Origin of the sequence: Massilia sp. W12 (genome assembly GCF_037300705.1) — a bacterium.
In the GTDB taxonomy this organism is placed as follows: domain Bacteria; phylum Pseudomonadota; class Gammaproteobacteria; order Burkholderiales; family Burkholderiaceae_D; genus JACPVY01.
On record NZ_CP147776.1, the window covers coordinates 402,683 to 460,353 of the forward strand.

Annotated in this window: 41 protein-coding genes (2 of these 41 running past the window's edge); 30 read left to right on the plus strand and 11 right to left on the minus strand. The window is 57.7% G+C overall.

What is annotated here, in order from left to right; genetic code table 11:
- From V8J88_RS01585 to waaA, 14 genes are all read left to right on the plus strand, one after another.
- Positions 1–7, plus strand: the end of a protein-coding gene (locus tag V8J88_RS01585) for an amino acid ABC transporter permease (RefSeq protein ID WP_338849980.1). Its footprint begins 767 nt before the window's first position; the window shows 7 of its 774 coding nt (coding positions 768–774); the start codon falls outside the window, past its left edge; its stop codon occupies positions 5–7.
- A gap of 2 nt (positions 8–9) precedes the next feature.
- Positions 10–768 carry an amino acid ABC transporter ATP-binding protein gene (locus V8J88_RS01590; RefSeq protein WP_338849981.1) on the plus strand — a complete coding sequence of 253 codons (759 nt, stop codon included), beginning with the start codon at positions 10–12 and terminating at the stop codon, positions 766–768.
- 44 nt (positions 769–812) lie between these two features.
- Positions 813–2,249, plus strand: a complete 1,437-nt coding sequence (locus V8J88_RS01595; protein WP_338847394.1) for a DcaP family trimeric outer membrane transporter — start codon at positions 813–815, stop codon at positions 2,247–2,249.
- A gap of 176 nt (positions 2,250–2,425) precedes the next feature.
- A complete protein-coding gene (locus tag V8J88_RS01600) occupies positions 2,426–7,126 on the plus strand; it encodes an NAD-glutamate dehydrogenase domain-containing protein (protein WP_338847395.1) in 4,701 nt (1,566 codons plus the stop codon).
- Positions 7,123–8,103, plus strand: a complete 981-nt coding sequence (locus V8J88_RS01605) for a succinylglutamate desuccinylase (RefSeq protein ID WP_338847396.1) — start codon at positions 7,123–7,125, stop codon at positions 8,101–8,103. The genes V8J88_RS01600 and V8J88_RS01605 overlap by 4 nt, the downstream gene beginning before the upstream one ends.
- 347 nt (positions 8,104–8,450) lie before the next feature.
- Entirely contained in the window at positions 8,451–9,335 is an 885-nt protein-coding gene (locus V8J88_RS01610) for a helix-turn-helix transcriptional regulator (RefSeq protein WP_338847397.1), read from the plus strand.
- Positions 9,336–9,390: 55 nt separating this feature from the next.
- Positions 9,391–9,549: a hypothetical protein gene (locus V8J88_RS01615; RefSeq protein ID WP_338847398.1), complete on the plus strand. Its 159-nt coding sequence runs from the start codon at positions 9,391–9,393 to the stop codon at positions 9,547–9,549.
- A gap of 20 nt (positions 9,550–9,569) precedes the next feature.
- Positions 9,570–10,463, plus strand: a complete 894-nt coding sequence (locus tag V8J88_RS01620) for a hypothetical protein (RefSeq protein WP_338847399.1) — start codon at positions 9,570–9,572, stop codon at positions 10,461–10,463.
- 10 nt (positions 10,464–10,473) lie between these two features.
- The gene (locus tag V8J88_RS01625; RefSeq protein WP_338847400.1) at positions 10,474–11,034 is read left to right on the plus strand and encodes a sugar transferase; all 561 of its coding nucleotides are present in this window, start codon (positions 10,474–10,476) and stop codon (positions 11,032–11,034) included.
- Positions 11,035–11,041: 7 nt separating this feature from the next.
- Entirely contained in the window at positions 11,042–12,955 is a 1,914-nt protein-coding gene (locus V8J88_RS01630; RefSeq protein WP_338847401.1) for a nucleoside-diphosphate sugar epimerase/dehydratase, read from the plus strand.
- A 594-nt stretch (positions 12,956–13,549) separates the two neighbouring features.
- Positions 13,550–13,891, plus strand: coding sequence for an H-NS histone family protein (locus tag V8J88_RS01635; protein WP_338849983.1), 342 nt, complete (start codon positions 13,550–13,552; stop codon positions 13,889–13,891).
- Positions 13,892–14,042: 151 nt separating this feature from the next.
- Positions 14,043–15,419, plus strand: coding sequence for a phosphomannomutase/phosphoglucomutase (locus V8J88_RS01640; RefSeq protein ID WP_338847402.1), 1,377 nt, complete (start codon positions 14,043–14,045; stop codon positions 15,417–15,419).
- Between the two features lie 21 nt (positions 15,420–15,440).
- Positions 15,441–16,436, plus strand: a complete 996-nt coding sequence (waaC, locus tag V8J88_RS01645; RefSeq protein ID WP_338847403.1) for a lipopolysaccharide heptosyltransferase I — start codon at positions 15,441–15,443, stop codon at positions 16,434–16,436.
- Entirely contained in the window at positions 16,433–17,746 is a 1,314-nt protein-coding gene (gene waaA / locus V8J88_RS01650; protein WP_338847404.1) for a lipid IV(A) 3-deoxy-D-manno-octulosonic acid transferase, read from the plus strand. Before waaC ends, waaA begins: the two co-directional genes overlap by 4 nt.
- Here the strand turns inward: waaA and V8J88_RS01655 are convergent.
- From V8J88_RS01655 to argA, 4 genes are all read right to left on the minus strand, one after another.
- Positions 17,728–18,237 (minus strand): methylated-DNA--[protein]-cysteine S-methyltransferase, encoded by a 510-nt coding sequence (locus tag V8J88_RS01655; protein ID WP_338847405.1) that lies wholly within the window; start codon positions 18,235–18,237, stop codon positions 17,728–17,730. The genes waaA and V8J88_RS01655 overlap by 19 nt on opposite strands.
- A complete protein-coding gene (locus tag V8J88_RS01660) occupies positions 18,234–19,724 on the minus strand; it encodes an AlkA N-terminal domain-containing protein (protein WP_338847406.1) in 1,491 nt (496 codons plus the stop codon). The genes V8J88_RS01655 and V8J88_RS01660 overlap by 4 nt, the downstream gene beginning before the upstream one ends.
- Before the next feature lie 310 nt (positions 19,725–20,034).
- Entirely contained in the window at positions 20,035–20,310 is a 276-nt protein-coding gene (locus tag V8J88_RS01665) for an oxidative damage protection protein (RefSeq protein ID WP_338847407.1), read from the minus strand.
- 17 nt (positions 20,311–20,327) lie between these two features.
- Positions 20,328–21,638 (minus strand): amino-acid N-acetyltransferase, encoded by a 1,311-nt coding sequence (gene argA, locus V8J88_RS01670; protein WP_338847408.1) that lies wholly within the window; start codon positions 21,636–21,638, stop codon positions 20,328–20,330.
- A 175-nt stretch (positions 21,639–21,813) separates the two neighbouring features.
- Between argA and hrpA the strand changes: the two genes are divergently transcribed.
- Positions 21,814–26,061 (plus strand): ATP-dependent RNA helicase HrpA, encoded by a 4,248-nt coding sequence (gene hrpA / locus V8J88_RS01675; RefSeq protein ID WP_338847409.1) that lies wholly within the window; start codon positions 21,814–21,816, stop codon positions 26,059–26,061.
- Between the two features lie 78 nt (positions 26,062–26,139).
- Complete coding sequence (locus tag V8J88_RS01680; RefSeq protein WP_338847410.1) at positions 26,140–27,057, plus strand: Rpn family recombination-promoting nuclease/putative transposase; 918 nt, start codon at positions 26,140–26,142, stop codon at positions 27,055–27,057.
- Between the two features lie 51 nt (positions 27,058–27,108).
- Here the strand turns inward: V8J88_RS01680 and V8J88_RS01685 are convergent, their stop codons facing one another.
- Both V8J88_RS01685 and V8J88_RS01690 read right to left on the minus strand, forming a co-directional pair.
- Positions 27,109–27,882: a hypothetical protein gene (locus tag V8J88_RS01685; protein ID WP_338847411.1), complete on the minus strand. Its 774-nt coding sequence runs from the start codon at positions 27,880–27,882 to the stop codon at positions 27,109–27,111.
- 87 nt (positions 27,883–27,969) lie between these two features.
- On the minus strand, positions 27,970–28,758 hold the full coding sequence (locus tag V8J88_RS01690; RefSeq protein ID WP_338847412.1) for a hypothetical protein: 789 nt from the start codon (positions 28,756–28,758) through the stop codon (positions 27,970–27,972).
- Between the two features lie 602 nt (positions 28,759–29,360).
- Between V8J88_RS01690 and cysQ the strand changes: the two genes are divergently transcribed.
- From cysQ to V8J88_RS01705, 3 genes are all read left to right on the plus strand, one after another.
- Positions 29,361–30,155: a 3'(2'),5'-bisphosphate nucleotidase CysQ gene (gene cysQ, locus V8J88_RS01695; protein ID WP_338847413.1), complete on the plus strand. Its 795-nt coding sequence runs from the start codon at positions 29,361–29,363 to the stop codon at positions 30,153–30,155.
- An 8-nt stretch (positions 30,156–30,163) separates the two neighbouring features.
- Positions 30,164–30,940: a sulfite exporter TauE/SafE family protein gene (locus V8J88_RS01700; protein ID WP_338847414.1), complete on the plus strand. Its 777-nt coding sequence runs from the start codon at positions 30,164–30,166 to the stop codon at positions 30,938–30,940.
- A 78-nt stretch (positions 30,941–31,018) separates the two neighbouring features.
- Positions 31,019–32,776, plus strand: coding sequence for an alkaline phosphatase D family protein (locus V8J88_RS01705; RefSeq protein WP_338847415.1), 1,758 nt, complete (start codon positions 31,019–31,021; stop codon positions 32,774–32,776).
- A gap of 68 nt (positions 32,777–32,844) precedes the next feature.
- Here the strand turns inward: V8J88_RS01705 and V8J88_RS01710 are convergent, their stop codons facing one another.
- Positions 32,845–33,927 (minus strand): M35 family metallo-endopeptidase, encoded by a 1,083-nt coding sequence (locus tag V8J88_RS01710; protein ID WP_338847416.1) that lies wholly within the window; start codon positions 33,925–33,927, stop codon positions 32,845–32,847.
- Positions 33,928–34,499: 572 nt separating this feature from the next.
- Here V8J88_RS01710 and V8J88_RS01715 point away from each other — a divergent pair.
- Together V8J88_RS01715 and V8J88_RS01720 are read left to right on the plus strand one after the other, a co-directional pair.
- On the plus strand, positions 34,500–35,768 hold the full coding sequence (locus V8J88_RS01715) for a CaiB/BaiF CoA-transferase family protein (RefSeq protein ID WP_338847417.1): 1,269 nt from the start codon (positions 34,500–34,502) through the stop codon (positions 35,766–35,768).
- Positions 35,769–35,887: 119 nt separating this feature from the next.
- Positions 35,888–36,391, plus strand: a complete 504-nt coding sequence (locus V8J88_RS01720; protein ID WP_338847418.1) for a hypothetical protein — start codon at positions 35,888–35,890, stop codon at positions 36,389–36,391.
- Positions 36,392–36,567: 176 nt separating this feature from the next.
- Here the strand turns inward: V8J88_RS01720 and V8J88_RS01725 are convergent, their stop codons facing one another.
- Positions 36,568–39,693: a S8 family peptidase gene (locus V8J88_RS01725; RefSeq protein ID WP_338847419.1), complete on the minus strand. Its 3,126-nt coding sequence runs from the start codon at positions 39,691–39,693 to the stop codon at positions 36,568–36,570.
- Between the two features lie 140 nt (positions 39,694–39,833).
- On the minus strand, positions 39,834–40,562 hold the full coding sequence (locus tag V8J88_RS01730; protein ID WP_338847420.1) for an NF038120 family PEP-CTERM protein: 729 nt from the start codon (positions 40,560–40,562) through the stop codon (positions 39,834–39,836).
- A 534-nt stretch (positions 40,563–41,096) separates the two neighbouring features.
- Between V8J88_RS01730 and V8J88_RS01735 the strand changes: the two genes are divergently transcribed.
- The 3 genes from V8J88_RS01735 to V8J88_RS01745 all read left to right on the plus strand — a co-directional run bounded on the left by V8J88_RS01735 (position 41,097) and on the right by V8J88_RS01745 (position 47,234).
- Positions 41,097–41,420 carry a hypothetical protein gene (locus V8J88_RS01735; RefSeq protein WP_338847421.1) on the plus strand — a complete coding sequence of 108 codons (324 nt, stop codon included), beginning with the start codon at positions 41,097–41,099 and terminating at the stop codon, positions 41,418–41,420.
- A gap of 1 nt (position 41,421) precedes the next feature.
- Positions 41,422–44,229 carry a TonB-dependent receptor gene (locus V8J88_RS01740; protein ID WP_338847422.1) on the plus strand — a complete coding sequence of 936 codons (2,808 nt, stop codon included), beginning with the start codon at positions 41,422–41,424 and terminating at the stop codon, positions 44,227–44,229.
- A gap of 224 nt (positions 44,230–44,453) precedes the next feature.
- On the plus strand, positions 44,454–47,234 hold the full coding sequence (locus tag V8J88_RS01745; RefSeq protein WP_338847423.1) for a TonB-dependent receptor: 2,781 nt from the start codon (positions 44,454–44,456) through the stop codon (positions 47,232–47,234).
- Between the two features lie 194 nt (positions 47,235–47,428).
- Here V8J88_RS01745 and tal read toward each other — a convergent pair whose 3' ends face one another.
- Entirely contained in the window at positions 47,429–48,364 is a 936-nt protein-coding gene (gene tal, locus V8J88_RS01750) for a transaldolase (RefSeq protein ID WP_338847424.1), read from the minus strand.
- Positions 48,365–48,595: 231 nt separating this feature from the next.
- Here tal and V8J88_RS01755 point away from each other — a divergent pair, with 231 nt between their 5' ends.
- Positions 48,596–49,180, plus strand: a complete 585-nt coding sequence (locus V8J88_RS01755) for a YecA family protein (protein ID WP_338847425.1) — start codon at positions 48,596–48,598, stop codon at positions 49,178–49,180.
- A gap of 127 nt (positions 49,181–49,307) precedes the next feature.
- Here V8J88_RS01755 and orn read toward each other — a convergent pair whose 3' ends face one another.
- Positions 49,308–49,904 (minus strand): oligoribonuclease, encoded by a 597-nt coding sequence (orn, locus tag V8J88_RS01760; RefSeq protein WP_338847426.1) that lies wholly within the window; start codon positions 49,902–49,904, stop codon positions 49,308–49,310.
- Between the two features lie 75 nt (positions 49,905–49,979).
- Between orn and V8J88_RS01765 the strand changes: the two genes are divergently transcribed.
- The 5 genes from V8J88_RS01765 to V8J88_RS01785 all read left to right on the plus strand — a co-directional run.
- The gene (locus V8J88_RS01765; protein WP_338847427.1) at positions 49,980–51,248 is read left to right on the plus strand and encodes a M48 family metallopeptidase; all 1,269 of its coding nucleotides are present in this window, start codon (positions 49,980–49,982) and stop codon (positions 51,246–51,248) included.
- A 13-nt stretch (positions 51,249–51,261) separates the two neighbouring features.
- Positions 51,262–51,621: a 4a-hydroxytetrahydrobiopterin dehydratase gene (locus tag V8J88_RS01770; protein WP_338847428.1), complete on the plus strand. Its 360-nt coding sequence runs from the start codon at positions 51,262–51,264 to the stop codon at positions 51,619–51,621.
- Entirely contained in the window at positions 51,611–52,531 is a 921-nt protein-coding gene (gene rsgA, locus V8J88_RS01775; protein WP_338847429.1) for a ribosome small subunit-dependent GTPase A, read from the plus strand. Before V8J88_RS01770 ends, rsgA begins: the two co-directional genes overlap by 11 nt.
- A 122-nt stretch (positions 52,532–52,653) precedes the next feature.
- Positions 52,654–55,464: an ATP-binding protein gene (locus V8J88_RS01780; RefSeq protein ID WP_338847430.1), complete on the plus strand. Its 2,811-nt coding sequence runs from the start codon at positions 52,654–52,656 to the stop codon at positions 55,462–55,464.
- 38 nt (positions 55,465–55,502) lie between these two features.
- Positions 55,503–57,671, plus strand: the 5' portion of a protein-coding gene (locus V8J88_RS01785) for an ATP-binding protein (protein WP_338847431.1). It continues 672 nt past the right edge of the window; 2,169 of the gene's 2,841 nt are visible here — the first part of the coding sequence; its start codon is at positions 55,503–55,505; the stop codon falls past the right edge of the window.

Here is a 57,671-nt window from a genome sequence, read left to right on the forward strand (position 1 = left end):
CAAATGAGCATGCAAGCCAAACAGCGTGGGGACAAACCCCTGATCACAGCCAAAAACGTGAACAAGCATTTTGGCGCGTTTCATGCCTTAAAAGATGTCTCGGCTGAATTCTGGGCCGGCGAAGTGACGGTCATTATCGGCGCCTCCGGCTCCGGCAAATCGACTTTCCTGCGCACCCTGAACCGCTTGGAAACGCATGACAGCGGCAGCATTGTGATTGACGGCATTGAACTCAATGACAATGTGAAAAATCTGGACGCGATCCGGCGCGAAGTCGGCATGGTGTTTCAGAGCTTTAATCTGTTTCCGCATCTGTCAGTGCTGGACAATATCACGCTCGCGCCGCGCCGTTTGCGCGGCATGAGCCGTGAGCAGGCCAACGGCGTGGCGCTCGATTTGTTGAAAAAAGTCGGATTGGCGGAACACTCGCACAAATACCCGCACCAGATGTCGGGCGGGCAGCAACAGCGGGTGGCGATTGCGCGCGCGCTGGCGATGTCGCCCAAAGTGATGTTGTTTGACGAGCCGACTTCCGCGCTGGATCCGGAAATGATCAAGGAAGTGCTGGATGTCATGAAAGACCTCGCCAAAACCGGCATGACCATGATCGTGGTGACACATGAAATGGGTTTTGCGCGCGATGTCTCCGACCGCGTGATCTTCTTTGAAAAAGGACAGATCCTGGCCGAAGCGCCGCCGCAGCAGTTTTTCAATGATGCGGGAAATGACCGCATCCGCAGTTTTTTGGGACAGATTCATAACCATTGACATACAAGCCCGGCAAACGGGCATTGAAGACAAGGAGAACAAGGATGGGTAAGCGGTCTGTGATGATGGCGGCCTTGCTGGGCCTGGGCGCGGTGCAAGGCGTGCAAGCGCAGTCGGCGCAGGATTTCGAGGAAATGCGCGCTGAGATCCGTCGTTTGCGTGCGGAAGTGGAAGCGCTGAAAAAAGACAAGGGCGCGATGCAGGAAAAGCATGCCGGCATGCATGGCGCAGGCCATGGCGCCATGAAAGACAAAGTGGATGATCTCGAATTGCGCGCCAAGGATGCGGTGGTGCTGGGCGATATTCCAAATTCCTTCCGTCTGCCGAATTCGGAAACCTCGCTGCGCATTTACGGTTTCGCCGAATTGAATATGGTCAAGGAATTCAAGGGCGATAACGGCGATTCCGATTACGCTTCTTTTGTGCCGTATGTGCCGCTGTCCGGCTCGGCGGAAGCCAACCGCAATGGCCGCACCTATCTGCATGCGCGCACCACGCGTCTGGGCGTGGAAGCATCCACCCCGTCGCCGTATGGCCCGATCGGCTTGAAGCTGGAAGGCGATTTCAATAACGACCCGCGCACCGGCAATGCCGCAGTGTCCGGCGACATCAAAAATATCTACACCCAGCAAGCCACCAACAGCTATAACTTCCGCCTGCGCCATGCGTATGGCCAGTTTGGCGGCCTGCTGATCGGCCAAACCTGGTCCACCTTCATGGACGTGGACAATGGCCCGGAAACGGTGGACTTCAATGGCCCCATCGGCGCCACTTTCATCCGTCAGCCGATGATCCGCTATTCCTACAACACCAAGGATTCCGGCGTGTTTACCGCTGCGCTGGAAAACGCGGTTTCGTATGTGCTGGACAATACCGGCTCCGTCACCACCAAGGGCTTCTCGCGCGCGCCGGATCTGGTGGCGCGCTGGGATAAGAGCTTTGCCTGGGGCAGCCTGTCCCTGCGCGGAGTGACGCATGAGCTGCGGGTGAAAGACGGCGCGACTGGCGTCGGCACATCCAGCTGGGGCTATGGCCTGGCCGCTTCCGGCCTGATCAAAGCCGCCGGTGACGATATCGTGCTGTGGGGCCTGACCTGGGGCCAGGGCATTGGACGTTACTTCAACTACATCGAAGGCGCTTTCTATGATGCGGCGAATAACCGCATCCTGAAAGAAAAAGCGCTTGGCGTGCAGTTGGCGTATCAACACAAAGCTGCGCCGAATCTGCGCTTTAACGCGGTGTTCGGCGCACAAAAACACTATGACAACGCCTACACCGATTTCGCCCGCGCCAACGGGCTGGACGCGGGCCGCTTCGGCATCAACCGCTCGGTATGGCAAACCCATTTGGGCTTTATCTGGAATCCGGTGAAGAATGTGGATTTCGGCGCCGAATGGCTGTACGGCAAACGTAAGACCCTGGCAGGGGAAACCGGCGAGATGAACCGCCTCGATTTCTCGGCCAAATATTATTTCAACTAAGCCACCGCGCACGCGCCAGTTCCCCTGGCGCGTGTTTGCTTGTGGCGTGCGGATTGTCAAATCTGCAAGCGAAGGGAAACACAGCAGCCAACCTGCGCCGTTTCCCGGCCTTCGCGCAGCCACAAGTTGCGGCGGAGGCGCAGTATTGCCTTTTTATATGAGATTGGAGAAGCAAGATGGAACAACAACCGCAAGATTTGCGCAATCAAACCCTGGAATTGATCAAACGCAGCGCGGCTGATCAACCGGAGCTGGTGCAAGCCTTGACTCTGACCTGGCTCACGTCCCTGGATGAGGATGATTTACAGGGCATCGCTCCCGGCAGTCTGGCCGAAGTATTGCGCGCCGGTTTCGCACAAACCCTGTTGCGCGCCGGCAAAACATGTCAAGTGCACAGCCTGAGCTATGCCGATGGACGTGGCGGCAAGGCCAGCGCGTTGTTGATCCAAAATGACGACATGCCTTACCTGGTGGATTCGCTGGTGATGGCGCTGCGCAAGAGCCGCCTGAGCGTCAACGCCGTGTTGAACGCCGTGCTGGGCGTGACGCGCGACGCATCCGGCCAGCTGACTGCGGTCAGCCATGTCAAAGACAGCCATGGCCCGCGTGAATCGTATGTGCTGGTGCTGTTGGCGGAAACCGCTGCAGCGGAAATGCTGCACACCGTGTCGGCGCAAATCCGCATGGTGGCGCAAGACGCCGCTGTGGTGCAACGCGACGCCGCCAAGATTAAAGAATTGATGGAAGGCATCGGCCAGGACGTGAAATCGCGCGGCGCCGAAGGCTTTGAAGTCGCCGAATTTCTGCAATGGGCGCAAAGCGAAGGCTTTGAAGCCTTTGGCTACGCCTACTACCGCGTGGTGGCCGGCGCGCGTGAGCTGGAGCGCGATCTGCCCAGCCGCATCGGCGTATTGCAAGACACCAGCCACCCGGTGTATGGCGCCTGCCTGGCGAATATTCCGGGCGACTACGAAAGCCTGGCCGCACGCAAAGACATCTTGTCAGTGGTGAAGGCTGACGTGCAATGCACCCTGCACCGCGATCAGCGTCTGGATTTCATCGGCGTGCGCGACACCGACAGCGCCGGCAAGATCATCGGCGAACACTGCTTTGTCGGCCTGTTCACCCGCGTCGCCACCAACACTGCCGTGGCCAAGCTGCCGGTGGCGCGTCTGCGCGTCGCCAAAGTGCTGGAATTGGCCGGCGTGCGCAAAGAAGGTTTCCGCGCTGAAAAATTCCGTGAAATTCTGGATTCGCTGCCGCGTACCGAAACCATGGAAGCCGACCCGCAATGGCTGGCTGAAGTGTGCAGCGCCATCGTTTCCATGTACAAGCTGCCGCGCACCAAGGTGTTTGCGCGGCGCGACGTGTATGCGCGCCACCTGAACGTGCTGGTGTATCTGCCGCGCGAACGCTATAGCGCGAATCTGGCCGAAGCCGTGGCCGCTGCGCTCAAAGAAAGCTCCGGCGCTTCTGATGTGCGTTGGCAAACCCTGGTGGCCGATGGCCCGCTGGCGCGTCTGTACCTGATCGCCAACGCCGCCCGCTACCCGCTCGATTTGGCCAGCGACATTCAACAACCGCTGCTGAAAGTGATGGACGGCTGGCATGGCGAATTTGAGCAGCTGATCGAAGCGCTGCCGGACGCCAATTTGCGCAGCCGTCTGCGCCAGGACGCCGCCGCTTTGCCGGCGGCCTACATCAATGTGACCCCGCCGGCAGTCGCACTGCGCGATTTGCAAGCCGCGCTGGCGCAGGGCGATCGCGAAGAAGCAGCGGTGCGCATTGAAGTCGCCGCTGGTGAAAAAGCCACCATCCGCCTGCACTCGGTCAACAGCGTGCCCAGCCTGTCCAACATCCTGCCGGCGCTGCATAACGCCGGGGTCGAAATCGACCGCGAGCACAGCTACCAGATCAGCGGCAATGGCATGTTGCGCCGTTATGTCACCAGCCTGCAGCTGGACGCGCCTTCCGCCGCCAAACTGGCCAAGCTGGAAGATAAGAGTGTGGCGGAAGACCTGTTCGCGCAGCTGTTTAACAACCACGCCGAAGATGGCCGCTTGAACGGTCTGGTGGTGGAAGGCGGTTTGCGCACGCGCGAAGTGCAAATGATCCGCGCCTATCTGGGTTACTGGCGCCAGGCTGGCAGCCGCTTCTCGGTGCGCTATATGGCCGACTGCCTGCGCCGTCAGCCGGGCTATGTCAAGCGTCTGGTGGACGCCTTCATGCAGCGTTTTGACCCGGCGGCAGACGACGCCGCGCGCGCCGCCGGCAACGCCACGATTGCCTCGCTGAAATCGAATCTGGCCGATGTCGATCACGCTGACACCGAAGAAATTCTGGGCATCATCGCCGAATTGATGCTGGCCACGCTGCGCACCAATTATTTCCAAAACGATGGCGACACCATCATTTTCAAATTTGATTGCGGCGCCCTGGGCTGGTTGCCGGAGCCGCGCCCGTATCGCGAAATTTATGTCTTCTCGCGCCGCTTTGAAGGCGTGCACCTGCGCGGCGGCCCGGTCGCGCGCGGCGGCTTGCGCTGGTCTGACCGGATGGAAGACTATCGCACCGAAGTGCTGGGCCTGGTCAAGGCGCAGATGGTGAAAAACGCGGTGATCGTGCCGGCTGGCGCGAAGGGCGGTTTTGTCTGCAAGATGATGCCGCAAAATGCTGCGCGTGAAGTGATTGCGGCGGAAGGCGAAGCCGTGTACCGCCTGTTTATCGGCGGTTTGCTGGACATCACCGATAACCGCCAAAAAGGCGAAGTGGTGCACCCGGCCAACACTGTCTGCCACGACGGCAATGACCCGTATCTGGTGGTGGCGGCGGACAAGGGCACGGCCACCTTCTCGGATATCGCCAACGGCATCGCCGTCAGCCGTGGCTTCTGGCTGGGCGACGCGTTTGCTTCCGGCGGCTCGAACGGCTATGACCACAAGAAACTGGGCATCACCGCCAAGGGCGCATTTGAAGCGGTGAAACGCCATTTCTACGAAATCGGCCACGACATGAACACCACCCCGACCACCGTGGTGGGCGTGGGCGATATGTCGGGCGACGTGTTTGGCAATGGCGTGCTGTTGTCGCGCAATCTGAAATTGCTGGCTGCGTTTGACCATCGCCACATCTTCCTCGATCCGAACCCGGATTGCGCGGTTTCCTTCGCTGAACGCGAGCGCATGTTCGCGCTGCCGCGTTCCTCCTGGGACGATTACAACAAAGAACTGATCTCCAAAGGCGGCGGGGTGTATCCGCGCACCGTGCGCAGCATTGATTTGAGCGATGAAATCCGCGCTGCGCTGGATATCGCCGAAACCGCGCTGACTCCGGAAGAGCTGATGCACCGCATCCTGCTGGCCCCGGTCGATCTGTTCTACAACGGCGGCATCGGCACCTATATCAAAGCCAGCCATGAAACCCACGCCCAGGTGAAAGACCGCGCGAATGACAATATCCGCGTCAGTGGCCGTGAGTTGCGCTGCAAAGTGGTGGCGGAAGGCGGCAATCTGGGCGCGACCCAATCCGGGCGTATCGAATTCGCCCTGCACGGCGGCCACATCTTCACCGATGCGATTGACAACTCCGCCGGCGTGGATTGCTCCGACCATGAAGTCAACGCCAAGATTTGGCTGGACGCCGAAGTCAATGCCGGCAAACTGGGCGAAGCCGAGCGCAACACCCTGTTGAACGAGATGACGGCTGAAATCGAACGCCTGGTGCTGCGCGACAACAGCCTGCAAACCCATTTGCTGGTGCGTGAAGAGCAGGCGCAAGCCGATGGCATGGTGCTGGACGCCTACGCCGCCCTGATCGCCGATCTGGAAGCTGAAGGCGCCCTCTCGCGCGAATTGGAGCAACTGCCGAATGCGGTTGAACTGGCGCGCCGCAAATCTGAAGGCATTGGTCTGACCACGCCGGAATTGGCGGTGGTGGTGGCGCATGTCAAAAACCGCTTCAAGCGCATCCTGGCGGAACAGGATCTGACATCCGCTGACTGGGCTGCGACCCTGCTCGCGCCGTATTTCCCGGCGCAAATGGTGGCTGCGCGCGACCCGCTCGAACATCCGTTGGCGAATGCGATTCTGGCCACCGTGCTGGCGAATGAAGTGGTGAACCGTTGCGGCCCGCTGATGGTGGCGCAACTGGCGGCCCAATACCAAGTCAGCCAGCCGCACGTCGTGATTGCCTGGGCGCAAGCCTGGGCTGCGCTGAATCTGGCGCCGCTGTACGACGCGCTCGACGCCGACGCCCTGAACGTGCCGCGCCAAGTCTCGATGGATGTGCATGAACGTTCGCGCCAACTGCAAAAAGGCATGGTCGAAGGCGTGCTGGCGCTGCAACAAAGCACCTCTGACAGCAGCGCCTTGAGTCAGCTCAGCCAATTGTTTGGCGAACAGGAGTTGCTCAACCGCTTGATCGGCTCCGGCGCCGCCTGGCCGGCCTTGGATGGCGTGGCGCAAGCCTATGCGCATGCTGCACTGGCCCTGGACGCGCTCTCCGGCGTGGCCGGCTTCCTGTTTGCCTCGCTGTCGGTGAAGCGTCCGGCGGATATGGATCTGGCGCAATTCCTGCGTGTCGGCATGGAATTGCGCAGCGCCAGCGGCATCGCTCAGATCGAACGCGGTTTGAAGCAAGGCGCGGAAGGCGAATCACAAAGCCAGTTGCGCGACTTTGCGCAACAAGCGCTGCGCCGTGCGCAACAACGCCTGCTCAACCATGTGCTGCAAAGCGGCAAGATGGAAGATCAGGACATCGCCGCCATGGTGCAAAACCTGGGCCTGGCCGCGCCGCAGTTTGGCGCTGATCTGGCGCAGGTGATGCTGCAAGCCTGGGCCTTGTCCGAGGCCGCCAACCGGGTGGCGGAGGCGGCTTGAGCACGCTGCCGCAAGCAGTCGCGGCCTTGGCCGGCGGCGACCTCGACTGGTTTGCCGCCCGCTTTGCCGCACAAGGCCTGAGCAGCAATCAGGCCGGCCCCGGCATGCTGCAGATCAACTGCGGCAAGGACGGCGCGCCGGCGGTCTTGCTCTCGGTCGGCGTGCACGGCGACGAAACCGGGCCGCTGGAATTGCTGGCGCTGCTGCTGGAAGAACTCTCCAGCGGCGCGCCGCAATTGGCGGCGGATGTTTTGCTGGTGGTCGGCAATGTGGCGGCAATCGCCGCCGGCAAACGCTTCATCGACGCTGATTTGAACCGCATGTTCAAAAGCGCGCGCGGCGACCTGGAAGGCAGCAGCGAAGCGGCGCGCGCCGATCAGATGATGGCCGCCACGCGCGCCTTCTTTGAGGGCAGAAGCGGGGCGCGCTGGCATTTGGATTTGCACACCGCGATCCGGCCATCGCTGTATCCGGCGTTTGCCATCGTGCCTGAGCTGATTCAAGAGCAGGCGCGCAGCGCATTGTGGCGCTTTTTAAGCCTGGGCGGCATCGGCGCCATTATCCGCAACCCGCAGCCATCCGGCACCTACAGTTATTTCAGTTCGGAACACTGCGGCGCGGCTGGCAGCACGCTGGAATTGGGCCGCGTTGGCGTGCTGGGGCAAAATGATTTGCAGCAATTCGACGCCATGCGCGCCGCGCTGGCGGATTTATTGCGCGGCACGCTGCAATTGCCGGCTGAATGCAGCGCCCACCTGTACCGCCTGGCGCAGGAAATCATCAAGCGCTCAGCGGATTTCAAGATGAGCTTTGACAAGCAGACGCAAAATTTCAGCGCACTGCCGCAAGGCGCCTTGATCGCCGAAGACGGCGCGCACCGCTACACCGTGCAACATGCGGAAGAACGGGTGGTGTTTCCGAATCCGGATGTGCGGATCGGGTTGCGTGCGGGCTTGATGGTGGTGCGGGAAGTTTGACCGCCCATCAGACTGCGTTCAAGCATTGTTTGTTTGCGCCGGTCGCCGCCGATTTGGCTGCGACCGGCGGTTTCTCCCGGTGCTTGATTTGGCAATTTGCGTGCAATGCATGCGTGATTGTTTATTCGTCAAAATACAAGTCAGACATACATGGTGTGAATAAATTTTCATCAATATTGCTGCGCCGCAAAAAACTTCATATTGCATGATGCAAGAAGGTTGAATTGCTCAGAATTGTGGAAAGTTTGTAATATAATTTGCGTTATTTTCCGTGTTGCAATATTTTTTGCGATTCCATTATTTCGCCAGTTGTGCATAATAGTGAAAACCCTGCCTGAATGCGTTGCATGCGTCAGGCCTCTACCCTTATCTCCCGCATGGACAGTTTGCTCAAACATCGAATCGTCGAAATTTTACGCGCCGGCTGGCGGCAGCGTGATCTTGCTGATGCTGTCTCGAAATCACAGGCGGCTGTGTCGAAGTGGTCGAGCGGAGAATTGGCGTCAATTTCGGCAGAAAATGCCCAGGCGCTGGCGCGCCTCACAGGTTTCCGCGCTGAATGGATTATGCATGGGCATGGGGAGAAATATTTGCCAGGCGGCCCGGTTTTGCCGGCTGAACCCGGGCGTAATATGCAGCGCTACAAGCGTGCAATGGATGAAAACGCAAGGCATCAGCAAAATGATGTGGTGCTGAATAAGCAATTGCAAACCTGGTTTGAACAGGTGGCTCAGCATGATCAGAGTCTGAGCACGCTGCTGCAGGCTTGGCAAATGTTTGATGCCGAGACGCGCAGCGCAATGGCGGAGGTGGCGAAAATGGCTTCCCTGGCGCGTCCGCCGCAAGTTAAGCGGGCATTGCGCCAAGCGCAGCAACAATTAAGCAGTACCCCGGAGTCGCTGGCGTTGGCACTGACTATGCCTGAAATTGTGCTGTTGCGTGTGTTCCGGGCGGCTGCAATGGATGTGCGTTTGATGTTGGTGGATGCGATTTTAGAGCATGGGCACGGCTATCAAATGCAGCAAATGCGGGTGACCAACCCACCTCCGGTTCCCAATACATCAGAGAATCTTTCGCCTGTGGAATTGCGCCTCGTTACGGCCATGCGCAGCATGCGGCGTGAAGATCGGCTGGCGGTTGAAGATCTGGTGCAGGCGCAAGCGCGTGAGATGCCAAGTTTGTGGCCATGCGAAGGCGAACAAACGCTTTCCAGCAAAGTTTCCGGGATGTAATTTTTAAATAATTCCCATATAATGGATATTCCCTTGAACCTGATAGGAGCGTTGTATGGATTTATTACTTTCGCAAGTAACCGGGGTATTGCCCGTGGGTAGTGATGCAGGATTTGATATTATCGATTTTAATGTTTTTTCCCAATCTGATTTCATCGATTACCAAACTGAAGCGATGGGAGGAACTCCCGGGGGTAATCCTCCGCCTAGATAATTAAAAATAGACAGGTATCTATGAACATCGACAGAGCATTCACGCTGTACCGGAAAGCGCTCCCGGCATTTGTCTTGGGAATGATTCTTCCACTTGATGTAGTGATCGACTCAATACTGTATGTTGCGCCCAACGACCACTGGTGGTATGTGGTCGGCGCAATACTTTCATGCTTTTCGTTGATAGGCATGTGGTACTTGTTTAGGCAAGAGAAAATCCATGGGATTTTTGATCTGTTTTTATATGATATTCTGGCTATGCTGTTTGGCCTGTTTATGAATTACTACAGATTGAATCCCGCAGAACCTTCTCCTATCCCTTTTCAGGTGGTGAGCATCACCCTCCTGTTATTGAAGTTGTATTTTGCATTATGCTTTGTTAATCGACCTACAGTTGTAATCGGCCCGTTCAGCTATCTCCAGCAGCGTTCGCTTAAACTGCCAAAAGGCGATTCAACCGCCTTTTTGCTGGGTACGTTCGGATGCATGCTTTTGGCTTATTTGATGTTGCGTTATATTGGCCATGTGGGTACCTCCGGTTTGCGCGCGACTTTAGGTTGTTTTTGGCTGATGGCTGCATTTAATTTTTTGAATGAGCACAGAAGCGTTCAGCGCGAATATCAGGATGCATGTGAAGAGCAGCAATTTTTGATGATTCGCATGGCTGAATTGGAGCATCAGTTGCAGGATCAGCAACAAATGATTGCAGATGATGAGGAGTTGATTAAATATTTCAATGACGCCGACCCTGCGTACCGCAAACTTGCTTTGAAACTCCTGCGCGCCAACTACGAGCGTAATGAAGAGATGAAAAAGCAGGAAGAATTAAGGTCGCAAGGTGTGTTCACTCTGCAAGGCTATGTCAAGGCGCACAATGACGGCCAATGGCAGCAGCAGGATGGCGCCAAAGCCTGAAAAGGATGGAATGAAGCGAGCGTTTGATTTCAGCATGGCCTTCATGGCCATGCTTTTGTTTTTGCCTCTGATTATTGTGGTGGCGCTGGCTGTGCGCATCACTTCGCCCGGCCCTATTTTGTATTGGTCCAGCCGGGTGGGGCGCAATAATCAGCTGTTCCAAATGCCAAAATTCCGCACCATGCGCACCGACACCCCGGCGCTGGCCACCCATCTCTTGCAAGACCCGGCCAGCTGGCTCACGCCAATCGGCGGTTTTTTACGTAAAACCAGCCTGGATGAATTGCCGCAACTCTGGAGCATCTTGAATGGCGATATGAGCATTGTCGGCCCGCGTCCGGCACTTTTCAATCAGGATGATTTGATCGCCTTGCGCACTGAGCACGGCGTGCAAAAAATTTTGCCGGGCTTAACCGGCTGGGCGCAAATCAATGGCCGCGATGAGTTGGCGATTCCGGACAAGGTTGCATTTGATGTCGAGTATTTGCAGCGCATGAATTTTTGGCTGGATTTGAAGATCATCGCCCTGACCGTGATCCGCGTGTTGCGCCGGGATGCGGTATCGCACTGAGGGCGGCATGCAAGCATTGTCCAACTTATCGCGTTTTCGCAAGCAACTGCTGGCGCTGTTGCTGGATTTGTTCCTGCTGCCCGCCATTTTCTGTTTTGCGATCTGGTTGCGTTATGACGGTTTGCATATCGGGTTGCTGCGGCAATACCAAAGCCTGATCATTGCCGCCCCCTTGTTGGCGGCGCCGGTTTTCATCCGCCTCGGCCTGTATCGCGCCGTGATCCGTTTCATTGATCATAAAATCGTCAGCGTGATCATGCTTGGCGTCGCCATTTCGGTGGTGGCGATGGCGGCGGTGGCGGCGTTTTTCCATGTGCATGAATTATCGCGCGGCGTGCTGGTGATTTACGCCGTCAGTGCGATTGTGTATGTGCTGGCAAGCCGTTTTCTGGCGCGTTTTTTGATTTTACGCGGTGCCGACCCGGACGCGGAAGACGCGATTCCGGTACTCATCTATGGTGCGGGCAAAGCCGGCACACAATTGGCTGGCGCCTTGCTGGCCGGCCAGACATATCGCCCGCTTGCTTTTGTTGACGACAGGCGTGAACTGCAGGGGGCGCAAATCGCCGGCTTGCGCGTTTATGCGCCGCAGGATTTGCCGGTTTTGGTCAAGCGCAAACAGATTAAAGAAATTTTGCTGGCCATGCCCTCACTCAGCCGCGCGCAGCAGCGCAAAATTCTTGATGCGCTCGAACCGCTGCGCTTGAAAACGCGCGTCATGCCGCCACTCTCCAGTCTGCTGTCGGGCGAATTACAGCAATTGCGCGAAATTGAAATTGAAGATTTATTGGGGCGCGATCCGGTCGCGCCCGATCCGCAATTGCTGGCCCGCTGCATCCAGGGCAAAAATGTGCTGGTCAGTGGCGCGGGCGGTTCCATCGGTTCCGAATTATGCCGCCAGATTTTGCGGCAAAACCCGCGTCGCCTGGTGTTATTGGAAATGTCGGAATACGCCTTGTACCAGATTCAGCAGGAATTGAGCAAAATCAGCGCCGCCACCGAATTGTTGCCCATGCTGGGTTCCGTGCTGGAACAGGAAAAGTGCCTGAACATCATGCGCGCGTTTGAGATTGAAACGGTGTATCACGCCGCCGCTTACAAACATGTGCCGCTGGTTGAACATAATCCGGTCGCCGGGGTGCGCAATAATACCCTGGGCACACTGGCGATTGCACGCGCGGCGATGCAAGCCGGAGTCGCCGCCTTTGTCCTGATTTCCACCGATAAGGCAGTGCGTCCCACGAATGTGATGGGGGCCAGCAAACGGCTGGCGGAATTAGTGTTGCAGGCATTTGCGCGGCAGCAAAGCCAGACCCGTTTTTGCATGGTGCGGTTTGGCAATGTGCTGGGCAGTTCAGGCTCGGTCGTGCCCTTGTTCCGGCGTCAGATAGAGCAGGGCGGCCCGCTCACGGTCACCCATCCCGAGATGACGCGTTATTTCATGACTATCCCGGAAGCCGCGCAATTGGTCTTGCAAGCCGGCGCCATGGGCGAGGGCGGCGATGTGTTTTTACTGGACATGGGTGAACCGGTCAGGATTCTGGATATGGCGCGCCGTATGGTGCATTTGAGCGGTTTGCAGCTCAAAGATGAAAATCAGTCAGATGGCATAGAAATTGTTCATGTCGGCCTGCGTCCGGGTGAAAAACTGTATGAAGAATTATTGATCGGGGATAATGCAGAAGGGACATGCCACCCTTTGATCATGCGCGCCCAGGAAAAAGAAATTGCCTGGCCGAAATTGGAGCAAATACTCGAAAAACTGCAATATGCCTGTAACCATGCAGATCAAAATCTGCTGCGTCAGACTCTGTTGGAAGCCGTAACTGAATATACGCCGCAAGGCGAGATTGAAGATTTTGTCTGGCAAGTGCAAAAAGATAAAACACTGGATATTCATCCAGTTAATCAATTGCATTAAATTTGCTGCAAATGATTTGTTGCAGCAAAAAAAACAATGATTTCCACAAAAATCCCGCCTTACATCCTGCTGTCGCTTGGCTGCCACATTAAATTGTGACCCGTTTCCTTAAATAGTCTGAAACCCGGTTTTTTTCATATAAATCCCTTGGATTTTGATCTGTGCTGGTGTATGTTGCTACAAGTTGTTTCGCATACGGAAATCAGTTCCGGATTGCTGCAGAATATGTGCTGATTTGGCCTGTAAATTGCTTGTGCAAAACATATGCATCGCATGTTGTTTGCGCATCTATCTGCAAACCTGATTCGCATATTGGCGCACCGCCCGCAGCTGAATACGCAGACGGTGTTGTATAATGTGGCGCCTCTAGAATGCGGCAGCGCCAGACATGCGCCAGTGTCCGGCAGACTGTTTCGCCGGAGACGCTGTTTGAAGCTGTAATGGCCTGCGCATGCAGGTCGTGATAATGACCGGGAAATGGAAAGCGCCGGGAGTGGGTGCGGCAAATTGCGAACAATATTTGTTTGCAGTTTTTATGCGCCGGCAAGACTGGCGTGGCGCTGTCCAATTACTTTTTTATGGAGAAAATAAATGATTGATCTGTCCAACCTGTCTTTGCAAGACCTGCGCAGCCTGGAAACCCAGCTGAAAACTGAAATCAAACGCCGCGAACATGAAGACATGGCGCGTGCGCGCGAACAAATTCTGGCGATTGCGCACAGCGTTGGCATTCCGCTCAAGGACTTGATCGGCGCAGGCGGCGCGCGTGGCCGTGGCGCAGCAACTGCTGCGGCAACCGGCGTTCGCAGCGCAGTGCCGGTGCGTTACCGTCACCCGGAAAACGCTTCCCTGCAATGGACTGGCCGTGGCCGCCAGCCGAAATGGGTGGTGGAATGGGTTGCTTCCGGCCAATCCATGGATGCGCTGCGCGTATAAAGCAAAGGCGTTTATCACAACAACCGCAGTCATTGGCTGCGGTTTTGTTTTTTCTGAAACCGGCATGTAACGCTTTGCCAGCTGATTTGACAGGCTGCGCAAACGCGCGTATTTTTGCGGCTTTTCTTCTCTCCATCACCCGGTCCACACCATGCTTACTCTCGCCAAATCCATTTTCAAGGCTTATGACATTCGCGGCATCGTTGGCAGCACCCTGGATGCGCAGATCGCGCAGCAAATCGGGCGCGCCTTCGGCAGCGCCGCCCGCGCCAAAGGCGAAACCAGTGTGGTGATCGGGCGCGATGGCCGCCTGTCCGGCCCGGATCTGGCGCAAGGCCTGGCGCAAGGTCTGCAAGCCGCCGGCGTGGACGTGATTGACCTGGGCGTGGTCGCCACCCCGATGGTGTATTTCGCCACCCATCATTTACCGACCTCATCCGGCATCATGGTCACCGGCAGCCATAATCCGCCGGATTACAATGGTTTCAAAATGGTATTGGCCGGCGAAGCGATTCACGGCGCTGCGATTACCGCATTGTATGAGCGTATTGTGGCTGGCGATTTCACCAGCGGTCAGGGTGAAAAACGTGAATACGATATTCGCGATGAATACCTGCAAAGAATCAGCGGCGATATCAAACTGGCGCGCCCGCTGAAAATCGCAGTCGATTGCGGCAATGGCGTGGCGGGCGCATTTGCGCCGCAACTGTATCGTATGCTCGGTTGTGAAGTGCAGGAATTATTTTGCGAAGTTGATGGTAATTTCCCGAATCACCATCCAGACCCGGCGCACCCGGAAAATCTGCAGGATTTGATTGCCGCATTGCGCGCTGGCGATGCCGAAATCGGCCTGGCCTTTGATGGCGATGGCGACCGTTTAGGGATTGTCACCAAAGATGGGCAGATCATTTATCCCGATCGCCAAATGATGTTATTTGCCGAAGATGTATTACAACGCCATCCGGGGCGCGAAATTCTGTTTGATGTCAAATGCACCAGCCATCTGGCGCCCTGGATCAGCGCGCGCGGCGGCCAGCCTTTGATGTGGAAAACCGGCCATTCTCTGGTCAAAGCCAAATTGCGTGAAACCGGCGCGCCGCTCGGCGGTGAAATGAGCGGCCATATTTTCTTCAAAGACCGCTGGTATGGATTTGATGACGGCTTATACGCTGGCGCGCGCATGCTCGAAATATTGGCGCGCCAAGCCGATCCTTCCGCACTCTTGAATGCTTTGCCGCAATCGGTCAGCACACCGGAATTGCATTTGCATTTGGCTGAAGGTGAGAATGTGCAATTAATTGAAATCTTGCGCGCTCACGCCGAATTTTCCAATCCGCAGGAAATCATCACGATTGATGGTTTGCGCGTGGAATATGGCGACGGCTTTGGTTTGGCGCGCGCCTCAAATACCACGCCGGTGGTGGTATTGCGTTTTGAAGCGCAAAGCGCAGACGGATTGACCCGTATTCAAGCCGATTTCCGGCGCGTGATTCTGGCTGCGCGCCCGGACGCCAAGCTGCCGTTTTAATCCACACCGCGCCGCGCCATCTTGAAGATCCTGCTGATACGCGTCTCCTCGCTGGGCGATGTGGTGCACAACATGCCGCTGGCGCATGATTTGCTGCAGCGCTTCCCCGGCGCGCACATCGACTGGGTGGTGGAAGAAGCTTATGTCGATCTGCTGCGCCTGTGCCAAGGCGTGGGCCGTATCATTCCCTACGCCCTGCGACGATGGCGCAAAAACCTGCTGCAAGCCGACAGCCGTGCGGAAATGCGCGCCTTTAAACAAGCGCTGCAACAGGAGCACTACGATTACGCATTTGAATGCCAGGGTTTGTTAAAAACCGGCTTGATCCTCGGCTTGGCGCGCGCCAGTCATAAAATCGGCCTCGGCAACGCCAGCGAAGGTTCGGGTTACGAAGCCATTTCCCGCTTGTTTCACAGCCGCAGCATTGTGCTGCCGCCGCGCACCCATGCAGTGGCGCGCGCGCGCCTGATGGCCGCCGCCGCATTTGGCCCCTTGCCGCGCGAAAGCGATTTGCCGCCCGCCGATTTTATGTTGCGCGCGCCGCAAGTCGATACCGCCTTCTTGCCGCAAGGCCCGTATATCTGTTTTTTCCACGGTACTGCCGGGGCCGCTAAAAAATGGCCGCGCGTGCACTGGCAAGCACTGGCGCACAAACTGCAGCAATCCGGCTGCGCCTGGCCTGTCCTGCTGGCCTGGGGCAACCCGGCTGAACAGGAGGAAGCACAGGCCATGGCTGCCGGCATGCCGCAAGCGCGCGTCCTGCCGCGCTTATCCATGTTGCAAGCCGTCGCCCTGGCCGCCAATGCCGCTGCCGTCATCGGCGTCGATACCGGCTTGACCCACATCGCCGCCGCCTACCGTCGCCCGGTGCTGGAATTGTATTGCGCCAGCCCGCGCTGGAAAACCGAAGGAAATTGGGATGCGCGCTGCATCAATCTGGGCGACGCCGGCGCGCCGCCGGATGTGGAGCAAGTCTGGCAAGCCTGGCGACAACTCGGCGCGCAGGAAGTGTTATGAAACGATTCTGTTTGATGTTGTACAGCCTGCTATGGCTGCTGTTGTTGCCGTTGGTGTTTGCGCGGCTGGCCTGGCGCGCTCGCAAAGAACCCGCTTATCTGTCCCACCCCTGGGAACGCCTGGCCTTGTATGGCGAGGAAGCCGGGGCGCATCATGGCGCGCTTTGGCTGCATGCTGTGTCACTTGGCGAAACACGCGCCGCGCTGCCGCTGTTGCGCGCCCTGCTTGACGCTGATCCGCAGCAGCGCATCCTGCTCAGCCACACCACCGCCACCGGGCGCGCCGCCGGGGCTGAATTGCTGGCCGGCTATGGCGAACGGGTGCGCCAGATATGGCTGCCCTACGATCTTGGCTTTTTACAGCGCCGTTTGGTGCATACCTTTGCCCCGCGCCTGTGCATCTTAATGGAAACCGAGGTCTGGCCGAATTTGATGCAAGTGGCGCGGCAAGAAGGGCTGCCGGTCTTGTTGGCGAATGCGCGCATGTCTGCGCGCTCAGTGCGCAAAGCGCAGCGCATGCGCTGGCTGTTGCAGCCGGCATATGCGGCCTTGAGCGCCGTGGCGGCGCAAACCGCACAAGATGCGGAGCGTTTGCAAAGCCTGGGCGCGCGCCAGGTCAGCATCAGCGGCAGTATTAAATTTGATATCGAGATTCCCGCCGCCTGCCTGCAAACCGGGGCGCAACTCAAGCGCCTGATCGGCGCGCGCCGGGTGTTTTTATGCGCCTCCACGCGAGAAGGCGAAGAAGCGCTCCTGCTGCCGGCCTTTGCCGCGCTGCAACGCCAGCACCCGGATTGGCTGCTGTTGCTGGTGCCGCGTCATCCGCAACGGTTTGACGAAGTGGCCGCGCTGGCGCAGCAACACGGCCTGCGCTTGCAACGCCGCAGCGCACTCGGCGACTTAGCGCAAGCCGCTGCGCTGGACCCATCCTGCCAACTGCTGCTGGGCGACAGCATGGGCGAAATGTTTGTGTATTGCAGCGCCGCCGACCTGGTGTTCACCGGCGGCAGTCTGTTGCCGCTGGGCGGGCAAAACCCGATTGAAGCCTGTGCGCTCGGCAAGGCGGTCTTGTTTGGGCCGCACACCTTCAATTTTGAATGGGTGTGTGAGCAGGCGATTGCCGCCGGCGCTGCGCAACGTGTGGCCGATGTGACAGAGCTGATGCAAAGCGCGCAAATTTTGTTGCAAGATGCGGCGCAATGCGTACAACGCGGCGCCGCCGCCCAAGCTTTTGCGCAAGCGCATCGCGGCGCCACCGCGCGCAGCCTGCAGATTTTACGTAATTTACAAGATCACAATAAACGCGCCTGACCACACAGCTGCGCTTCATGCGTCAAGAGCCAGCGCTTATTCGGCAGACCGCCGCGAAAGCCGGTCAGTGCGCCATTCACCCCCAGCACCCGGTGACAGGGAATGAATAAGGGCAGAGGATTGTCCCCATTTGCGGCGCCAACCGCACGCGCGGCGCCCGGGCGGCCAAGCTGGCTGGCGATTGCGCCATACGCAGCGCTGGCGCCAAACGGAATCGCCGCCACCCTGGCCCATACCGCTTGCTGAAACGGGGTGCCTTGCAAATCCAGCGCCGTGCTGAATTGCTGGCGTTGCCCGGCGAAATATTCCTGCAATTCCTGTACGCCTTGCTGCAGCCAGCGCCAGCCGGAATCGCTTGCGCGCGCCGCCGGCAAATCATCAAATTCATGGGCAAAGCGCAAGGCGAATAAACCGCGCGCGCTGGCTTGCAATTGCATGAGGCCGCAGGGCGAATCGAGTTGCAGCGCAACCCGGTGAGAAAAACTTTTCATTGCTGTGCTCCTTGAGACAAATCAGCGCCCCACAGCGCGAACGTGGCGTAAGCGCGCCAGGGGCGCCAGGCTTGCGCATGCGCTTCCAGTGCTTTGAGCTGTGCTGACTTGCTCAAATCCTGTAACTGGCGCAATTGCACAAAGCGGTTTAATAACACCAGATCGGTGGCCGGAAAACCATCCGGAAAACGCAATGCGCGCATCGCAATATAATGCGCGCTCCATGGCCCGATGCCGCGCAAATCCTGCAGCGCAGCGACAGCCTCTTCCAGCGAGGCATACACGCGGCGCAAACCGCCGTCAGCGGCAAATTGCGCCAAACTCAGCAAAGCTTGGCCGCGCGCTTGCGGAATGCCGATTTGCGCCAATTCCGCCGCCGGCAATGCCGCCAACGCTTGTGGCGCCGGAAAATGATGGCTGAAAGCGGCTTGCTCCTCAGGCCAGGGACAGGGCAAAGTCTGCGCCTGGCCATATCGCGCAATCAAGCGGCGCGTCAGGGTGGTCGCCGCCGCCACGCTGACTTGCTGGCCGAGCAGGGCGCGCATGGCCAATTCAAAACGGCAAAAGCCGCCCGGCAAGCGCAAACCCGGCCACAAATGCGGCGCCAGCAGCGTGTCGCGTCCCAAGTCCGCCACAATCGCCGGCGGATTCGCGTCCAGATCAAATTGCTCACGCACCCGCGCAATCAACTGCTGCAACACCGGCAATAAAGATGACGTTAATTGCAATTCCAATTCTTGTTCCAGCGGTTGCGCCTGGATAAATCCGGCATGTCCCTCCAGCAAAACCGAGCGGCGCCAGGCTTGCGGCAAGACTTGTTCTACCCCGCCTAAGGTGCGTGCCGCCAAATAAGGTTGCATGCGCGCCCAATCAAACGGCGCCCGATAAGACAGACGCAAGCGCAACATCCCGGCTGCGCCATCGTTTTGCGCCGCGCCGCTGCGCCGCAAGGCTCCCGGCGTGAGTTGATAACGTTCCGCAAACAAGGCGTTAAAACGGCGCACGCTGCCAAACCCGGCAGCCAGCGCCACCTGCGCCAGCGGCAAGCCGGTTTCGGTCAGCAATTGCTTGGCCAACAGCAAACGCGCAGTCTGCGCCAGCGCCACCGGGCTGACCCCGAATTCTTCCTGCAAAATGCGGCGCACCTGGCGCGAAGACAAACCGGCGCGCGCCGCCAAGCCTTCCAAATCATCTTGATTTAAAGCCCCGGCGCAAATCTGCCGCCACAGCGCATGCGCCAGCGTCTGGCGCCAGGCAAACGGCGCCCGCTCCGGGCGGCAGCGCAGGCAAGGCCGGAAACCGGCTTCCTCCGCCGCCGCCGCGCTGGAATAAAACACACAGGAAGCCGCCGCCGGCGTTTTCGCACTGCACACCGGACGGCAATAAATGCCTGTGCTTTTCACCCCGGTGAAAAACACTCCGTCAAAGCGCGCATCACGCGCCTGTACCGCACGATAACAGGCGGCATGCTCAGGTAATTCACTCATCTCACACTTTCAGCGCGGCGCAGGCCGCTTAAAGATGCAGACACTTTAGCCTGCAAAGGCGGGCTTGTCTGGCTGTTTTCGGACATGGTTGTGGCCGCCTGCGGCAAGTTTTTGCCCGATTTTTTGTCTTGATGCGGATTCCATGCCCTTGCATGATGAGCTGAATTTTTCTGTGGCAGCTGCGGAGGTATTGCAAACCTGAGGGCAAGCGGAGTTGTGCGCCAGCTGTGAGGTTGTAAGGCGAATTCTGCGCGTTTGCAGCAATAAAAAAGGCGGCCTGAGCCGCCTTCCTGCAGATGCGCAATGCAACTCATTCAGCTGTCGGCGGCACATACCCCGCAGCCTGATCAGCGCCATCGCCAAAGAAATGTTTTTCCATTTGTTCGGCCAGATATTTGCGCGCGCGCGCATCGGCCAGGTTCAGGCGGTTTTCGTTCACCAGCATGGTTTGGTGACGGATCCAGCCGGCCCAGGCTTCTTTCGAGACATTCTCGAAAATCTTTTTACCCAGTTCGCCCGGCAGCGGGGCACGGTCCAGGCCTTCGGCTTCACGTCCGAGTTTGATGCATTGCACAGTACGCGACATAGTTTCTCCTTTGCGATTTACAGATTTTTGATCAGCACCAGCGATTTGCGCTGCCAGTTGTACATATGCTGCCGGTCTTTCGGCAGGTCGTCCACGCTGGCCGGCACAAAGCCGCGTTTGATAAACCAGTGGGCAGTGCGCGTGGTCAGCACAAACAGCTTGGTGTAGCCGCGCGCGCGCGCCAGATTTTCGATGTGGATCAAGAGGCGCTGGCCGTCGCCTTGCGCCTGCACTTCGGGGTTGACCGTGAGGCAGGCCATTTCCCCCATTTTTTCTTCATCAAACGGATACAGCGCGGCGCAGCCGAAAATCACTTGATCATGCTCAATCACCGAGAAATATTCGATTTCGCGCTCAATCAATTCGCGTCCGCGTTTGACCAGGGTGCCATCGGCTTCCAGCGGTTCAATCAGCTTGATAATCCCGCCCACATCTTCCACGGTGGCTTGACGCAGGCTTTCCAGGTTCACATGGCTGATCATGGTGCCCACGCCATCATGCGTGAACAGTTCGAGCAGGGTGGAGCCGTCTTGCGCAAACGGAATGATATGGGCGCGCGGCACGCCGTTATTACAGGCTTTGATGGCGTGCTGCAGATAAAACGCGGTATCCGCCGGCAAAAAGCCGGCTTTTAATACTGCCTCAGCCTGGTGTGAGGATAATTCGTGGATTTCGACCCCGGCGGCGTCGCTCATCATCGGTGTTTCGGTGATGAAAATCAGCTTATCCGCATGCAAGGCCATGGCCGCGTTCAAGGCCACTTCTTCCATGGTCAGATTAAAGGTTTCGCCGGTCGGTGAAAAACCCAGCGGCGAGAGCATCACCAGATTGCCGGAAGCCAGAATCTGGTGAATCGTGTCGGCGGCGATTTTACGCACCACCCCGGTCAGCTCGTAATCGATGCCGTCAATCACGCCCAGCGGGCGCGAGGTGATGAAATTGCCGGAAATAAGGCGGATCGCAGCATGCGCCATCGGCGTATTCGGCAAGCCCTGGCTGAAGGCGGCTTCAATATCCAGGCGCAGCTCGCCGGCGGCTTCCTTGGCGCATTCCATGGCGGCGGTGTCAGTGATGCGCACGCCATTCACAAAGCGGCCCGGCACATTGCGCAGCGCGAGTTGTTCCGCCACCTGGGGGCGGGAACCATGCACGATCACCACCTTGATGCCGAGCGCATGCAAGAGGGATAAGTCGTGCGCTAAAACCGGCAGCGCGCCCGCCATCACCAATTCGCCCGGAAAGGCGACCACAAAGGTCTTATTGCGGAAGGCGTGGACATAGGGCGCGACGGAGCGCAGCCATTGTACGAATTCGGTGGGATTTTCCATGCTTGGCATTATAATTCGTGCGCAAAAACCGCGCCTGACCCGACAGCATACCGAAAAACGCCCGCCCATGGGAATCTCTGTTTCGACGCTGCGCTCCACTCGCGGGAAATAAAGCCGCGCCGCATGCCGCGCGCCATACCGCTGCCGGCCGCATGCCGTGCGCTTGGAATACGCTATGTCAGAACAAAAACAGAAACCACCCGTGCGCCCGGCCCCATCCGGCGCACCCGCGCGCGCCGGGATGGCGCGCCCCGCAACCGCCAAACAAGAGTCCGCCGCGCCAGCGCAAGCCGCGCCACGGCCACGCCCGCCGCGCGAAGCGCCGCCGGCGCCTGCTGCGCAGTCTGCGCGCCAGAACGGGGCCAGCGCAGCGCGTGAGCAGCGTGCGCCACGTCCGCCGCGCAGTGAAACGGCAGAAGGCCAGCAAAAAACACCCCGGCCCGAACGTGCGCCGGCAGTGCGCAATCCGCTGCCGCCGATTACCTTCCCGGAAGAGTTGCCGGTCTCCGCGCGCCGGCAGGAAATCAGCGAAGCTTTGCGCAAACACCAGGTGGTGATTGTGTGTGGTGAAACCGGTTCCGGTAAAACCACGCAATTGCCTAAAATCTGCCTCGAACTCGGGCGCGGCAAGCAGGGTTTGATCGGCCACACCCAGCCGCGCCGCATCGCCGCCTCATCCACCGCCAAGCGCATTGCGCAAGAGTTGGGCAGCCCGCTGGGCGAACATGTCGGCTTTAAAGTGCGGTTTACCGACACCTTGAGCGCCGGCGCATCGGTGAAGTTGATGACGGACGGCATTTTGCTGGCCGAAACCCAGACCGATCCGCAACTGCGCAACTATGACACCCTGATCATCGACGAAGCGCATGAGCGCAGTCTGAATATTGATTTTCTGCTTGGCTTTTTAAAGCAATTGCTGCCGCGCCGGCGTGATTTGAAACTCATCATCACTTCCGCCACCATCGACGCACAGCGCTTTGCCGAACATTTTGCACAAGACGGCAAGCCGGCTCCGGTGATTGAAGTCTCAGGCCGCTTGTATGATGTGGAAGTGCGCTACCGCCCGATTGAATCGCCGGCGGCGGCCAAGGCGGCGCAGGAAGCCGCTTCGCGCAACGGGCGCGCCGAGCGCGATTTGATGGATGGCGTGGTGGACGCGGTGGATGAGTTATGCCGCCTGGGTTCCGGCGATGTGCTGGTGTTTTTGCCGGGCGAGCGCGAAATTCGCGAAGCCGCAGAAAGCTTGCGCAAACACCATCCGCCGCATGTCGAGATTTTGCCGCTGTTCGCCCGCCTCTCGGTGCAAGAGCAGGAGCGCGTTTTCAAACCATCCGGCGCGCGCCGCATCGTGCTGGCCACCAATGTGGCGGAAACATCGCTGACTGTGCCCGGCATCCGCTATGTGGTCGATACCGGCCTGGCGCGCGTCAAGCGCTACAGCTATCGCAACAAGGTTGAACAATTGCAAATCGAGCCGATTGCGCAGTCTTCCGCCAATCAGCGCGCCGGGCGTTGTGGCCGGGTTGCGAATGGCGTGTGCATCCGTTTGTATGATGAACAGGATTTTGCCCAGCGCCCGCGCTTTGCCGATCCTGAGATTTTGCGTTCCTCTCTGGCGGCGGTGATTTTGCGCATGCGCGCCTTGCGTTTGAGCGCGATTGAATCCTTCCCCTTCATCGAAGCGCCGCTGGGCCGCGCGATTGCCGACGGCTATCAATTGCTGCAGGAATTGGGGGCGCTGGATGAAATGAACCAGCTCACCGAAACCGGCAAAAAACTGGCGCGCCTGCCGCTCGACCCGCGCGTTGGCCGCATGATTTTGGCGGCGCAGGAAAACGCCTGTTTGCACGAAGTGCTGATTATCGCCGCCGCGCTTTCGGTGCAAGATCCGCGTGAGCGTCCCTTGGATGCGCAACAGGCGGCGGATGAGGCGCATAAAAAGTTTGCCGATGAGCGCTCGGAATTCATGAGCTGGCTCAAGATTTGGCAATGGTTTGAAAACGCGGTCGAGCACAAGAAAACCAATCGCCAATTGCAAGACCAGTGCCGCCAGCAGTTCCTGTCGCAATTGCGCTTGCGCGAGTGGCGCGATGTGCACAGCCAATTGCTGACGATTGTGCGCGAGCAAGGCTGGCATATCAATTCCGCCCCCGCCACCTATGAGCAATTGCATCTGGCGCTGCTCACCGGCCTGCTCGGCAATATCGGCTACAAGAGCGATGAGGAAGCGCATTATCTGGGCGCGCGCGGGATTAAATTCCATTTGTGGCCGGGCATGCATCTGAGCAAGAAGCCGGGACGCTGGGTCATGGCTGCGGAATTGGTGGAAACCAGCCGCCTGTATGCGCGCTGCATTGCGCAGATTCAGCCGGAATGGCTGGAAAAAGTCGGCGCTCATTTGCTCAAAAAATCCTGGGGCGAGCCGCGCTGGGAAAAGAAGCAGGGACAGGTGAGTGCTTCCGAGCGGGCCACCCTGTATGGCCTGGTGGTGTACAGCCAGCGCCGCGTCAATTATGGCGCTTTGAACCCCAGCCATGCGCGCGAAATTTTTATCCGCGAAGCCTTGGTGCAGGCCGAGTTTGAAACCCGTTTGCCGTTCTTTACGCACAACCAGAATCTGGTGCGCGAAATTGAAAATCTGGAACACAAATCGCGTCGTCTGGATGTGCTGGTGGATGAGGCTTTAATTGAAGCCTTTTATGATCAGCATATTCCGCCCGAGATTTGCACCACGGTCGATTTTGAGCAGTGGTATAAGCAGGCCAGCCGGCATCACAGCAAGCTTTTGTATCTGGTGCGCGATGAATTGATGCGGCATGAAGCTGCGGGCGTCACCACCGATTTATTTCCTAAACGCTTTATCGCCGCCAGCCTGGAGTTGGCGCTGTCTTACCACTTCGAGCCGGGCAGCGTGCGCGATGGCGTCACGCTCAGCGTGCCGCTGTATGCCTTGAATCAAATCCAGCGCGAGCGTTGTGAGTGGCTGGTGCCGGGCATGTTGAAAGAAAAAGTGCATTTGCTGCTCAAGTCGCTGCCGCAAAAATTGCGCCGCCATTGCGTGCCGCTGCCGGAATACGCCAGCGGCTTTTGTGCGCGCACTGAAGAACAATTCGGCAAGAGTGCTTTGCTGGATGCCCTGATTCACGATTTGCGCGAACAAAAAGGTTTGCTGGTCAAGCTCTCTGACTTTAAGCCGGAAACCCTGTCAGCCCATCATTTCATGAATTTCAAAGTGATTGATGAGCATGGCCGGCAATTGGAAATGGGGCGCAATCTGGCCGCGCTGCAAAGTGAATTCGGAGCGCAGGCGCGCGCCAGTTTTCAGCGCATGGCGGAGCAGGGCATCAGCGATTTGGCGCAGGCGCAAGCCGCGCCCGTATCCGTGCCTGTCACGCCGGATGCGGGACAGGACTCAAGCGGCTTGTCTGAGCAGGGCCGCGCGCAACTGCTGGCGCTGACCGGCGGGCGCGGGGCCAAGCCGAACGCGGCCCAGCCATCTGCGCCAGCCGCGCCGGCTGCGCAAACTGCGCCGCAAGCCAAACCGGCTGCAACATCGGCTGCGCCGGCGACGCCGGTGAATTACAGCAATCTGACTGCCTGGAGTTTTGGCGAATTGCCGGAATTGCTGGAAATCGGCCAGGGCAAGCTGACCCTGATTGGCTATCCGGCCCTGGTGGATAAAGAAACGCATGCCGATCTGGAAGTGTTTGATGATCCGCAAGTGGCGGCGCGCACCCATCGCGCCGGCCTGCGCCGCCTGTTTGCCTTGCAATTCAAAGACCAGTTAAAGCATCTGGAAAAGAATATTCCGGGCTTGCAGCAAATGGGCATGCAATTCATGTCCCTCGGCAGTCAGGAAGAATTGAAAGCCCACATCATGCAAGTCGCGCTGGATCTGGCTTGCATGCAAGAGCCGCTGCCTTTGAACGAGGGTGAATTTAATAAGCGGCGCGACGAAGCCAAGACCCGCTTAGGCTTGCTGGTGAATGAAACAGCGCGCTTGACGGCGACCATTCTGGCCGAGTTTTACCCGCTGGCGAAAAAGCTGCAAACCATACGCGCGCATGCCGACAGCCATGCGGATATGGAGCAGCAGCTCAAGAGCCTGGTGCATAAGCGCTTTTTGCTGGAAACCGCGTATGCCCAGCTCAGCCATTTTCCGCGCTATTTGAAGGCGATAGGCGTGCGCATCGACAAATTACGCAGCGACCCGGCGCGCGATGCGACGCAAATGGCGCAATGGCTGTCAGTCGCCAACCCCTGGCGGCGCGCGCAAAAACAGGCGGCGAGCGACCCGCAAATGCAGGATTTCCGCTGGATGCTGGAAGAGTTGCGGGTCGGCCTGTTCGCCCAGGAATTGAAAACGCCGATGCCGGTCTCGGTCAAGCGTTTGCAAAAAGTGTGGGAGAGTTTGCAGCGTTGAGTGTACAGCTCAGCCCTCATGCACAAGCGGTGGCGGCTGACGTACAATGCGCTTGTCTTCTTTTGTCACGTTGCCGCCATGCTGACTGAACGCTACATCAATCTGTTTACTGATTTCGGCTTCAAGAAAGTCTTTGGTGAAGAGCCGAATAAAGACTTGCTGATCAGCTTTTTGAATTCCCTGCTGCCGGCGCACCACCAGATTGCCGATCTGGAGTTTTCCCGCACCGAGTGGCAGGGCAAAACCGCGCTGGACCGCAAGGCGGTGGTGGATTTGCATTGCAAGGCGCCGGATGGCACGGTGTTTTTGGTCGAGTTGCAAAAAGCCAAGCAAAATTTCTTCAAAGACCGCAGCATTTTTTACGCCAGTTTTCCGATTCAAGAGCAGGCGCAGCGCGGCGATTGGGATTACCGGCTGGCGGCGGTGTATTCCATCGGCATTCTGGATTTTAATTTTGATGACGCCGACAAGGACGATGTGATCCATACCGTGCAGCTCAAGAATCAGAAAAACCAGGTGTTTTACGACAAGCTGACCTTTATTTATCTGACCCTGCCGAACTTCAAGAAAACCCTGGATGAGTTGCATACTTTGCTGGACCAGTGGCTGTATCTGTTCCGGCATTTGCCCAATTTGCAGGAAATGCCGCCGCGCTGGCATGAATTGGTGTTCCGCAAATTGTTCAAGATTGCCGAATTGGTGCAGATGCCGGCCACTGAGCGTAAAGAATACGAAGCCAGCCTGAAGAATTACCGCGACTGGAAAAGCATTGCCGATACCGCTTATGGCGACGGGATTTCGCAGGGGCATGCGCAAGGCCTGGAGGAGGGGCTTGCGCAGGGGCTGGAACAGGGGCTGGCGCAGGGCAAGGAGCTGGGCCGCGTGGAAGCGTTGCGCGCCACCGTGCAAAATGCGCGCGCCATAGGTTTGTCTGATCAACAGATATGCGGCTTGACCGGTTTAAGCCAGTCTGAATTGGCGCAATTCAAAGCATAAGCTTGCCCGCTGGCCGCAGCCGGCTTGCGCCGGCATCGTCAACAGGGAAATTCAGTCGCGCTTGCGGCGCCGCGCCAGCGCGCCCAGCATCAACAAACCGCCGCCCAACATGGCCCAGGTTTCTGCTTCCGGCACGGGTGCTGTGGGCAGATTGCCAAGCCGCACATCACTGCTGAAATACAGGTAATAGCCGGCGCTGCCGCCGCTCAGATTATCGATGTTGAAAGTATATTCTTTGCTGTGCTGGAAGGCGCCGCCGGTTTGTCCCAGTACGGTCTCGACAAAATCATTTTGCCCGGTGTTCCAGCCGTAGTAGGAAAAGCTGTTTTTCAGATAGAAGCCGGCTTGCGCAAGGTCATCCCCTGCAGCCAGCTGAGCTTGTGCATTTTCATGAATCACCACTTGCAAACGTGTATTCGGGGTCAGGGCCAATTGCATTCGGGCGCCGGACCAGTTGATGGCGCGTCCCGCATCTTGCAGCGCGATGCCATGGTTTTGCTTGTTCTGCGCGCCAATTGCAGCGTGGTTGCGGCTATCGTGCGAACGCAGTTCGGCGCTAAAACTCTGGTTCGAGATCCAGGGCGAGTTGTACAAATCGGTATTGGGGACGCCATCTTTTTTTGTGTCCAGGCGCGTGGTCAGCGTGTTTAAGACATCCTGATAGAGAAATGCCGGCGTCACGCCGTCATGCAAATCAAGATCAATCAGTTGCAGACTGTATTGCACTTCGCTGTTGAGCGAATGTGTGGCCGCCTGGGCTGAGGCAGTACAGAGCATGCCCATGCTGGCGAGCAGGGCGGGAAGGATGTGCAGTGTTTTTTTCATGTTTTTTTCGTGAAGAGGGTTGGGGCAAAGGAGCGGCCTGTTGCGACAGACCGCGTAAGCTTGCTTTAGCGCAGCGGATTCGCGCCATCACAAACAGGGGACGGGCGCCTGCGGACGGCGGCGTGTCATCGCAAACAAGGTGAGCAGGCCGGCGCCCATCAGGCCCCAGCTTTCCATTTCCGGCACTGCAGCCACATTGCGCAGGCTGACTGCGGAATCCGCGTAAAAGTAATATCCGGCGTTATTCACGCTGGCGTTATCAATCCACATGCTGAAAGCACGCTGCTGTTGCATGGCGCCGCCTTCCTGGTTGAAGACAAATTGCTGGCGCTCGCGCGACTGGTCGTTATAGCCGAAGTAAGACAGGGCGAATTCCCCATGCGCACGCGCGGCGTCGGCGCCGTCCAGCTGGCCATTCAGCGCGGCGCTGCCAATGATTTCCAGGCGGGTGTTGGGCGTGAGGCCGAATTGCAGCGTGCTGGCGATGCGGCCATAGGCATAGCCTGCCTTGTCCAGCGCCTGGCTGTAGGTGTGACGATCAGCGGCGGAATACGAGGCCTGATTCGTCACACCGCCCAGTGCGAGGCCGTTTTGATCCGTGCTGGCATAGGCAGACTTGAATTGTTTGCGATAGTCCAGCCCGCCGGACGTGAATGCCGCGCTGTGCTGTTCCAGCTGATTGCCCCAGAAATGGTAAGGCGTGAAATACGTGAATCCGGGAGCGATGCCGTCATTCGGGTCGAGGTCAATCAATTGCAAGCGGTATTGCAAATCAGCTTGCAGGGTTTGGCTGGCCGCCGTGGCCGGGCCGGCAGCGCCGGCGAGGAAAGCGGCAATCAGGGTGAGGCGCAGTGAGGGGTTTTTAATCTTCATCATATTCGCTCTGTCATAAAAGTATCAAAGGGACGATCAAGCAGCGGGCCGCAGCCAGGCCATCCGGGTTGATCGCTGGAGATCCGGTCTTTTATTTCACGCTGGCGCAGCAGCTCATGCCGATACGGCTGAAGCTGTTGTGGTTGATGTTTTTCTTGGTCATACGGCGAGAGTGCAACTTGGCGCTGTTTGGCTCTCGGGACAGGGCGGTAATATTGCTTAGACAATCAGCTGGTTTCATAAGCTGGCGCCATATCACGAAACAAGAGAAACCTGTTGGCTTGCGGAATTGATTGTTTTTCACATGCAACAATGAGATTTTACCACCGAAGATGGTTTATTTTGTGATGAGCGTCACAAAATCATGGTGTTCCAACAAAGGGAAGATTCTAGGCAATGGCTTCGATTTTGTGCTAGTGCAATCAAATATTGCATTTTTGCTTTGTATTTCTCTGGCGTAAGTTGCAGCGCTGTTTTTTCAGTGCTGTGTCAGACATGTGGCATGATTCATTTTTCCAGCGCAGATTTCAACGCTGCGCCACAGTTTGCGGGTGTATGCTTACCAGCAACTCAGCACGCATGAAGGCGATATCGGGAGGGGGACTATGCGCGAACTGTTACAACAAGTGTTGCATCTGGCGCAGTTGGCCGGCGATGAAGTCATGCGGGTTTATCTGGCCGGCGCCGGCGCGGTGCAGGAAAAGAGCGATCACAGCCCGCTGACTGAAGCGGATCTGGCTTCGCACCGCTGCATTATGCAAGGTCTGGCGGGATTTTCCGATTTGCCGATTCTGTCAGAAGAGGGCGGCTTGCCGGAATGGGAAGTGCGCCGGCAGTGGACGCGTTATTGGTTGATTGACCCGCTTGATGGCACCAAGGAATTTATTAAGCGCAATGGAGAATTCACTGTGAATATCGCCCTGATCGAGCAGGGTGTCCCAGTGCTCGGCGTGGTGGTGGCTCCGGCCTTGGGACGCAGCTATTACGCCGCGCAGGGCGTCGGCGCATTCAAATGGCAGGGCGGTTTGGAAAGCCCGATCCGCACCTGTCCGCGCGCGCCAGTGTGGCGGGTGGCCGGTTCGCGCTCGCATGGCGGCGATTCACTGCAGGATTTTCTGCAATACCTGGGCGCAGTCGATTTTGTGCCGATGGGCAGTTCGCTCAAGATTTGCCTGGTGGCCGAAGGTGCGGCGGATTTGTATCCGCGCCTGGCGCCCACCTCGGAATGGGACACAGCAGCAGCGCAATGCGTGCTTGAAGTCGCCGGCGGCAAGATGCTCGACTGTGATTTGCAGGACTTGCGCTACAACAGCAAGGCCGATATCTTGAATCCACACTTCATTTGCGCAGCCAGCGCTGATCCCGCCTGGATGCGGTTTTTCCGCGCAGACGCAGTATAGGGGACGCAATGATTTTATATATCACTGCCGGTTTTTTGACCGGCATGCTGATGGGCTTGACCGGGGTTGGCGGCGGGGCGGTGATGACGCCGATTCTGTTATTGCTGTTCGGGATTGCGCCGGCCACGGCAATCGGCACGGATTTGTGGTTTGCCTCGCTCACCAAGTCCGTGGCGGTGGGCATGCACCACAACACCAATTTGATTGACTGGATGGTGGTGCGGCGCATGTGGGCCGGCAGCCTGCCGGCCACCGCCATCACAATTCTGCTGATGAAATTCGGCTACATCGGAGTCGATGTGCGCTTGCTCAAATATGGCATCGGGATTGCCGTGGTGCTGACTGCGCTGTCCATCCTGTTCAAGCAGCAACTCCATAATTTGGGACAGAATTTCCGTTTGCGCGATGCCGGGCAATTTAAACAGCTGCAATTCCCTCTGACGATTTTGTCCGGTTTGCTGTTGGGCGTGATGGTGTCGCTGACCTCAATTGGCGCAGGCGCTTTCGGCGCCATGATCCTGACTTATTTGTATCCCTTGCGTATGACGCCGCATAAATTGGTGGCCACGGATATCGCACATGCGATTCCGCTGACCATGATTGCCGGCTTGGGGCATTTGCTGATCGGCAATGTCAATTTCAGCCTGCTTGGCCAATTGATGCTGGGTTCTGTGCCCGGCGTGATCCTGGGTGTGTTTCTGTCCACCCGCTTGCCGCAGGAGTGGTTGCGGTATGCGATTGTGCTGTGTTTATTATTGGTGGGCGGCAAATTATTGCTGTCATAAAAGCTGTATCAAACTGTCATGCAGGCGTCATGCGGCCTGCTTATGCTGCGCTGCATCGTATCCTGATGGAGTCTGCATATGGCCGCACTCGCATCCCCTCCGGACGCGCCGCTTGGGGCCCTGGCGCCACGGCGTGAATTCTTACAGCACATCGGCGCATGGGGCGCCGCAGCGCTGGCGGCGCCGGCATTGCAAGCCTGCCGCCATTCCCAGGCGCAAAATCTATCCCCCGAAAAACTTGCTTTTTTGCATGGCGTCGCCAGTGGCGATCCGGGGCGCGACAGCGTGGTGTTGTGGACCCGCGTGACCCCGCTGCAAGCGCTTGAGCCAGGGCAGGAGATTTGGCTCGATTGGCGCATTGCACGCGACCCGGAGATGTTGCAATTGGCCGGCAGCGGCAGCGTGGCGACATCGGCGGCGCAGGACTTTACGGTCAAGCTTGAGGCGCTGGGTTTGCAGCCGGGCCAAACCTATTACTACAGCTTTAGCGCGCCAGCCCAGGGCGCACAGGCGGCGCGCCATTCACCGCGCGGGCGCACCCGCACCTTGCCGGCGCATGATGTGGCGCAAGTCAAGCTGGCGGTGCTTTCCTGCAGCAATTTCCCGGCCGGCTATTTCAATGTCTATCAGGATTGCGCGCGCCAGACTGAGTTGGATGCGGTGCTGCATTTAGGCGACTACATTTATGAATATGGGGCGGATGGTTACGCCAGCGCGCGCGCTGAGCAATTGGGGCGGGTGGCGGCGCCGGCGCATGAATTGCAAAGTCTGGAAGATTATCGCCAGCGTTATGCCCAATATCGCAGCGACCCGGATTTGCAAGCCTTGCATGCCGCAGCCCCCTTCATCTGCATCTGGGATGATCATGAATTCGCCGATGACACCTGGCGCGACGGGGCGCAAGAGCATGACAATGGCAGCCAAGGCCCGTTTGCATTGCGCCGCGCCGCCGCCGCGCAAGCCTGGCAGGAATGGCTGCCGGTGCGCACCCCGGATATGGACAAGATTTGGCGCAGCTTTGACTTTGGCGGCTTGCTTTCACTGTATATGCTCGATACCCGGCTGGCCGGGCGCGATCAGCAATTGCAATTTGCTTCGTATGTGAATGCGCAAGGAAAATTGGATCTGGCGCGTTTGCGCCGCGATGCGCGGGCGGCGCGCCGGCGCATGCTCGGGCGCGAACAATTTGAATGGCTGCAAAGCCGGCTGCAAAACTCCAGCGCACGCTGGCAGGTGCTGGGGCAGCAGGTGTTGATGGCGCGCATGGAATTTCCTTTGAGCGTGGCCTGCGGCGAGCAGGACCGTCTGGATTGGTGGCGTGATGTGCAGCAGGCCCAGCGCGACGGCGCAAGCGTCAAAGCGCATGCGCTGTTGCATGCGCCGCGCGCGCCGTGTTATCTGGATTCCTGGGATGGTTATCAGGCCGAGCGTGAACGCTTGTACAGCCTGATGCAGGGACATGGCAAAAATCTGATTTCACTGGCTGGCGATACGCATAACGCCTGGGCCAGCGATTTGCAGGATGAGGCCGGGCGCGCCGTGGGCGTGGAATTCGCCACCGCATCGGTTTCGTCGCCCGGATTGGAGTCCTCGTATCAAGAAAGCGCGGCACTCGCCGCCTGTATGCAAGCCATGTTGCCGACCTTGCGTTACGCCCAGACTTCTTTGCGCGGTTATATGCTGCTTACGGTCAGCGCGCACGAAGCCGAATGCGCCTGGCGCTTTGTCGATACGGTGCATACGCGTCAATTCAGCGCGCATACCGGCAAAGTTTTGCGGGTCTTGCACGGGCAAGGCAAAATCAGTCCGGCCGCAGGGCAAGACGCGATTTCATAAAAACAGCCGGCTGTCGGCCAATAAAAAAACCGCAGACGAATCTGCGGTTTTTTTGTGCAGCAAAAAAATCAGTTCAGGAACGGCGTGTTTTCAGCAAAATATTCATGCGAATCGGCATTATCCACTGCTTTGCCTGGATTCGATGTGGCCAGGCTCTTGGCGGCGGATTGGCCGTAAGCCCAGTCGTCGGTGCCGCCCACCACATTGAAGTGACTCATTTCGTGAACCATGGTGCCAGCCTTGGAATCGGTGCCGGTCATCGGCGCAGACCAGAAGGCCTTGCAAACATAGATCTTGTACGGCTGGGTCGGATACACATAAGCGTAATAGCTTTGGGTGCAACCGCAATCCACCACCACGGCCTGATTATTGAAGGAATTCAAGATATTACTGAAGTGCGATTTAACAGTGGAATAACGACCGGCGTCATAAGTGCCAAACCAGGTGGTGTAGCGTGCGCCTTTATTGCCGGCATTTAAATATGAGAGCGAATTGCTGGCATAGGTTTTGGCATTCGCCACTGCGCTGGCCACCGTGGTCTTTTGCGAAGATGTGCAATTGGTGTAGGTGAGCGAGCCGGCCAGGGTTTGTTGCATCAATTGTTGCGGGGTCGGCGCTTCATAGCCGCGCGGGTGAATGCCATTTACCGCAAACGAGCTTTCATTCGATTCCAATTCGCCTAATTCAGTATGGCTGACCAGGCTTTGCGCATTCGGATTGCTGTTAAACAGATTCATCGAACCGACATGGTATTGAATTTTATAGTCGCCGCTGATACTCATATCGTATTGCGCAGACAATTCAACTTTGCGGGTATAAGATTTACCTGGTTTCAACAGCAGATAATCGGAAGCTTTGGGCGTGCCGCGTTTGATATGGGCGCCCAGGAATTGCACCGGTTTGCCATCGCGCGTCACTTCAAATAAATGTTCAGGTTGTTCTGAAAACGGCGTCAGATATTTCAATACATATTTCGGAGAAGTGCCGGTATTGGTCAGCGTGACATTTACAAATACATCATCGCTGGCTTCGTGCACATTTTTCACCGGGCTGATGGTGACTTTCACGCCATGATCGCCGGCATTCGCGGCAAAAGAGGCAAGCAGAGCAATAGCAGTTGCGGACAAACGCAGGGTGTGTTTCAGTTTCATACGGGTCTCCTGAAAATAGATTTTATTATCCAAACGCGCCGGATGTATTATTTTCATTTTTGAGATGAAACAAGGGAATCCAATAACACGGGGAGTATTGGCTTTGTTTAATCAGGGAAAATAAGTGGTTGACGCGGCTGGCTGCAACCGTGGCAGCCTGTCTTTTTATGCTGACAGTGTCTTGCCACGTGTTTATATTGCAAGAGTCTTTTTGATTTGTCAACGCTGATGCTGCATTTTTTTGCGCTGCAGCTGAGCTATTCTGCATAGCAGAATGCAGACTTGTATCTGCTGCACCATTCTGATGCGGGCGCACAATTCTGAATCAGGTTATATTTGTATCGCAACGCAAAAAAGCAAAATCCATGATTAATCTTTGCAGAGTGATGCGGAGAGCGTGTTGATAATAAAATGGAATATATGCAGATTATATATTTTCCATGCGGAAATACATTTTATTGCAATGCAATAGAAAGCATTTGATTGCTTGCCACATTTTGGTGCGTTGCATTTTTTAAAAACCGGCGTCGCCATTGCGGCGCCATCATCATGATTGAAAGGGAGAGCAGCGCATGCAGCATGATGCTTCAGAACAGCAAACGGCGCCCAAGCCGGCAGCCTTGGCGGGGGTCAAAGTCCTGGAATTGGGAACGCTGATCGCAGGCCCTTTTTGCGCCCGCATGTTGGCCGAATTCGGCGCGGATGTGATCAAGATTGAAGCGCCGGGACAGGGCGACCCGTTGCGGCAATGGCGCGTGATGAAAGACGGCGTTTCGCTGTGGTGGTCGGTGCAGGCGCGAAATAAAAAAAGCCTGGCCTTGAATATGAAAGACCCGCGTGCGCAGGAAATTGCGCGGCAACTGGCGCTGGAGGCCGACATCATTATTGAAAACTATCGCCCCGGGGTGCTGGAGAAGTGGGGCTTGGGCTATGAGCAGTTACGCGCCATCAATCCGGCGCTGATCATGGTGCGCCTGTCCGGTTATGGTCAGGATGGGCCATTGCGTGATTTGCCCGGCTTTGGCGCGATTGGCGAGGCGATGGGCGGTTTGCGTTATGTTTCCGGACATGCCGACCGTCCCCCGGTGCGGGTCGGGATTTCAATCGGCGATTCGCTGGCGGCCTTGCATGGCGTGATCGGGGCCATGCTGGCGCTGCGCCACCGCGATGTCACCGGCGGGCGCTGGAATGGCAAGCAGGGCGCGGATTGCATCGCCGGCTGTGGTCAGATGGTGGATGTGGCCTTGTATGAAGCGGTCTTTAATTTGATGGAATCCAGCGTGCCGGAATATGATGTGGCCGGCGTGGTGCGCGAGCGCACCGGCGGCGCGTTGCCGGGGATTGTGCCTTCCAACACCTATCCCAGTGCGGATGGGGATTTTGTGGTGATTTCCGGCAATGGCGATGCGATTTTCAAACGGCTGATGCTGGCGATCGGGCGCGCCGATCTGGCGCATGATCCGTCCTTGGCGCGCAATGATGGACGGGTGCCGCGCACGGAAGAGATTGATGAGGCGATTGCCGCCTGGAGCCGCTTGCATACGGCGCAGCAAATTGTTGAATTACTGCAAGCCGCTGACGTGCCGGTCGGCAAAATCTATTCGGTGCGGGATATGCTGCAAGACCCGCATTTCCAGGCGCGCGGCATGTTCGAGCAGCATTATTTTGCCGATGGCAGCCCGGTGAAATTGCCGGCGGTAACGCCGAAAATGTCGGCCACCCCCGGCGCTACGCGTTGGCTCGGGCCGCAATTAGGGCAGCATAACCGGGAAATTTTGCAGCAACTCGGCATGAGTGAAGAGCAGATTGCCGCATTGCAGGCGGATGGGGTGCTGGGCTGAGTGGAAAAGCCGCTTTTTGCCCGGATTCAGACTTGACGTCACTGCCTGCTTGCGCCACTATCATTATTCAGGAAAAAGGCGCCGCAGGCGCTGCATAAGAATGAATGAGAGGTGGAGAAATGATCAGAAAAATTGCGTTTTGCGCTGCCATGTTATGCAGCCAGCAGGCGTTTGCCTGGTGCGCTGCGCCGGCAAGTTGCGCGGCAGGCGCTTTCCCGGCGATGTTGCAAGACGGCTGGGGCGCCACTGAAAGCGCGCCGGCTTTGCGTCCGGCTTCTTCTGTGGTGAAGAAAAGCACGGAGAAAGTCAGCCAGGAATTGGAAGCGGTGAAAAAAGCGGTTGGCAAGGCCAGCTGCGAAGCCGACAACCAATGCAAAACCGTGGCGATGGGGGAAAAAGCTTGCGGCGGGCCGGAATTTTTCCTGCCCTGGTCAAGCGACAGCAAGGCCAATCCGCAAGCCGGCAAAGTCGAGGAGCTGGCGGCGAAACACCGCCTGGCGCGGCAAAAACAAATCGCCGCCGAAGGGGAAATGTCTGATTGCAAAGTGGTCAGCGATCCAGGCGCGCAGTGCAAAGCAGGTAAATGTGTATTGAAGGAAGTGAAAAACGCATCGGCTTCTTAAAGCGGATGTAAAACTGAAAAAGCCGGCGCCGCCGGCTTTTTTTACGTCTTTTTCTGCTTCTTGCGCATCGTTTGCGCTGGCTGGAGATGGCGCTGACGGCGGAATGCAATCAGCTCATGCGATATAAAAAAAGGGCCGCATCGCTGCGGCCCTTTTCATTGCATCAGAAAACTGAATCAGTTTTTGATTGCATTGGTGTTGCGCACCAGATCGGTTTGCGGGATTGCATCCGTGGTGTCAACCGACAGCAAGGTGGTGGACTGCTTCACGCCGCCAACCACATACTGCACGGCGCCCAGGTAGCGCTTGCCAACAGTCAGACCGGACCAGCTGGCAGCCACGGTGCCGGTGCCGCCGATGGTGGCGTTGCCCGGAACCAGAACGCGCAGATTGCCGCCCACGTCAGTCGGGTTCACCACCCAGCTGGACATGGTGTAGGTGGCGCTGTCGTTGTTCGGTGCATAACCGATCACGCACACTTTGTAGTTGCCTGCAGCCGGGTTGCTCAGGGTCACCACTTCGTTGGAGGTTGCGCCACCGCTGGTGCCAACTGTGGCGCCTGCGCTGTTCAACACCACCAGATCCAGGTCGTCGGCGCTGCCGGCGGCGCGGCCAGAGGTGTCGGCGTCAAACAGAGCGAAACGTGCAGTCAATGCGCCGGACGGGATGGCCACTTCGGTGACATTCACGCCAGCGCCGCCGCCTGCTTTACAAGCCGCCAGACCGCCGTCTGCATCGTTGTTCTTACCGATGGTGGCTTCCGTGCGGGTTGCTTCTTTCAGGCCGCCTTTGATGGTGCTGAAGCTGCCATTGAAGCCGGTGCCGATGGTGTACAGCGCATTGCCGGTGGCGGCTTCGCTGCTGACTTCAGCCAGTGCGGCGATCATGGTCGGCTTGGCCGACAGCGGGCTGCGCACTTTACGCACGCCATCATTCCACACCAGTTCGCCATACGCCCAGGTATCAGCCGGAGCAGTGGTGCGGGTCAGGCTGACGGTGAAGCTCTTCTTCTCGCCCGGCGCCAGGGTCAGGCTGGACGGATTCACCACCACGTTGTAACCCGGCAGGGAAGCGCTGGCTTGATAGGTCGAAGCAGCGTTGCTGACATTGGTGACGGTACGGGTGAAGGTCAGCTTGCCCATCACGCTGGCTGCAGTCAGGGACGGCAGGTTCAGGTTGTAGGAAGCGATCGAGCCGACTTGTTGGCACACAGCCGGGGAGTAGATGCCGCCGCCGCCCAAGCCGCACAGGAAGCGTGCATAGTCCACTGCGCCAGCGTCATACACCAGGCCCGGATCTGCAGCCAGATTCGGCACAACGTGACCAGCGCCTTGCGACCACGGCAATTGACCGTTTTGCATGCCAGCCAGACCGTCATTGAAAGTCATGCTGCCAGTGGTCATCAGCGCGGATTTGATGGCAGCCGGAGACCAGGTCGGGTTCAATTGCTTCAACAGCGCGCCCAGGCCGGCAACGTGCGGGCTGGACATCGAGGTGCCTTGCAGGAAGGCGGCTTCAGTTGCGCCGGCAGCGCCATTGGCGATGGCGTCACGTTCAGCCTGGGTCACGTCCGGCACATAAGCGGCCAGAATGTCCACGCCAGGCGCGGTCAGATCCGGTTTCAGGATGTTGCCATTGCCTTTGTTCGGGCCACGCGAGGAGAAGCCAGCCATCACCGGCGCCAGAGCGGTGCCCTTGGTGGCGGAGAATTTGGTGATTTCAGCAGTAGCGGCGGCATTGCCGGCGACATATGCGCGGATTGCAGCGCCATTTGCAGCCGGCACATGCACTGTCGGCACGGCGTGCGCTTCAGCAACCAGACCGGCGCCATTGTCGATCATGATCATGCCAACGCCGCCAGCGTCTTTCACTGCCTGGCTCTTGTTGACACGGGCGGTGACGCCACGGGTGCACACCACGATTTTGCCGGCGACCTTGGCCGGATCCAGCACCACAGCGCCGTCTGCCGCGCCATAGCACAGATTGGCCTTGGAGGCGTCAGCGCCAGCTGCCGCAGCTTCGGTGGACAGAATCACCGGTGTCTGACCCAGGGCCACGGTGTTCATCGAAGCGCCTTGGTACGAAGCGTTATTGCCCAGGATGGCGTTGGCTGCGTTCAGGCGGTCATGGGTCGACGCGCCCACGGTGGTCAGCCATGGGCTGATGTGTGCAACCTGGTTGGCCGGGCCGCTGTTGCCGGCGGAGGCGGCCACGAATACGCCAGCGTTGGAGGCGTTCAGGAAGGCCACTTCAACCGGGTCATTGAATTTGTCTTGCGAACCGCTGATCGAGAAGTTGATCACGTTCACGCCGTCTTTGACAGCTTTTTCAATTGCCGCCACAGAGTCGCCGGAGAAGCAGGAGTTCTTCGGATTGGCCGGATTGGCCGGATCTTGATAGCTCCAGCACACTTTGTACATGGCCAGACGTGCGCGCGGAGCGATGCCGGACATCGCGCCCATGGCGATGCCTGCAGCGCTTGCGTTCACTTTGCCATTGCCGCCAGCGGTGCTGGCGGTGTGGGTGCCGTGGCCGCCGTTGTCGCGCGGGGAATTGTAGTCAATCCAGTGCGGCGTGTAGGTGCCGTTGGCGACCAGGCTGCGGTAGGTCTTGTCAAACTTTTGTGCGCCGATCAGCTTGTTATTACAGTTGCTCAGGGCAAAACCCTCGCCCACTTCGCAGGAGCCTTTCCAGCTGGCTGGCGGTGCGCCATACACTTGCGCGCCAGCCGGATCGTGGGTGGCGAAGCCGTTCGCGTCCACACGGTCAGCAAAGCTGGTGTTTTCCGGCCATACGCCGGAGTCAACGATACCGATGATGATGTTTTCACCGGCTGCGCCCTGGCCGCCCAGACGGGTCCAGACGCCATTGCTCTTGTCCAGGCCGAGGAAACCCGGGGTGTAGTTGGTCAGCAGTTCACGCGGTTGATCCGGGGTGATTGCCGCCACGCCGGCGGTCTTTTTCAGCGCGCGCACTTCAGCGTCGGTCAGCATCGCGGTGAAGCCGTTCAACACCACTTTATAGTCGTGCACGATAGGAGCGTTGCCGATCACAGCCAGCACCGCGCCTTGTTTTTGATTCAGGTAGTTGATGTAGTTTTGCACATCAGCGGCGTTGATATCCAGCGATTGGCCGGCAGCCGGTTTGGTGGCGGCCAGACCGCGAATTTCGCCGGTGTAGGACGCGACCGGCTTGTCAGCCAGCTGCACCACGTAAGGACGGCGGATGTCAGAAGCGTGTGCGGTCATCAGGGCGCCGGACAGCAGCAACATTGCGGCGAGCGAGGTAGCGCGGAGTTTCATGGAGGGGTTTCCTTGTCTCAATCAGATGTGTTTCATTATCATTGCCGGCTTGCGTGGCGAATGGCTGTAGCCGGCTGTGAATGTGCGAGTCCCCAAGCTGCGGCTTTGGCCGCAGCTTGTGCAGATTACAGGGGAGCCGCTCAGGCTTGTTTGCGGCGGCGGGCGAATGCGGCCAAACCAGCCAGACCCAGGCCCATCATGGCGTAGGTGGAGGGTTCCGGCACCACTGCCACGTTCAGATTGTCGATTGCGAACTGGGCCTGATTGCCGGCCGGGTTGACGCAGGAGCCATCCATGGTGTACAGGCAGGCGTTGATGGTCAGGCCACGGAATGCGGTCTGCGCAAATGCGCCATTGCTTTGCCAGTTGGAGAAGTTGAAGGAGTCGTTGTTCATCGGCTGGAATTCAACGGTGGTTTGGATTTCCGAACCATCCATTTTTTGGCCGGTCAACACCAGACGGCCAACGGAGAAGTCGATCAGGCCGCCGGTCGGGGCCACAAAAGCGAAGTCCAGCGCGCGCAGTTTGAAGCCCTGGCTGTCCTGACGGGTGAATGACAGTGCGCCATCATTCAGACCGGCGTAGTAAGCGCTGCTGTTGCCGGTCGGGCAGCTCAGAATCGTGCAGCTGAGGTCATTGGCGCCGGAGACGCCTGCGCCAGCCAGACCGCCATTGGCGTCGCCCAGCACGGTGAAGTTGAAGCCCTGTTCTGCAAAGCTTTCGCCATGGGCGAAAATCGAAAAATCGCCAGTGAACAGATTGTTGAAATCCAGCACTTCGGCTTGGGCGGAATTCGCGGCAAAAGTAGCGAATACGGCGAGGGCGCTTGCGGCAAACTTTGCGCTACGCAGGAAATTACTACGCTTCATACATCTCCCTTGTTTATATAAGGTGTTGTCGGGTGGCCATTTATGGTGGCCGTGGTGGGAATTTAACTGCTTCTGAAAGAAATCAGACCCTGGATATTGTTCTGTTTTTGGAGCTGCTTGCGAAATTTTTGTTTCGGGCAGTATCTGGGTTCGCCCAATTATAGCAGCATTTTTTGGCATGTGTAAAAAAGTGTAAGGGCTTGCGCGGATTTTTTTTGCGGCGCTGCGGCATGCGGCACAAGTCGGGCTGACCGGGTGGATGTTGCATTGCAAGAAAACACATGTATTTCAATACATGTTTATGGCACGTTGCGAGCGCCGGTAAAATTTGCTTAAGCCTTGTTTTTCAAGGACTTTGACTGCCAAGACGGGTTGTGGTGCGGATTTTGACTGGTATGCATGTGACTTGTCACTCTGGCAAAATTTCTCATGTATGCCTGTCAGTTGTTGCGTGCGACGGAAAAACAACAGAGGTGAAACAAAATGTTTCGGCATTTATGCGTAAAAAGAAAGTGAATTGATTACCAGAAGTAAATGATGCAATGCCGCATCGCTCGCCTTCAGGTAAGACTTGAATCAGGCGGATATTTAAAAATTCTGAGCAGACATTCTAAAAAAAGCTGTGCCTGGGGTTTGTTGAGAATTCCTTTTATTTCCAGCCGGAGGAAAGCTAAAGCAACAAATATGGTTTTTTCCATCATTTATATGCGGAATATGGCCGCAAGGGCGCTATCATGTCCGGTTCTGGCTGGTGGTTTTGCAGCCGGACTGAAGCTTTATACCAATATCGTCCAGCATCCGGGTGACGCTTTCAGCGCCGTGCGGATGTCAGGCGAAGTGTTCCACTGCGGAGTATGACATGCAAAAACAATTGACCCCAAAAACCCTGGTGCTGGCGCTGGCGATGGCCTACGCCGCACTGCCCGGTTTGAGTTTGGCGCAAGAGCAAACCCAACCACAACAGGTGGTGATCACCGGTTCCAACATCAAGCGCGCGACCAAGGAAACAGCGTCGCCTGTGCAAGTGATGAACCGCCAGGAAATCCTGCAAACCGGCGCCGCCACTGTGCGCGACTTGCTTGACACCGTTTCCGCCACCGGCTCTGCGCTGTCAGACAAGGCTGGCAGCAATTCCTTCGCCAGCGGCGCTTCGGGCGTCAATTTGCGTGATCTGGGCAAATCTTCGACCCTGGTTTTGATTAATGGCCGCCGCATCGCTTCCTTCGGTCTGGCCGATGGCGCGCAAGAAAACTTCGCCAATATCGACACCATTCCGGTGGATATTATTGAGCGCATTGAAGTGGTGAAAGACGGCGCTTCCGCCGTGTATGGTTCGGATGCCGTGGCGGGTGTGATCAACATCATCACGCGTAAAGAATTTAAAGGTCTGACCCTGCGTGGCGATATGCTGCGCTCCTTGCAAAACAGTCATTTGAGCCGCGAGCAGAAAGCTTCAGTCGCCTTCGGTATCGGCGAGCTGGCCAAAGAAGGCTACAACCTGATGGGGCATGTCGAGCTGTATCATCGCTCCAACTACACTACGCGCGACATCATCAAGAGCGTTGAGCCGTGGTACAAGCGCTATGTCAATCCCAACTATGGCGTGCGCTCCACGTATTCCAATCCGGGTAATTTTGACGGCTATTATCCGGACGATTATGCCGATGCCGACTTGGCCGGCACGCGGATTTTGAAAGCGCGTCCGGGTTGTGCGCCGGAAAATATTGAAAACGGCCTGTGCCGTTTTGACCAGTGGGCGCGCGACGAAGTGATCCCGGCGGCGGATCGCGTAAATACCTATTTCGCCGGCCGGAAGAATCTGTCCGACAATCTGACCCTGTTTGGCGAGCTGCAATACTCCCGCACCAAGACTACCTACAAGAGTGCAATTCCGCTCATGAACGCGGGCGATGAGTCTGTCTGGTTTGACGCCAGCACCCAGCAAGCGCGCTATTTCCAAGTGCCGTCCCTGCCGGTTGGCCATCCGGATAATCCATATCCGTTTGAAATCGGTTTGCGTTATCGCTTTTCCGATTTTGAGAGTGTGTACAAGCAAACCACGCAAGCTGATCAGCATCGCGTACTGGTCGGTCTGGAAGGTCAGCACTTCGGCTGGGACTGGAATGCCGCCTTGGGCAATATGGCCTCCGATGTGGACGTGCAATCGCGCGGCGGTCGTAATTTCCTGGTTTATCCGCAGGCCGTGGTGAACGGCCAATACCGTTATGGCGGCAACAACAGCCAGGCGTTGATGGAAAGCATGTTCCCGCTCACCGCCACCAAAGGCCGCAGCAGCCAGACCTTCTTTGATATTCGCGGTTCGCGTGAATTGATGGCGCTGCCGGGCGGCAAGCTGGCGATGGCGTCCGGTCTGGAATTGCGTCATGAAACGTTCAAGATGGTTGACAGCGCCAATCTGCTGCGCGGCGAAATCATCGGCTACGGCTCAACCAATATCGAAGGCAGCCGCAACCTGGCCGCCGCTTTTGTGGAATTCAGTGCGCCGCTGGCCAAGAATTTCACTGCAGACTTCGCTTTGCGTGCTGACAAGAGCACCAGTGCGCCGACCTCTTTTGTGCCGAAAATCGGTGCACGTTGGGGCGCCACTGACTGGCTGACCTTGCGCGGCACGTATGCCCACGGTTTCCGCGCGCCGAATCTGGCTGAAACCGGCACGGGTAATGTGTCCGCCTTCCTCAACAGCGTGAACGATCCTAAGCGTTGCGCCACCGCCAGCGCGATTTATCAGGCGATGAGCGACGCCAGCAACCCCAAGCACAGCGCGCAGGATGACATCGACGCCACCAGCGTGCGCGCCAGCGGTTGTGAAGCTTCCGCCGGCGTATTGGTGACGCCGAATCCGAACCTGGAGCCGGAAAAAACCAAGAGCTATACCCTGGGCTTTATTTTTGAGCCGAGCAAAAATTTCAATATGACCTTCGATTATTTCCATATCGTTCGTCGCAATGAAATTTTGTCGCCGGACATCAATCAGGTGCTGGCGACGGAAGATCAGAATCCGGGCAGCATTTCGCGTCTGGCGATTTCTGATAATGACCGTCAATGGGCTGCGCGTTACAAAGAGCTGACCGGCAAAGACATCGCTTTCTCAGTCGGCGCCTTGTCCAGCCTGAAGCAAAGCTATGTCAATCTGGCCCGTTCGCGTCGCACCGGCGTGGATCTGGAAGTGGAAAGCAAGTGGAATCTGGGCGCGGCTGGCAGCTTGCGTCTGGGTATGGAAGCCTCGGTGATGCTGGATTACCGCAGCTGGGATACGGTGACCAATACCTATACCGAAAACCTGGTTGGCAATTACACCCATCCGAAACTGCGCGCCACTGGTAAGGCCACCTGGAAACTGGGCAGCTGGACTTGGGGCAGCCGCGTGAATTACACCTCCGGCACGCGCTTGATGGATAACCGCTATGACAGCGCGCACCTGATCGAAGGCGACAGCGGTTGTACGGCACAGGGCATTGATGCGGTGGATTGCCGGGTTGCGGCAGACACCACGGTCGATTTCTCGGTCAGCTATGACGGCATCCGCAATACCACCATTACCGCAAATTTGCTGAATGCATTCAATCGCGGCCCGATGGTGGACGTGCGCGCCAACGGCAATGCGCGCGGCCGCGTGGTGCGCGTGGGTCTGGAGTATCGCTTCTGATGTAAATTCGCCACGCTCAAGCTGGCTTTTGACTGGTTAATACCAGTAAATCAAGCCCACCCGGATGGGGTGGGCTTTTTTTATGTTACTTTCTGAGACAGTTTCAGGCAGTATGCGCTTCGTCCATCCTCCAACAAAAAAAACAGCTTCACCACATGGTAAAAGAAAGTCGGTCTGCCTTGATCCTACAGCGAATGAGCATTACCAAAACAAGGAGGAAAACCATGCATCACCCCTTTATGCGCACACCATGCGCAATCGCGGTCGCCGCAGCCTTCCTGTCGCCAATCCTGGCGCAGGCGCAAGAAAAAGTGGAAAAGGTGGTCATCACCGGTTCCAACATCAAACGTTCCCAAGTTGAAACCGCATCGCCGGTGCAAACCCTGACCCGTGATGATATTTTGCGCACTGGCGCATCCACGGTGCGCGAATTGCTTGACACTGTGACGGCCACAGCCAGCACGCTGTCGGATATCGGCGGTTCAGTTTCATTCGCCAGCGGCGCTTCCGGTGTCAATCTGCGCGATCTGGGCAAGGCCTCCACTCTGGTGTTGGTGAATTCACGCCGCATCTCGATGTATGCGCTGGCCGATGGCGCACAGGTGAATTTCGCCAATATCGACACCATTCCGGTGGATGTGGTGGATCGGGTGGAAATCCTGAAAGACGGCGCTTCCGCTATTTACGGTTCGGATGCAGTGGCCGGTGTGATCAACATCATTACCAAAAAAGAATTCAAAGGGATTGCCTTGCGCGCCGGTGGTCAGCAATCACTGACGTATGGACAGATGGATCACAACCGTTCCGCTTCCATCACGGTTGGGCATGGCGACCTGGCGGCTCAAGGATTTAACCTGATCGGCCATGTCGAGCTGTATAAGCGCGGCAATTATATGGCGCGTGATGTGATCAAGGCGGTCGAACCCTGGTATGCAGAGTACATCAACCCGAACTTCGGGGTGCGCTCCACCTTCTCTTATCCGGGCAATTTTGTGGGACGTTACCCGGCAAATTATTCCGACCCGGCCTTGGCTGGCAAGAGCATCAGTCAACCGCGTCCAGGGTGCGCGCCGCAAAATCTGGAAGGCGGCCTGTGTCGCTTTGACCAATGGTCTCATGTGGAAGTTGTGCCCAAGGCCGATCGTGTGAATGGCTTCTTCACTGGCCGCAAGAAGATGAGTGATAATCTGACAGTGTTTGCAGAGTTGCAGCTGTCCAAGACCCGCACCTCATATAACAATACGCCGGCTTTGATGCAGCCAGGTTCTACCTCCACCTGGTATGACGGCGTGAACCGCAAGGTTCTGGTGTTTACCGAACCCAGCTTGCCGGTTGGTCACCCCGATAATCCTTACAGCTTTGCTATTCCCTTGCGCTATCGCTATGCTGACGACACCTCGATTTTCAAACGTGTGGCTGACGCCAGTCAGCATCGTTTGATGATTGGCGCGGAAGGCACGCACTTCGGTTGGGATTGGAATATGGCTTTGGGGAATATGGGTTCCAAGGCAGACGTTATATCCCGTGGCACCAAGCACTTCACCAATTACACGGCGGCAATCACCTCTGGTGAATATCGTTTCGGCGGCACAAACAGCCCTGAACTGCTGGCGCGCATGTTCCCCGAAGTCGGTTCCTTTGGGAAGAGCACTGAAACATTCTTCGACATTCGCGGTTCGCGCGAGTTGATGGACATGGCGGGCGGCAAGCTGGCGATGGCGGCAGGCGCGGAATTGCGTCATGAAACCTTTGAGATGTACAACAGCGAAAATGTGCGCAAAGCCGAGATGGTGGGGCGCGGCTCCAGCGAAGTGCGCGGTTCGCGCAATTTGAATGCGGCTTTCGTCGAATTGGCAGCCCCCTTCACCAAGCAATTGGAAGGCAGTTTTGCCTTGCGTGCGGATAAAACCAGCACGGCGCCGGCCTCTGTTGTGCCGAAATTCGGCCTGCGTTACTCCGCAGCGAATTGGGTAACTTTCCGTGGCACGTATGCGCATGGTTTCCGTTCGCCTAATCTGGCCGAAACCGGCGATGGCGCCACCTCTGCATTCTCGCCAACCTTTATTGACCCGAAACGTTGCGCAACTGGTAACGCGATGTATGCCGAGTTGATCAAGGGGAATGCGGTTGATAGATCAAATGCGTTGACGGCGCGTGATTCCGGCTGCTCGGCCAGCTCCAGCTTGCTGGTGGTGCCGTCCAAGAATCTGGAACCTGAAAAATCCAAGAGCTACACCCTTGGTGTGATTCTGGAGCCGGTGAAAAACGTCAGCATTTTGATTGACTACTTTAATATCGAACGCCGCAATGAAATCGATACCAAGAGCGTTGATCAAATGCTGGCTTCGGAAGATTTGAATCCAGGCACGATTGGCCGTCTGCCGATTTCTGAACAAGACCGCCAGTTTGCTGCGCGTGTCAAGGAATTGAGCGGTAAAGATATCAACTTTACCGCAGGCGAGGTGGCTGATGTGCGTCTGCCGTATTTCAACCTGAACAAATCGCGCCGTTCCGGCCTGGATGTGGAAGTTGACACCAAGTGGAACCTGGGTTCGGTCGGCAAGCTGCGCGTGAAACTCGACGCCACCTGGATGCGTGACTATCGCGGTTGGGACACCAATGAAAACACTTTCTCGGAAAATCTGGTGGGCAAATATGATCATCCGAAGATCCGTGCAGTGTTGAGCACCGTATTGGATTCCGGGGCCTGGAGCTGGGGAACCCGCGTGGCTTACACCAGTGGTCAACTTCTGATTGATGATAAGTACGACAGCAACAATACCCTGGAAGGCTGTGAATCGCGTGGTATCCGCGCCGTCGATTGCCGCGTTGCCGCCGATACCGTGGTAGATGCTTCTGTGGTGTACAAGGGCATCAAAAATACCACCTTGACGGTGTATCTGGGCAATGTGTTTAACCGTGCGGCAGTGATTGATGTGCGCACCAGCAGCAGTGCGCCGGCGCGTGGTCGCGTGCTGAAGCTGGCTGCTGAATACAAGTTCTAGGATGATGTGACACATTCCCGGCTTTGCAGTATCAGCCGGGAAAGTCAAATCAAACCGGCGGCGCAGTTTCCCGCCGGTTTTTTTACGCCTGACTGCGGCAGGCTGTGTTGAGTCGCAGACGTAAAAAAGCCCGCCACAGTCAAGCCGCAATACAGGCGGTCGGCTGTGGCGGGCTTTTGGCCGGCTTGGCGGGCTTAACGCATCGCCACCACCAGCTGCTTCAATTTGCCGGCGTCAGCGCAGAACTGGCGGATGCCATCGGCCAGTTTTTCCGTCGCCATCGCATCGTCATTGAGCATCATGCGGAAGCTCTTTTCATCCAGACTCATCTTGTGCAGATGCGCGCCGGGCGCGGTGTCGGCGCTCAGTTTGCGTTCCAGCGGTTCATTGTTTTCGCTCAGTTTTTGCAACAGATCCGGGCTGATGGTCAGCAGATCGCAGCCGGCCAGTTCGACAATTTGCGATGTGTTGCGGAAGCTGGCGCCCATCACCTCGGTTTTGTAGCCGAATTTACGGAAATAGTTATAAATCCGCTTCACCGATTGCACCCCGGGATCCGCCGGGCCTTCCGGCTCAATCCCGGTGTTTTTCTTGTACCAGTCATAAATCCGGCCAACGAAAGGCGAAATCAGGGTCACGCCGGCCTCGGCGCAGGCAATCGCCTGGCCCAGCGTGAAGAGCAGGGTCAGATTGCAATGAATGCCTTCTTTTTCCAGAATTTCTGCGGCGCGAATTCCTTCCCAGGTAGCGGCGATTTTGATCAATACGCGCTCGCGGTCAAAGCCGGCTTCGGCATAGGCGGTGATCAATTCGCGCGCTTGCGTGACGGTGGCTTGCACATCGAAAGAATGGCGCGCATCCACTTCGGTGGAAACACGGCCCGGGATGATTTGCAAAATCTCTTCGCCAAACGCCACCAGCAATTGATCAATCACTTTGGCGGTCGGCAGATGGTGATAGTCGCGCACCACTTTTTCCATCAGCGGCTTGTACTCAGGCATTTGCACTGCCTTTAAGATCAGCGAGGGATTGGTGGTGGCGTCATGCGGCTTGTACGCCTTGATTGCTTGGAAGTCGCCGCTGTCGGCCACCACGGTCGTATATTGTTTAAGTTGTTCGAGTTGATTCATGGCAGCTGGTCCAGGGTGGAAAAAATGGTTGGCTGAAATTGAAATCCCTGGCGGAAAGCGCGGGGGCAGGGCGCCGCTGGCCGGGATCGTCTGACATTGTACTGAAAAAAAGCCATGCTTCTGCTTCCAGGCAAGACTGCTATATACACTATTCGTTTTGCCTGATATCAGGCGCAAGCCTCAAATCGGCTACACTTGCGGCATGATTCACCCACCCCCTCCTAAAGCGCCATGCAAAACTCTGATCTGAGCGATAAAGAATTCGCTGAACTTGATGCCTTCCTGCTGTCCGACCGTTGTCCGGATGACGCCATGACCATGGATTGCCTGCATGGATTTTTGACCGCGCTGGCGCTGGCGCCGACGCCGCCGGACAGCGCGCAGTGGCTGCCCTATGTCTGGGGCGGGGATGAAAACGAACAGCCGAAATTCAAAAATGAAAAAGAACAGGCGCGCTTGTCGGGCATGGTGCAGCGCTTTTTAGCGGAAATTGATATGACGCTGGAAGTCGCGCTGCGCGATTATGAACCGCTGTTTTGCGAATTCCGCCAGGGCAAGAAAACCCTGCTGGATGGCGAAGCCTGGTGCGGCGGCTTTTGGGAGGGCATGCACCTGAGCCATACCTGGGACATGCTGGAAGCCTCGGAATGCGCCCCCCTGCTGCGCCCGCTGTATTTGCTCGGCGCGGATGAGCTGGAAGAGGAAGAGCTGGAATTGCTGGATACGCCGGAAAAAATCCACAAGCTGTCAGTGGAAGCGGAAGCAAATCTGCCGCACATCCTCAAATATTGTCTGCAGCGCCGACGCATCAATTAAGGCGCCGGTCGCGTGTCTTGGCTGCGCCGCCGTCGGCGCGGCAGGCGCGGGCGCCTTTGATTCATCAACGGCGCCGCATGCCGGGCCATTGTCTGGCCCAAGCCGGCCTGCGCAGATGGCCGGGGCCTTACTCCATGCGGATGAAATGTTCGCGGTAGTAGCGCAATTCCTCCACCGATTCAATGATGTCAGCCAGCGCGGTGTGCTTTTGATGTTTTTTAAAGCCGGCTGAGAGCTGTGGCCGCCAGCGCTTGCATAATTCCTTGAGGGTTGAGACATCCAGATTGCGGTAATGGAAAAACGCTTCCAGCTTGGGCATGCCGCGCGCCATGAAACGGCGATCCTGGCAGATGGTGTTGCCGCACATCGGCGATTTGCCGGATGGCACAAAGGTTTTCAAAAAAGCCAGCAAAGACGCTTCGGCGTCGGCTTCCGTGATGGTCGAGGCGCGCACGCGGTCGATCAAGCCGGAGCGGCCATGCGTGCCCTTGTTCCAGGCGTCCATCTTATCCAGCACCGCATCGCTTTGGTGAATCGCGAACACAGGGCCTTCCGCCAGCACATGCAAATGCATATCAGTGACCACCACCGCAATTTCCAGAATACGGTCATGATCCGGATCGAGTCCGGTCATTTCCATATCGACCCACACCAGATTCATTTCATTCGGGCGCACCACAGAATTTGCAGCTTCCGCCGGGCTGCTTGTCGCATGTTGTGACATAATTTCATCCTTCGCTTGCGGGCGCGCCATCATGGTTGCGCCCGGATTAATCGAACATTTTCGCACAGGCCACGCATGAATTCTCATTCCGACACGTTCACGATTGTATTCCTCTGTTTTCTCTTTCTGACGCTCGGTTTGAAACTGTGGATCAATTCGCGGCATATCCGCCACATTCTGCGCCACCGTGGTCAGACCCCGCCAGAATTCGCCCACAAAATCAGCCTGGAAGCGCACCAAAAAGCCGCCGCCTACACCATCGCCAAAACCAAGCTGGGCCTGATCTTGATGTTTATCAACGCCTGCGTGCTGCTGGGCTTCACCATCTTTGGCGGCTTGCAATGGCTCTCTGTCACCATGCTGGGCTGGTTCGGCCCCGGCTATTTATATCAAATCGGCCTGGTGTTTGGCTTTTCCTTTTTGACTGCGCTGATCGATTTGCCGGGCGATTATTACAACCAATTCGTGCTGGAAGAGAAATTCGGCTTCAATAAAATGGGGCTGGGTTTGTGGCTGCGCGATTTGTTCGCGCATACCGCTTTGGGCGTGGCGCTCGGCTTGCCGCTGCTGTGGGCGATTCTGTATTTGATGGCGCAAGCCGGCAGCTTATGGTGGTTGTACGCCTGGCTGGTGTTTACCGGCTTCATGCTGTTTATGCAAATCATCTTCCCCACCTTCATCGCGCCGCTGTTTAACAAATTCACCCCGCTGGAAGAGGGCGAATTGCGCCAGAGCATTGAGGGCTTGATGCAGCGCACAGGCTTTACCGCCAACGGCTTGTTTGTGGTCGATGGCAGCAAACGCAGCGCACACAGCAACGCCTATTTCGCAGGGCTGGGCGCCAAGAAACGGGTGGTGTTTTATGACACCCTGATCGCCCAGTTGAGCCAGGCGGAAATCATCGCCGTGCTGGCGCATGAGCTGGGGCATTTCAAATTGCGCCACGTCTTAAAACTGTTGGCCATGACCTCCTTGTCCAGTCTGGCGTTTTTCTTTGTGCTGGGCTGGCTCAAAGATCAAGTCTGGTTTTATCAGGGCCTGGGCGTGCAAGCGCTGCCGGTGGCGCATGTGAATGACGCCATGGCGCTGCTCCTGTTCATGCTGGTGCTGCCGGTGTTTACCTTCGCCCTGCAGCCGCTGCTTTCGCGCTCCTCGCGCAAACACGAATATGAGGCCGACGCCTTTGCCGCCCAACATGCGAGCGCTGATGACTTAATCTCATCCCTGGTCAAGATGTACGAAGAAAACGCCGCCACCTTGACCCCGGACCCCATCCATTCGATGTTTTACGACTCCCACCCGCCAGCCGCGTTGCGCATTGCGCATTTGCGCGCGCAGGCATGAACAAAGGAAAAATATGAGTACGACCCAAACACTGGCGGCGCAGCGCTGCCAACACCAGGAACAGGCTTTGGCTGAGGCAGAGATGCCGGCATTGCTGGCCGCCACGCCCGGCTGGCAAGTGGAAGGCGGCAAGCTGTGTAAAACCTTCGCCTTTGAAAACTATTACCAAACCCTGGCGTTTGTGAATGCAATCGCCTGGGTGATTCATGCCGACGACCATCACCCCGAGCTGGTGGTGACGTATAACCGTTGCGTGGTGCGCTTTGACACCCATTCCGTGAATGGCGGCAAAGGCGGTTTGTCGATCAATGATTTCATCTGCGCCGCCAAGCTGGAGCTGATCGCAGCACAGGGAAGCGCGCATGCGGGCTGACAAGCCGGGCAAGGCCGGCGCGCCGCTGCTGGGCGCGCAAATCATCGCCGCGCATGGCCGCCATTATCTGGCGCAAAGCGCAGACGGACAGCGCTGGCAAGTGGTGACGCGCGGTAAGAAAACCAATGTCGCCGTGGGCGATATGGTGCAAATGCTGCCCAGCTCGAAAGATCAGGCGGTGATTGAGCAGATTGATGAGCGGCGCACCCTGCTGTACCGCTCCGATCAGTACAAATCCAAGCTGCTGGCGGCGAATCTGGATCAGATTTTCATCGTCACCGCGACTGAACCGGGTTTTTCCGATGATCTGGTGTCGCGCGCACTGGTGGCGGCGGAAAGCGCCGGGCTGGAAGTGGTGTTGATCCTGAACAAAACCGATTTGAGCGAAAATCTGGCGCGCGCGCGCGAACGGATCGGGCGTTACGCCGCGCTCGGTTATCCGGTGCTGGAAGTGTCGGCCAGACAGGACGCGCCGCAGGTGCGCGCGCAATTGCTTGCGCTGATGCAGGGCAAGACGGCGATTTTGATCGGCCAGTCCGGCATGGGCAAATCCACCCTCATCAATTTACTCGTACCGGACGCCGACATCGCCACCCGGGAAATTTCCGCCGCACTCGATTCAGGCCGCCACACCACCACCTTTTGCCGCATGTACAGCCTGGAGCAGACCCGCATCATTGATTCACCCGGGTTTCAAGAATTCGGTCTGTATCATTTGAGCGAGGGCATGCTGGAACGCGCCTTCCGTGAATTCGCGCCGCATCTGGGCGCCTGCCGTTTTTATAATTGCCATCATCGCGCTGAACCCGGTTGCGCCATTCTGCACGCGCTGGAACAGGGCCAGATTGCGCCGGAACGGCATGCGCTGTATTTGCAATTGCTGCATGAATCGAGTCAAGTTGTTTACTGAGCAGCTTTGCCGCACATGAGTGTTTCCTTTTGGAAATTTTCACTGTTGCCGAAAGCGTTTTTTCCTGTAATCATGGAGTACCTGTCCGCAAATCTGTGCGGACCCCGGAGGAGCGGCGCGGCATGAGCATGTTTGTGCATGACAGTGAGTTGGCGGAACTGGAAATGCCGCAGGCGTCGGCAGACTTGCATGCGCAAATCCGCTTGGCCTGGGGCTTGCGCCAGCGCGACACGCGGCGCGCCTGGGCCTTGGCGACGCAACTCCTGGCGCAATTGCGGCCTCAACAATCAGCCCAGCAAGCCCGCCTTTTATTGGTGCAGGGCGAAGCCAAATGGCTGTTCGCCGAACTCGACGCCGCGCGTGATTTCGCGCGCCAAGCCTTACAGATTTTCTCCGACATACAAGACGGCAGCGGCGTGTGCGACTGCCATTGGCTGCTGGCGGCGGTTTTGCTCGACCAGGGCCGGCATGCGCAAGGCATCCACAATCTGGAACAAGGCGCGAGTGCCGCGCAGCAGGGCGGCGATAGCGCGCGCGCCGCTATTTGCATGGCCGCTCAGGCGCGCTGGGCCATGCTGGCCGACAGTCTGCAAGCGCAGGCGCGCTTTGATGTGCAGCTCGACTTTGCCCGCGCCGAACAGGATCAGGGTTTAGCCGCCTGGATCGAAGATTACCGCGCCTTGCGCGCCTCGCGCCAAAACGATTTTGGCCGCGCCGCCTTGCATTTCATTCAATCGCATCAGGCCGCTCTGGCCACCGGGCAATTGCGCGCCGCCATCATCGCCGCCACCAATCTGGCGGAAGATTTGAACCGCCTGGGCGACCACCAATCGGCCTTGGAGCAAATGCAAAGAGCCTTGGAGCTGGCGCGCCCGACCGGCTGGCCGCGCAGCGTCGGGGCCTGCCTGTTGCACACAGCGGAAACCATGCGCCGGCTGCAGCGCTTAGATGCGGCGCAGGAATTATTGGACGAAGCGCGCCCGCTCATGCAAGCGTTGGCGCAGGCGCGCAGTTACGCCCATGCGCTGCAATATCAAGGCGATCTGGCCTTGGATATGGGCGACCATGCGCGCGCGCTGGACTCTTTCCGCCAATTAGAGCAGCGCGCGATTGCGCTGCAACAGCGTGATTTCAAATGCATCGCCCTGCGCGGCCAGGCGCAAGCGCTGGCCGGCATGCAACAGCGTCCTGAAGCCGCCAGCGTGGCCATGCTGGCGCTGCAGGAAATGCGCCAAACCGACGATCTGTTCGGCCAGATTGCCGGCTTGCAAGTGCTGGCGCAAATTCATGCGCGCGGCGACCTGCCACTGCCGCCAGATATAACGCAAGATCCGCGCGCGCTTGATGAAGTTGCGCGCGAAGCTTCGTTGCCGCTGTATTTTCTGAAATCCGCTTTGCGCCTGGGGCGCAGCATTCCCGGCTACACCCTGCCGCTGTCGCTGCTGGACCAGCTGGCGCAGGAATACGCGCGCTGCGGCCAGTTTGAAGCCGCCTACCAGGTCAGCCAGGAAGCCAACGCCACGCGCGAGCGGGCCTTTTACGACCAGGCGCAAAATCGCGCGATTGCGCTGCAAATCAGCCACCGCACCGAGCGCGCCCTGGCCGAAGGCGAACACCACCGGCAACTCGCGCAAGCCGAAGCCCGGCGCGCCTCGCTCTTGCAGCAAACCAGCGCCACCCTCGAACATTTAAGCGCCATCGGCCAGGAGATCACCGGCCACCTGGATGCGCAAGCCGTGTATGAAGTGTTGTACCGCCATGTGCAAGACATGCTCGACACCAATTCCTTTGCGATTTATCGCTTTGAAGCCGAAAGCGGCTTGCTGCTGCGCAGTTTTGGCATAGAGCAGGGGGAGGTTCTGCCGTTCGGCAGCATCCCGCTTGATGATCAGTATGCGAATTGCGCCCTGTGCGCACGCGAGCGTTGCGAAGTGCTGGCCGACGACCCCGACCCGGCCAGCCATTTGCATGGCTCGCTGGTCAGCCGCAGCGCCCTGTTTGTGCCGCTGCTGGTCAGCGAGGAATTGCTGGGCGTGATCACCGTGCAATCTGTGCGCCGGCATGCGTATGGCGAAAGAGAGCGCCTGATTTTCCGCAGCCTGTGCGCGTATGGCGCGATTGCCTTGGACAATGCGCAAACCTATTTGCGCTTGCTGGAAGCGCAAAGCCAATTGGTGGCGCAGGAAAAAATGGCCGCACTGGGCAGCCTGGTGGCCGGCGTGGCGCATGAATTGAATACGCCAATCGGCAACAGCTTGACGATCGCCTCCACCCTGGATGATAAAAGCGCGGAATTCGCGCGCAAAGTAGAAGCCAACAGCCTGCGCCGCTCAGAATTGAACGCTTTTGTCGATGACGCGCGCGACGCCAGCGCCATGATGGTGCGGGTCTTGAGCAGTGCGGCAGAACTCTTGCACAGCTTTAAACAGGTGGCGATGGATCGCACCAGCGCGCAAAAGCGCAGCTTTGATCTGTTGCAGACCAGCCAGGAAATTGTCGCCACCATGATGAATCAGATCCGCCGCGCCGGGCATCAAATCATGATCAAAATCCCGCCCGGCATCCGCATGCACAGCTATCCCGGTCCGTATGGCCAGGTGATTACGAATTTCATCAACAACGCCTTGCTGCACGGTTTTGACGGAGTGGAACAGGGACAGATGGAATTGAGTGCGGAAATGCAGGGCGAGGACATGGTGCGGATCTGCTTTTCGGATAATGGGCGCGGCATCAGCGAACTCCATCTGAAGCGCATTTTCGAGCCATTTTTCACCACCAAACTGGGGCAGGGCGGCAGCGGGCTGGGTTTGAGCATCAGTTATAATATTGTAACTTCGATACTGCATGGACAAGTCAGCGCAATCAGTTCACCTGATGCCGGGGCCTGCTTTGTTTTACTCTTGCCATGTGAGGCGCCTGATGCGCCAGAATGAATACAGGGCCGATCCCGGGAAAGGAAGACAGGCATAGCATGGAGATGTTCGCCACCAATGAGGAGCTGGAGCGGCTGGAGCAATTGCACTCCGCCGCCAGCGGGCCGGCGCGGCTGGCGGTTGTATTGTCGCTGGCCTGGTATTTATGCCAGCGCGATAGCGCGCGCGTGCCGCCCTTGCTGGAGGAAGCGCAAACCCTGCTGTACGGCGGCGGCCATCCTGTGCAATGCGAACAGGCCGCCAACCGCATCGATGTGGTGCGCGCGCATCTGGCTTTATTGGCAGGCCGCTTGCAGGAAGCGCATGATCTGGCGCAACGCAGCATGCAAGAAGCGCAGCAGTTGGCGTGTTGGCGCAATCAATGCGACGCCGGCTGGATTCTGGCGCAAGCCTTGGCTGATTTCGGCGATTTGACGGGCAACCATGCGCTGCTGCAGCAAATACAGCAACTTGCCGCGCAACATGACGATATGGTGCGCGCGGATTTTTTTGAAATCGAATCCGCCAACTGGTTTTTGATGCGCGATCTGGACGCCGCGCAAGCGCGCTGGGGCCACCGCTGGCACGAAGAAATGGCCCCGCCGCCGCCCGGCGTGGCGATGTCGGCGCACACCTTCGTCGCGCTGCAGCACTTCCGCCGGGGAAATTTTGGCGCCTCCGTGAAAGCCTTTGTGCACGCCTATGACGCCGGGCTGTCCGTAGGCATTTTGCGCCGCGCGATTTTATGCGCCAGCAATATCGGCTACGCCTTTGCGCGCTTAAATGACCACCAGAGCGCACTCGAATGGAAACAACGCGCGCTGGATCTGGCGCGTCAGACCCACTGGCCGGGCAGTATCGGCGCCTGCCTGGTGCAGACCTCGGAAACCCTGCGCCAGATGGGACAGCTGGACGCCGCGCGGCAAATGATGAGCGAGGCGCTGCAAATCATGGCGGCGTATCAACAATCGCGCAATTACGCGATTGCGCTCGGCGCCTCGGGCGACTTATCGCTGGAAGAAAAAAATTATCAGCAAGCGCTCGACACCTTCACCCTGCTGGAACGGCGCGCTGAAGAATTAGGCCACCAGGACTTTCACATGGACGCCTTGCGCGGCCAGGCGCATGCGCTCTCATGGCTGGGACAGGGCGAACAAGCGCGCGCGCGCGCCAGCGCAGCGCAGCGGCTGGCGGCCCGCCATAATGACGCCTACCACCAGATCGAAGCCTTGAAAGTGCTGGCAGATGTGTACAGCCGGCATGCCTTGGCGTCGCCGGAAGAGACCGGCGGCGTCAGCGCCGCCATGTATTATCTGCAGCAAGCCTTGGCGGTAGCCGCCACCATTGACGGTTACGCCATGCCGCCCGAAGTGCTGGACGCGCTGGCGCGCGAATATGCGCGCGCCAAACAGCATGGGCAAGCCTACGCCACCTCGCTGCAAGCGATTGCCGCGCGCGAAAAACGGCACAGCCAGCAAGCCACCAATCGCGCGATTGCGATGCAAGTGCGCTATCAAACCGAACGCGCGCGCGCCGAGGGCGAATACCATCGCAAACTGGCGGCCGCTGAAGCACGCCGCGCCGCCACCTTGCAAGACACCGGCAAAACGCTCGAACGCTTATCCGCCATCGGCCAGGAAGTCACCGCCCAGCTGGATGTGCAACTGGTGTTCCAAACCCTGTATCGCCATGTGCAAGGCTTGCTGGATGTAAACGGCTTTGCGGTGTATCTGAGCGAAGCGGATGGCCAATCGCTGGCGCGCAGCTTCGGCATGGAAGGCGGCGTGCCGCTGCCCGGCGGGCGCGTATTGCTCGCCAATCCGAATGCCGCCTCAGCCCGCTGCGCGCGTGAAAAAACCGATCTGGTGTTGGCCATCAATGGCAGCCACCCGGCGCACCTGCCCGGCACCATGTGCAACCGCAGCGCCCTGTTTGCGCCGCTGATGATAGGCGAGCGCGTATTGGGCGTGATGTCGGTGCAAAGCCTGCGCGAAAACGCGTTTGGCGAACGCGAGCGCAATCTGTTCCGCAGCCTGTGCGCATATGCCGCAATCGCGATCGACAACGCGCATGCATATGCGCAATTGCAGGAAACCCAGAACCAGCTGGTGGAACAGGAAAAACTGGTGGCTTTAGGCAGCCTGGTGGCCGGCGTCGCGCATGAATTGAACACCCCCTTGGGCAACAGCCTGATCATTGCCTCCGCCTTGCAAATGAAAACCCTGCAG

Bases quoted from the DNA above. Each gene is read 5' to 3' on its own strand.
- V8J88_RS01740 (WP_338847422.1), top strand. From the start codon at position 41,422: ATGCAAAAACAATTGACCCCAAAAACCCTGGTGCTGGCGCTGGCGATG.
- V8J88_RS01720 (WP_338847418.1), top strand. From the start codon at position 35,888: ATGATCAGAAAAATTGCGTTTTGCGCTGCCATGTTATGCAGCCAGCAG.
- V8J88_RS01745 (WP_338847423.1), top strand. From the start codon at position 44,454: ATGCATCACCCCTTTATGCGCACACCATGCGCAATCGCGGTCGCCGCA.
- V8J88_RS01710 (WP_338847416.1), bottom strand. From the start codon at position 33,927: ATGAAACTGAAACACACCCTGCGTTTGTCCGCAACTGCTATTGCTCTG.
- rsgA (WP_338847429.1), top strand. From the start codon at position 51,611: ATGCGGGCTGACAAGCCGGGCAAGGCCGGCGCGCCGCTGCTGGGCGCG.
- V8J88_RS01590 (WP_338849981.1), top strand. From the start codon at position 10: ATGCAAGCCAAACAGCGTGGGGACAAACCCCTGATCACAGCCAAAAAC.
- V8J88_RS01780 (WP_338847430.1), top strand. From the start codon at position 52,654: ATGAGCATGTTTGTGCATGACAGTGAGTTGGCGGAACTGGAAATGCCG.
- V8J88_RS01765 (WP_338847427.1), top strand. From the start codon at position 49,980: ATGAATTCTCATTCCGACACGTTCACGATTGTATTCCTCTGTTTTCTC.
- V8J88_RS01715 (WP_338847417.1), top strand. From the start codon at position 34,500: ATGCAGCATGATGCTTCAGAACAGCAAACGGCGCCCAAGCCGGCAGCC.
- V8J88_RS01625 (WP_338847400.1), top strand. From the start codon at position 10,474: ATGAAGCGAGCGTTTGATTTCAGCATGGCCTTCATGGCCATGCTTTTG.
- hrpA (WP_338847409.1), top strand. From the start codon at position 21,814: ATGTCAGAACAAAAACAGAAACCACCCGTGCGCCCGGCCCCATCCGGC.
- V8J88_RS01700 (WP_338847414.1), top strand. From the start codon at position 30,164: ATGATTTTATATATCACTGCCGGTTTTTTGACCGGCATGCTGATGGGC.
- V8J88_RS01680 (WP_338847410.1), top strand. From the start codon at position 26,140: ATGCTGACTGAACGCTACATCAATCTGTTTACTGATTTCGGCTTCAAG.
- cysQ (WP_338847413.1), top strand. From the start codon at position 29,361: ATGCGCGAACTGTTACAACAAGTGTTGCATCTGGCGCAGTTGGCCGGC.
- tal (WP_338847424.1), bottom strand. From the start codon at position 48,364: ATGAATCAACTCGAACAACTTAAACAATATACGACCGTGGTGGCCGAC.
- V8J88_RS01770 (WP_338847428.1), top strand. From the start codon at position 51,262: ATGAGTACGACCCAAACACTGGCGGCGCAGCGCTGCCAACACCAGGAA.
- V8J88_RS01730 (WP_338847420.1), bottom strand. From the start codon at position 40,562: ATGAAGCGTAGTAATTTCCTGCGTAGCGCAAAGTTTGCCGCAAGCGCC.
- V8J88_RS01630 (WP_338847401.1), top strand. From the start codon at position 11,042: ATGCAAGCATTGTCCAACTTATCGCGTTTTCGCAAGCAACTGCTGGCG.
- V8J88_RS01640 (WP_338847402.1), top strand. From the start codon at position 14,043: ATGCTTACTCTCGCCAAATCCATTTTCAAGGCTTATGACATTCGCGGC.
- V8J88_RS01725 (WP_338847419.1), bottom strand. From the start codon at position 39,693: ATGAAACTCCGCGCTACCTCGCTCGCCGCAATGTTGCTGCTGTCCGGC.
- V8J88_RS01735 (WP_338847421.1), top strand. From the start codon at position 41,097: ATGATGCAATGCCGCATCGCTCGCCTTCAGGTAAGACTTGAATCAGGC.
- V8J88_RS01685 (WP_338847411.1), bottom strand. From the start codon at position 27,882: ATGAAAAAAACACTGCACATCCTTCCCGCCCTGCTCGCCAGCATGGGC.
- V8J88_RS01665 (WP_338847407.1), bottom strand. From the start codon at position 20,310: ATGTCGCGTACTGTGCAATGCATCAAACTCGGACGTGAAGCCGAAGGC.
- V8J88_RS01660 (WP_338847406.1), bottom strand. From the start codon at position 19,724: ATGAGTGAATTACCTGAGCATGCCGCCTGTTATCGTGCGGTACAGGCG.
- V8J88_RS01655 (WP_338847405.1), bottom strand. From the start codon at position 18,237: ATGAAAAGTTTTTCTCACCGGGTTGCGCTGCAACTCGATTCGCCCTGC.
- V8J88_RS01615 (WP_338847398.1), top strand. From the start codon at position 9,391: ATGGATTTATTACTTTCGCAAGTAACCGGGGTATTGCCCGTGGGTAGT.
- V8J88_RS01610 (WP_338847397.1), top strand. From the start codon at position 8,451: ATGCGTCAGGCCTCTACCCTTATCTCCCGCATGGACAGTTTGCTCAAA.
- V8J88_RS01595 (WP_338847394.1), top strand. From the start codon at position 813: ATGGGTAAGCGGTCTGTGATGATGGCGGCCTTGCTGGGCCTGGGCGCG.
- V8J88_RS01755 (WP_338847425.1), top strand. From the start codon at position 48,596: ATGCAAAACTCTGATCTGAGCGATAAAGAATTCGCTGAACTTGATGCC.
- argA (WP_338847408.1), bottom strand. From the start codon at position 21,638: ATGGAAAATCCCACCGAATTCGTACAATGGCTGCGCTCCGTCGCGCCC.
- V8J88_RS01620 (WP_338847399.1), top strand. From the start codon at position 9,570: ATGAACATCGACAGAGCATTCACGCTGTACCGGAAAGCGCTCCCGGCA.
- waaA (WP_338847404.1), top strand. From the start codon at position 16,433: ATGAAACGATTCTGTTTGATGTTGTACAGCCTGCTATGGCTGCTGTTG.
- V8J88_RS01690 (WP_338847412.1), bottom strand. From the start codon at position 28,758: ATGATGAAGATTAAAAACCCCTCACTGCGCCTCACCCTGATTGCCGCT.
- V8J88_RS01705 (WP_338847415.1), top strand. From the start codon at position 31,019: ATGGCCGCACTCGCATCCCCTCCGGACGCGCCGCTTGGGGCCCTGGCG.
- V8J88_RS01600 (WP_338847395.1), top strand. From the start codon at position 2,426: ATGGAACAACAACCGCAAGATTTGCGCAATCAAACCCTGGAATTGATC.
- orn (WP_338847426.1), bottom strand. From the start codon at position 49,904: ATGTCACAACATGCGACAAGCAGCCCGGCGGAAGCTGCAAATTCTGTG.